Source organism: Acidovorax sp. Root275 (assembly GCF_001428965.1).
Classification (GTDB): Bacteria; Pseudomonadota; Gammaproteobacteria; order Burkholderiales; family Burkholderiaceae_C; genus Acidovorax; species Acidovorax radicis.
In genome coordinates, this window is the sequence record NZ_LMJH01000001.1 from 837,949 (window position 1) to 892,791 (window position 54,843).

Sequence of the window (54,843 nt, forward strand, 5' to 3'; positions counted from 1 at the left end):
CGCGTATCGCATGTGCATGATTCGTCTTTCGCAATCAGGAATCGCTGCCAATGTACCGGCAAAGCAAGATAGTCCGCGAAGTCCAGAAAACTTGCTCAAGAAACACACAACATCTATTTCTAGCTCTGACCAGCGCTGAGTACCGCTGACGCCTCTGAGCCATCATTACCACTGTCGCCTTAGGGCCCTGAGCAGCCGTTCAGAAGCGCCGCCCGGAAGCTGCCTTTGACTTGCTGCACGCGGCCGTTGGAAATTTCGTTGTCTGCCTACGGCAAGCTATAGTTTGCTGAGTTGGCGCCTGCCGGGTTTCACGGAATTTTTATACCTGGACGTTTGAACAGCTCGTCCCTTGCAAACCTATGCTGCAAGCCACTTCCAGGAGAAATCAGTGTCCAGAATATCCCGCACGGCCCAGTATATCCCGCAGGTTTTGCGGTCTAAATTACGTTAAGCATCGTGAGTCCTGCACCGTTGCTCCCCGAGATCGCGGAAGCTTTCTCTGGATTTTCGAAACCCTCAGCCTATGTTGCTGAGGATCTGTACGAGCCTGAACGGCTCGATTACGAGGAAATGCTTGGCGGGAAGCCGCGCGACGAAATAACTGCCTTGGATTTTGGGTTGGTTTCTTGGAGCCCGCTGCTGTACCTATCTCCGGCCGCAACGGGATATCTGCTACCACGACTCATCGAGTTGGCGGAAACGTCCGCACGGGACAGAGACGGGGAACTTTTCCTGATGCGGGTTATAAACTTTCTATCGTCAGGTCCGTCCAACACACAGTTTTCCTTGTTGAGTCGCGAACAGCGAGCGCTCATCGCCAAGTACCTGAAGTGGCAAGCAAAAGAACGCGGCACTCTATTTGCACAGGAGTGCTGGGATTTCGCACTCGAAGAGGCGCTTCATAAGTGGTGCGCCGATGCTTAACCATTCATTGCAGCGGACCTGCGCCAGCTACGCTGGCTGGTCCGCTGAATTCAAACGTTGAGCGTCTGCTTCCATTCGCTTCCACAGGCTGCTCCTGGCCGGCAGCCGTCGTTCGCTCAAGACCCAACCTCCACCCCTCGCATCCCCGCCAACCCCGGCATCGCCCCCCGCATCCCCTCCAAAAACAACCTTAACCGCGCTGGATAAAACCGTGCATGCGGGTACACCAGATACACCGGCAGCGAGGGGGCCTGCCAGGTGGGCACCAAGTGCAGCAGGTCGCCTGCGTGCAGATCCACATCCACGATCCATGCCGATGCGATACACGCGCCGAGCCCGGCCAGGGCGGCGCTGCGCAGGGCGTACAGGCTGTCGGTGGCCAGTCGGGGGGTGATGGCGAAGGTGCTGGCCTCGCTGCTGTGCTGGTGGGTCAAGGTGACTTCGCGCTGGTAGAAGGTGCTCAGCGCCAGCCACGGTAAATCTTTCAGGTCCTGCGCGTGCTGGGGTGTGGGGCGGCCTGCCATGAGGGCGGGCGATGCCAGCACGATGCGTGGCACCTCGGCCAGACGGATGGCGACCACGGAGGGGTCTTCCACCGCGCCCACCTGGATGGCGCAGTCGATGCCTTCGGCGATGAAGTCGGGGCGGCGGTCATGCAGCATCCATTCCACCGACACATCGGGGTAGCGGTGCAGGTAGTCCATCAACGGGGGGATGAGCTGGTTTTGCCCGAAGGCGTGGGGCGCCAGCACGCGCAAGGTGCCGCGGGGTGTGTCGGCCGTGCCGCGCAGGTCGTCTTCCATGGTGCGCCAATCTTCCAGCAGGGCCTTGGCGTGGGCAAAGCAGCGTTCACCGTCTTCCGTCAGTTTCATCACGTGGGTGGAGCGCTGCAGCAGCTTGATGCCCAAGGTGCGCTCCAGCGCCTGCAGGCGGCGGCTCACGGTGGGCTGGCTGGTGCCCAGCTGCTGGGCGGCGGCAGACAGGCTGCCTGCCTCCACGATGCGGATGAAGGTCTGCATCAGCTCGATGCGGTCGGCGCCGGGTGGTAGGGCAATGGTCATGCGTGAAGCGTATAACAAATCTGCAACCCAGCCCACTACCCAGCGTGCGCTTGCCTGGGAACAATCACCCCATTCTTTGGCTGAACGGGTGTTGATGCGATGTCTTTCATTCAAAATTTGCATGCAAACAACGCGATGGGCGTGGCCCCAGCGTTGCCTGCCGAGCGGGCGGTGAGTGCGCCGCTGTTGCTGCTGCTGGCCACCACGGCGGGGCTGAGCGTGGCGTCGCTGTACTACAGCCAGCCCATGCTGGGCGTGCTGGGGCCCGACATGCAGGCCGACAGCCGCGTGGTGGGCCTGGTGCCCACGCTCACGCAGCTGGGGTATGCGCTGGGCATCTTGCTGTTGGCCCCGTTGGGCGATCGGTACGACCGGCGCCGCATCATCGTCATCAAATCGGTGGCGCTGATGCTGGCACTGCTGCTCAGCGGCCTGGCGCCGGGCATGGGGGCGCTGCTGGCGGCCAGCCTGGCCGTGGGCCTGGCGGCCACGGTGGCGCAGGATGTGGTGCCCGCCGCTGCCACGCTGGCTCCGGCCGCGCAGCGCGGGCGCATGGTGGGCACGGTGATGACGGGGCTGCTGCTGGGCATTTTGCTGTCGCGCGTGGTCAGCGGCTTTGTGGCGCAACAGTGGGGCTGGCGCACGGTGTATGTGGCGGCGGCGGTGGCCATTGCGCTGCTGACGGTGGCGGTGTGGCGTGGGCTGCCGCGCTTTGCGCCCACCACGCAGCTCGGTTATGGCGCGCTGATCGGCTCGATGGTGGCCCTGTGGCGCCAGCACAGTGCGCTGCGCCGCGCGGCCTGGGCGCAGGGGTTGCTGGCGGTGGGTTTCAGCGCGTTCTGGTCCACGCTGGCGGTGATGCTGCACAGCCAGTTCCAGCTGGGTACGGCCGCAGCCGGGGCGTTTGGCTTGGCGGGGGCGGCGGGTGCCCTGGCTGCACCGCTGGCCGGGCGCCTGGCCGACAAGCGCGGGCCCGAGGTCGTAACCCGCTATGGCGCCGGGTTGGCTGCAGCATCGTTTGCTGCGATGGCGCTGGCGCCCTTGCTGCCCGCCCAGGCGCAGCTGGCGTTGATCGTGGTGAGTGCCATCGGTTTTGACTTTGGCGTGCAGGCCACGCTGGTGGCGCACCAGACCATCGTGTACGGCATCGACCCTGCGGCGCGCAGCCGGCTCAATGCGCTGCTGTTCACGGGCATGTTCATCGGCATGTCGGCCGGGGCCGCACTGGGCAGCCTGGCGCTGGCGCAGTGGGGATGGCTGGGGGTCGTGGGGCTGGCCACCGTGGGGTCGCTGGCGGCGCTGGCGGTGCGCATGGGGCGATGCCGGGGCTGATTTGGGGCGAAATATGGCTGTAGCGCAAGTGGATATTGCGCTAGCAGCTATACAAATGAGAGCGAAATCCGCGCAAGGCAAGGGTTACGCTTTTTGCAGCAAGCGGTCCACCCAAACCAGGCAAGCCAGACCCAAGGGGCCAGACAGCGTCACATATCCCAGCGAGGCGACCAGTTTGGCCCACCGCGAGTAGCGTGGCAGGTTGGTGATGACATACAGCCCGGGGATGAAGATGAACAGAGCCAGTATGGCTGCCACTGCCGGGGGAGTGGCCCCAAGCCAGATCATCACCAAAGGCGGCACCCACAAAGGGGCCAGCAGCGACGTCCAGCGAAATGAAGCGCTTTCCAGAACATAGGGAGGCAGACCCCAGCCCGCTTCCCTTGGGCTGAGGTCATCTCGTGACGCGGAAGGGCTACCGCCTGCCCAGCGGCCGCATCTGAGGCACCTGGATGTACCTGGCGGGACGCTGGCGCGGCAGTTGAAGCAGGTGGGAGATGACACGTGTCCGCTTAGGCCTTTTTCACCTCAATGTGGTACAGCCCCCAGGGGCACAAACCAAAGCGTTCCTTCACCGGCTTGTCCTTGAAGGCGGGCAGCACATCCGCGTCGTACACCGCCCACTGCGGGCCCAGGCCACCCAGGGCCATGGGCTGGCCGTCGATGTGGGTGGCGACGATCATGCGGTAGGCCTGCACGTCGGCCATGCTGATGGTCACGTTGTAGCCATCCACCGCGCGCAGCACCAGCTGCACGGGGCTGCCGGAGGCCACACCGGCAGCGGCCAGCACGGTGGTGAGCAGGGGGCCTTTGAGCGTGTGGGGCTTGCTGTCGTATTCCAGCGTGGGTTTGATGGTGACGGCGGCCATGCGCTGCAGCGCAGCGGCGTCGAGCGTGTGGGCGTTGGCAAACTGGATGCCGTGTTTGCCCATCATCTGGTCGATGGTGGGGTCCAGCGCGCCCCGGTTGGGCTTGGTGATGGCGCCGCTGATGGTGAGCAGGGCAGGGTTGGCGGATGCCGTTGCCGGCGGGGCGGCGTGGCTGCTGGTGGCGGTCCACAGGCCTGCCAGGCCAACGCTGGCGGCGACAAAGTTGCGTTTGTTCATCATGGCTCCTCGTTCAAATAAGGGGCGCATGGTAAGCGCAAGATCGCGTGGTGCCACGCAAAAAATGGCAGACGCCCGTGTGGGGCGTGCCCAACCTTCTGCAGCCAGGGTGCATGCGACACCGCGCCAGCGGCCGGGCGCGGTGGGCACCACAATCGGGTCATATGACCTCTTCCTCGACGATGCTGCGGCTGATCAGCCTGGCGGCCTTTTGCAGCATGGCCTCCATGCGTGTGTGCGACCCGATGCTGGTGGCACTGTCCCTTGAATACAAGATCACCACGGGCGATGCCTCGGCGGTGATTGCGGCGTTTGCCGTGGCCTATGGCGTGCTGCAGCTGGTGTATGGCCCGCTGGGTGACCGGGTGGGCAAGGTGCGCGTGATCATCGGCGCCACGGCGGCGTGTGCGGTGTTCAGCGCCATGACGGCGCTGGCGCCCAGCTTCAGCCTGCTGGTGGTGGCGCGTGCGGCCATGGGGGCGGCGGCGGCCGGGATCATTCCGCTGTCGATGGCGTGGATTGGCGATGAGGTGGCCTACGAGCAGCGGCAAGAGACCCTGGCGCGCCTGATGGTGGCCACGGTGACCGGGATGATGGCGGGCCAGTGGTTTGGCGGCTTTGCCACCGAAACGCTGGGCTGGCGTGCGGCGCTGGGTGTGCTGGCCGTGCTGTTCTTCACGGCGGCCACGCTGCTGCTGCGCCATGCGCGTGCCAGCGGGGCGCTGCGCCCGGTGGTGGTGCCAGGCGCACCGGCGTTCTCGCTGGCCAACTACCTCGCGGGCACCATGGCGCTGCTGCGCATCCCGCGTGTGCGCTGGGTGCTCACAGTGGTCACGATTGAGGGCGCGCTCGCGTTTGGCACGCTGGCCTTTGTGCCCGCGCGCATGGTCGATGGGTTTGGCCTGTCGGCCTCGGCCGCTGGCGGCGTGATGGTGCTGTATGGCGTGGGCGGGTTGATCTACAGCGTGTTTGCGCGGCGCTGGCTGGCGGCGCTGGGCGAGCGGGGGCTGGCCTTGCTGGGTGCCAGCTTCATTGCCATAGGCCTGCTCTCGCTGGCGTGGGCGCCCGCAGTGGGCTGGGCCATGCTGGGCTGCTTTTTGGCGGGCATCGGCTTTTACATGTTGCACAACACGCTGCAGGTGCAGGCCACGCAGATGGCGCCCCAGGCCCGGGGCACGGCGGTGACGCTGTTTGCGTGCCTGCTGTTTCTGGGGCAGTCCACAGGCGTGCTGATGGTGGCTTTCAGTGTGGACCGGGGCTGGCTGCCACCGGTGTTCACGGTGGCGGCGGTGGGTATTTTTGGGCTGGGCCTGCTGATCTCGCGCCGGGTGCAGGCGCGGGGGGCGGTGGCGGCAGGCACCTGACCGCCCCAGGTGGCGTGCCTGTCAGCCCCGCGCTTCGTACCAGCCCTTGCTGCGGTTGACCACGGCCACCACCAGCAGCATCACGGGCACCTCGATCAGCACGCCCACCACGGTGGCCAGCGCTGCGCCGGAGTGAAAACCAAACAGGCTGATGGCCGTGGCCACGGCCAGCTCGAAGAAGTTGGACGCGCCGATCAGCGCCGAGGGGCAGGCAATGCTGTGCTTTTCGCCCACGGCGCGGTTCAGGCCATAGGCCAGGGCGGAGTTGAACAGCACCTGGATCAGGATGGGCACGGCCAGCAGGGCGATCACCAGCGGCTGCTGCAGGATGGCCTCACCCTGAAAGGCAAACAGCAGCACCAGCGTGGCCAGTAGTGCGGCGATGGACCACGGGCCGGTGCGTGCCACGGCGGCGTCGAAGGCGGCCTGGCCCTTGCGCAGCAGCCGCTTGCGTAGCCATTGCGCAATCACCACCGGGATCAGGATGTACAGCACCACCGAGGTGAGCAGCGTGTCCCACGGCACGGTGATGGCCGACAGGCCGAGCAAAAAGGCCACCAGCGGCGCAAACGCCACGATCATGATGCTGTCGTTGAGGGCCACCTGCGACAGCGTGAACAGCGGGTCGCCGCCCGTGAGGCGGCTCCACACAAACACCATCGCCGTGCAGGGTGCGGCGGCCAGCAGGATGAGCCCTGCTATGTAGCTGTCGAGCTGGTCGGCGGGCAGGTACGGCGCAAACCAGTGGCGGATGAACAGCCAGCCCAGCAGCGCCATCGAAAACGGCTTGACCAGCCAGTTGACGAACAGCGTCACGCCAATGCCGCGCACATGCTGGCGCACCTCGGCCAGCGCGCCAAAGTCCACCTTCAGCAGCATGGGGATGACCATCACCCAGATGAGCAGGCCCACCGGCAGGTTGACCCGCGCCACCTCCAGCGCGCCCACCGCGCGGGCCGCGCCGGGCAACCACTGGCCCAGCGCAATGCCCGCGACGATGCACAGCAGCACCCACACGGTGAGATAACGCTCGAACACCGCCATGCCGGCGGCCGGGGAGGGGGGCAGCGCACTGACAGCAGCACGTTGTAAAGGGCTTGGTGGCAGGGTCATTTCAGTGGTCCATTCAGTTATCCCTTGCGCTGCGCGCCACCCGCGATGCATGCAACTGGCGCGCTCTAAACCAGCGCCCCCGCGCAAGGGCCGCCCCGCCGCGCTGGGGGCGTCCCCCTCCCGGCTCGCGCAGCGAGGCGAGAGAGGGGGAAGGCGCGAAGCGACTCAGGGGGTGTTTCATCATTGCTTGGGCAGGTTGCGGGCCGTGGCTTGCAGCGCGGTGGCGGCCAGCTTGTCGTCGGGCAGGTTCATCAGCAGCTCCAGGCGCCGCTGGATGGCATGCAGGGTTTTGCGGAAGGCTTCGGCCTTGTCGGCGTCCGAGCCATCGCCTGCTGACGGGTCGGCATAGCCCCAGTGCGCCGTGGCCGGGTGGCCGGGCCAGAAGGGGCAGACCTCGCCCGCTGCGTTGTCGCACACGGTGATGATCAGGTCCATGTGCGGCGCACCGGGGGCGGCAAACTCATCCCAGCTTTTGCTGCGCAGCCCTTCGGTGGGGATGCCCGCGTGGGCCAGCGCCTGCAGGCCCAGCGGGTGGGGTTGCTGGTTGTCGCGCGGGCTGCTGCCCGCTGAATAGGCCTTGAAGCGGCCCTGGCCCATGGCGTTGAGCAGGGCTTCGGCCAGGATGCTGCGCGCGGAGTTGTGCGTGCAGAGAAACAGCACGTTCAAAGGGGGGCGTGGGGTGCTCATGCGGGCTCTGCTCGGCTCAGCAGCATTTGTTGGAGTTGGTAGAAGTGGGGCCGCAGCAGGCGGCCTTGCCTGGCTCGGGGGCGGATGGGGCGCCCGTGGGGCAGCAGGTGGCCTTGGCTGGCTGCTGCGTGGTCTTGACTGGCTGCTGCGCAGCGGCTTCGTTGAACACGGGGATGTTGCCCAGCGTGTGGAAGTGTTCCCAGGCCACGCCCTGCGGGTCGGTGATCCAGTGCTTGTCGCTGCGGGCATAGCAGCAGGTGGTGGCGCCTTCGTCGAGCAGGGCCATGTCGGCACCTTCGGCGCGGGCCTTGAGCTCGGCCAGTTCGTCGGCCTCATCCACCTGGAAACCCAGGTGGTCCACGCCCGGCTTGTCGCCACGGGTGGAGATGGCGAAGTTCACGCGCGGGTCTTCGAGCATCCACTTGGCGTAGTCGCCCTCTACCCGCGCAGGCTCGGCCGCGAACAGCCGGGAATAGAACGCGATGCTCTTGGCAAGGTCATCGACATGCATGTGGACGTGGAATCGCTTCATGGTGGTTTCCTTTCGGCTGTGGGTCGTGGGGTGGAAGTTGTTGGGGAGGCGATCAGCACTTGCAGGCGGCGGTGGCCTCGTCGGTCAGGCAGGCTGCGCCCTGGCAGCAGTTCTCGGTCAGGTAGGCCAGCAGGTCGTTCATGGTGGCAAACGAGGCGCGGTAAATCAGGTTGCGGCCCTGGCGCTCCTGGCTCACCAGGCCCGCGTGGGTCAGCTCCTTGAGGTGGAACGACAGCGTGTTGGGCGCAATTCCCAACTGCTCGGACAGCGCCCCAGGCGTGAGCCCCTCCTGGCCCGCAACCACCAGGGCACGGAACACACGCAGCCGCACTTCCTGGGCCAGGGCGGCGAGGGATCGGATGACTTCGGTTTCTTGCATGATTCGATAATACAACAAAAGTTGAAATGTAGAAATATAAGCATGAAGATCGTTGAAAAGTCTCTATGCAATAACAGGTGGAATTGGCGCCTAGCGCATGGTGTTATTGCACTATATGCTATGTATTTAATAGCGTTTGAAGTGTGTCTATCACGGTCTTCATAACCCGACGATCTAACCACCCGATTTTTCAATCGTTTGTGAACTTACGATTCGCCGATACAGTCGCCCATCCCATTCCTGACCCGCGCGGCATTGGCTACGACCTGTGGCCTGTGCTGTGCCACTGCTTTTCATGATCGACTTACGGGGTATCACCCAAACCTACCAGGGCCCACAAGGCCCGGTCGAGGCCCTGCGCGGCATCGATCTGCACATCAACCCGGGCGAAGTGTTCGGCATCATCGGCAAGAGCGGCGCGGGCAAAAGCTCGCTGGTGCGTGTCATCAACCTGCTCAACCGGCCCACCCGGGGCGAGGTTTTCGTCAATGGCCGCGACCTCACCCAGCTGAACGACGCGCAGTTGCGCGAGGCCCGCCGCGAGATCGGCATGGTCTTCCAGCACTTCAACCTGCTGTCTTCGCGCACGGTGTTCGACAATGCCGCGCTGCCGCTGGAACTGGCGGGCATGAGCAAAGCCGCCATTCGCGAGCGCGTGAACCCGCTGCTGGAGCTGGTGGGCCTGTCAGCCTTGGCCGACCGTTACCCCGCGCAGATCAGCGGCGGGCAAAAGCAGCGTGTGGGCATTGCGCGCGCGCTGGCCAGCCGGCCCAAGGTGTTGCTGAGCGACGAAGCCACGTCGGCGCTGGACCCGGAGACCACGCGCTCCATCCTCGACCTGCTGCGCCAGGTCAACCGAGAGCTGGGCCTGACGGTGGTGCTCATCACGCACCAGATGCAGGTCATCAAGCAGGTGGCCGACCGTGTGGCCGTGATCGAAGCGGGCCGCATCGTGGAGCATGGCCGTGTGCTGGAGGTCTTCACGCGCCCGCAGCAGGCCATCACCAAGAGTCTGATCGACGAGATCCTGCCGCAAGAGCTGCCCGCCAGTGTGCTCGGCCATGTGCGCAAGCTCGCAGGCCAGCTCAGTACAGGCCGCACCGGCCAACTGCTGCGCTTGTCGTATGCGGGTGACAGCGCCTACCAGCCCATCCTGTCGCAGCTGATCCGCGAGTTCGGCGTGGACATGAGCATCCTGCATGGCCAGGTGGACGAGATCCAGGACGAAACCTTTGGCTCGCTGGCGGTGTACGCCAGCGGCGAGGCCGAGCGCCTGCGCGGCGCCGTGGCGCACCTGCGTGCGGGCGGTGTCGAGGTGCAAGAAGTGGCCGTGGCAGGCTGAGAAGGATAGATAACCATGTTCAACAACTTCACTCCGGCCATGCTGGATCTGTTTGCCTCTTCGCTGTGGGAAACGCTCATCATGGTCGGCATCTCCGGCCTGGTGGGTGGCCTGCTGGGCGTGCCGCTGGGCGTCTTCCTGCGCCTGACCGACCACGGCGGTGTGCTCGAAAACGGGCCCACCAACAAGCTGGTGGGCTGGCTGGTCAACGCTGTGCGCTCCACGCCGTTCATCATCCTGCTGGTGGCCATCATCCCGTTCACGCGCTTCATCACGGGCTCGTCCATCGGGACGGCTGCTGCCGTGGTGCCGCTGACGATTGCGGCCGCGCCCTTCGTGGCGCGCCTGGTCGAAGCCGCGCTGCGCGAGGTGGACCACGGCCTGGTCGAGGCCGCCCAGGCCATGGGCGCCACCACCAGCCAGATCGTCTGGAAGGTGCTGCTGCCCGAGGCGCTGCCAGGCATCGTGGCGGGCCTGACCATCACCTTCGTCAGCCTCACCGGCTACTCGGCCATGGCCGGAGCCATTGGCGGTGGTGGTTTGGGTGATCTGGGCATCCGCTACGGCTACCAGCGCTTTCTGCCCGAGATCATGCTGGCCGTGGTGCTGGTGCTGATCTTCTTTGTGCAGGCGGTGCAGAGCCTGGGCGACTGGGCTGTGCGCAGGCTGAGCCACCGGTGATCTGGGTATTGGGCCCAGGCATTGTTTGCTATGAAATTAATAGCTTTTAGCGCTTTATGGTCAAGCGCCAGGGGCCAATTTCATTCAAATTTTCGACCTCAAACCTCTGAGCCAGTAACGGCGCTGGTCTTCACTCCCTCTCCCCTTGCGGAAGAGGACGGGGGAGAGGGGGCAACGGCGTGTGCTGCGCTGACCTACCCCTCTCCCCAACCCTCTTCCGCAAGGGGAGAGGGAGTCTGGAAAAAACCCCCTCAACCCGGCACCCGGTAGTGGTAGCCATATGCCGTCTTGAACCCCATCGACTCATACAGCCGCAGCGCGGGAGCGTTCTGCGCGCGCACCTGCAGGTAGGCACTGGTCGCCCCGGCCTCGGCGGCCCAGTGCAGCAGGGCCGTCACCAGCGCGCGCCCGCGCCCGCCGCCCCGGTGCTCGGGCGCCACGGCCAGGTCGTACAGGCCCACGGCGCCGCGCTCCAGCACCGCCAGCCCAAAGCCCACGGGCTGGCCCTGTGCGTCGTGCTGCAGTGCAAACGCGGCAGGGTGGGCGATGTGGTCCAGCATGCTGTTGTGCAGGGCGCGGTGGTGCAGGGGCACGCTGTTGGCAGCGGCAAAACCCTCCAGCCATGCGGCTGTGGGCGTGGTACTGATGTGGGTGCTGCCATCGGGCTTTCCGACCGTACCGAGTGTCAGCGGCCGATGCAGGACGAGGGAAGTGTCGAAGTGCTGGTAGCCCGCCTCGGCCAGCTCCTGGTCGGCCCCGTCCGGGGCCAGGGGCGAGATGCGGAACACTGCGGGCAGCCCATGCCGCGCGTACAGCGCCGCAGCCGCTTCGCGCACCCCATCAAACGGCGCGCCGGGCACGAGCGTATTGACCGAGTTGGCGCGCTTGGTATAGCCCCCCGACAACCGGAACACCCAGCCCCGGTGAAACACCGTCTGCCGCGCCGGCCAGGCGTTGAAGGAGCGTTCTTCAAGGGCGCGGATGAGGGCGACGGGAACGGTGGGCTCGATGGTGGTGGGCGTCATGGCTGGGGTTATACCAACCCGCCCCTCGGGCACACGGTCAGTCGGTCGTGATCTTGTGGTCGACCACCAGCTTGCCAAAGCGTGTGGTGTCGCTGGCTATCTGCTCGGCCATCTGCGCGGGCGTGTTGCCGATGGGCTCGGCGCCGATGTCCTGCATGCGCTTCTTGAAGTCGGGCGACTGGATCACCTTGACCATCTCGGCGTTCAGCCGGGACACCACATCGGCGGGTGTGCGTGCCGGTGCCAGCACGCCAAACCAGGTGCCGATGTCAAAGCCCGCAAAACCGCTCTCCTGCAGCGTGGGCACGTCGGGCAGCGACGAGGACCGCTTGGCCGTGGTCACAGCCAGCGCGCGCAGCTTGCCGGCCTTGATGTGGGGCAGCACGGGCGTGATGGTGTCGAACGACATGGATACCTGCCCGCCCAGCAGGTCGGTGGTGAGCGGCCCGCTGCCTTTGTAGGGCACGTGCAGCAGCGGCTGGCCGATGGCGGTGGAGAACTGCGTGCCGATCAGGTGCTGCGCCGTGCCCGCGCCGTTGGAGCCATATGAAAACTTGTCGGGCGCTGCCTTGATCAGGGCCACGAGTTCCTTCACATCCTTGGCGGGCGTGGTGGCGCTGACCGCGAGCACGTTGGGTACCAGGGCCACGGTGGTGATGGGCGCAAAGCTCTTTTGGAAGTCGTAGCTGAGCTTCTTGTACACGCTGGTGGCAATGGTGTGGTGCACTGCGCCCATCAGCAGCGTGTAGCCGTCGGCCGGTGCCTTGGCCACATAGTCGGCACCAATGGTGGCGCCCGCGCCGCCCCGGTTTTCCACGATCACGGGCTGGCCCAGGGCCGTGCTGAGTTTTTCACCCAGCGCACGCGCCAGCACGTCGGTGGTGCCACCTGCTGCAAACGGCACGACGAGGGTGACGGGTTTGCTGGGCCAGACCTGCGCGTGGACAGCTTTGCCGGGCAGCAGGCAGGCGGCTGCGGCCAGCGCCGCCAGGGCCATCAGGTGTTGACGGCGCAGCGGGGGAGCAATGTGGGTGGGGCCGGGGTTGGGGCGGTGCATGGTTTGTCTCCTGAAGGATGGTGGTGCGGCGGGTGCGTGGCCTGTGCGGCCTTGTGGTTCTGTCCGCCTGGCTTTCACAAGCCCGCCTTGGCGGGCCGTGGGGGGCGGTCAGGCGGCCTTGCGTGCGGCCTGTGTGCCGCTGACCAGCGCGCACACGGCGTCCGTCACCTGCGCCGTGGTGGCCGTGCCGCCCAGGTCGCGGGTGTGCAGGGCCGGGTTGGCGGTGACCTGTTCGATGGCCTGCATCACGTCGCGGGCCGCATCGGTCTCGCCCAGGTGCTCCAGCAACATCACCACCGACCAGAAGGTGCCGATGGGGTTGGCCAGGCCCTTGCCCATGATGTCGAACGCCGAGCCGTGGATGGGCTCGAACATGCTGGGGTAGCGGCGCTCGGGGTCGATGTTGCCGGTGGGTGCAATGCCCAGGCTGCCCGCCAGCGCGGCGGCCAGGTCGCTGAGGATGTCGGCATGCAGGTTGGTGGCGACGATGGTGTCGAGCGTGGCGGGGCGGTTGACCATGCGGGCGGTGGCGGCGTCCACCAGCTCCTTGTCCCATTTCACATCGGGGAACTCGGCCGCCACTTGCGCGGCGATCTCGTCCCACATCACCATCGCATGGCGCTGGGCATTGCTCTTGGTGATGACGGTAAGCAGCTTGCGGGGCCGCGATTGCGCCAGGCGGAAGGCAAAGCGCAGGATGCGCTCCACGCCCACGCGGGTCATGATGGACACATCAGTGGCCGCCTCGATGGGGTGGCCCTGGTGCACGCGGCCGCCCACGCCAGAGTATTCGCCCTCGGAGTTTTCGCGCACGATGACCCAGTCCAGGTCCTTGGGCGTACAGCGCTTCAGGGGCGCATCAATGCCCGGCAGGATGCGCGTGGGCCGCACGTTGGCGTACTGGTCGAAGCCCTGGCAGATCTTCAGGCGCAGGCCCCACAGCGTGATGTGGTCGGGGATGTCCGGGTCACCGGCAGAACCGAACAGGATGGCGTCCTTGCCGCGCAGGGCATCCAGCCCATCGGCTGGCATCATCACGCCGTGGGCGCGGTACCAGTCGCCGCCCCAGCCAAAGTTTTCAAACTCGAATTGCAGGCCGGGGTGGCGGGCGGTCAGGGCTTCGAGCACACGCTGGCCGGCGGGAATCACTTCCTTGCCGATGCCGTCTCCGGGGATGGTGGCGATTTGATAGGTGGTCATGCGGATGCCTTGGTGGAAAGGTCTGGGAATGCCCGTGCCGCGATGGCCGGGCGTGGAAAACGAGACACGAGAAAAGCCAAACGAGAAGCAAACGGTGAGAAGGACTGTAGGCCTGGACGCTCTTGCAAAACGCCACTAAAGTGAATCCATCGTTAACTTGCAGTTAAGGTATCGCCGATGAGTTCCACCATCCAGCCCGCAGAACTGGGCTTCTTCTCTGCGCTGGCCGCCAGCCCCAGCCTGAGCGCCGCCGGGCGCGAAATGGGGGTCTCCACGGCGGCGGTCAGCAAGCACCTCACGCAGATGGAAAAGCGCCTGGGCGTGGTGCTGGTCAACCGCACCACGCGCCGCATGAGCCTCACGCCCGAGGGCGAGCTGCTGCTGGAGCACGCGCGCCGCATCCTGCGCGAGATTGATGCGCTCGATGAACTCATCGTGCAGTCCAAAGCCAGCCCAAAGGGCCTGCTGCGCGTGAACGCCACCCTGGGCTTTGGCCGCATGCACATCGCCCCCGTGATCTCGGACTTTGTGCGTCAGTACCCCGAGGTGGATGTGCAGCTGCAACTGTCGGTGCACCCGCCGCCGATCACCGACGACGCCTACGACGTGTGCGTGCGTTTTGGTGAGCCGCCCGATGGCCGCGTGATCGCCCGCCGCATCGCTCCCAACCGGCGCGTGCTGTGCGCCGCGCCCGCCTACCTGGACCGCCATGGCAGGCCCCGCGTGCCGCGCGACTTGATGGAGCATCACTGCATCGGCATCCGCCAGGGCGATGAGGCCTATGGCCTGTGGCGCCTGACCACCGGGCGCGGCAGCAAGGCACACACCGAGTCGATCAAGATCACCGGCAATCTCACCACCAACGACGGCGAGATTGCCGTGTTGTGGGCCTTGCAGGGCCATGGCATCGTGATGCGCGCGGAGTGGGACGTGAACCGCCACCTGGCGCAGGGCCTGCTGGAGCCCGTGCTGCCGCAGTACCAGACCCCGGCGGCCGACATCTATGCGGTGTACCCCCAGCGCCACCAGTTCTCCACGCGGGTGCAGGCTTTTGTGGGTTTTCTGGCCGAGGCGCTGACAGCGTCGGGGGCACCGGCAGGAGTGGCGGGCAGGGTGGGCAAACGCGCGGTGACGGTTTCTTGATCGGAAGGGTGGCGCTGGTGTCGCTGTGCGGGTAGGGTGTCAGCGTTCGAGTCCGTTTTTGCCCATGAAACCACTTTCGCAACTTTCGACCTTGTTGGCCTGCGCCCTCGCAGCCCTGCCGGTGCTGGCCGCCGACCCCACGGCATCGGCCGACTGGGCGCTGTCGGACGACGGTGCCTATGTGCTGGACCACCGCGCCGGGCTTGCCTGGCCGCGCTGCGCGGAAGGCATGCAATGGAATGGCAAGACCTGCACCGGCAAGCCCCTGCTGCTGGATCGCGCCGAAGCCACCACCCTGGCCGCCGACCGCTGGAAGGCTGAGGGCGTGGGCTGGCGCCTGCCCCGCGCGGCGGAGCTGCAGCGCTTGGTGGACAAATCGTTGTCTCCCCCGGGCCTCCACCCCATCCTGTTCCCGGCCGCCCCCGGCGAGTGGCACTGGTCCGCCACCAGCAACGTGAGCGCACCCAACGTCAACCCCTACACCTACGGCAACATCGCGCAAGGCCGTGCGGGCGACGGTGCGCGGCAGGCTGCCATGATCAACGGCTGGGCGGTGAACCTTTCCACCGGCGAGGCGCGGGGCGATGCCGCAAGGGCCAGCAAACTGCCCGTCCGGCTGGTGAGGCCAAAGCCGGTGGGTGAGGCAGGGCAGTAGCAGCCGGAGCGGATTCCGGGGCCACCGACCGGCGCGTGTTGTGTGCGGCGAAAAACGTGGGGGACAGCAAAGCCAGCCCACTTGATCAAGAATGACGGCTGATAGCGAAGAGGCTCTGGCCAGCTCGGTCCCGCGCCTCCCTCCACACGGTCTGCCGAGCGCACGGCCCCATTTCCACACCCCTACCGCGAGTCACCCATGAACCCCTCCATCCCGACTACCGCACTCCAACTGCGCTCGCTGGTTCAAGCCGACGGCACCTTGCAGATCAGCCTGGAATCCGTGCCCGTGCCCACCCCGGGGCCCGACGAGGTGTTGATCCAGGTGCAAGCCACGCCCATCAACCCGTCGGACATCGGCCTGCTGCTGGGCCCTGCCGATTTGTCCACCGTGCAGGTCGCTGGCAGTGCCAATCTGCCCGTGGCGACTGCCCGCATCCCCGAGCGCGCGATGCCGGGCATGGCTGCACGCCTCGGTCAAAGCATGCCCGTGGGCAACGAGGGCGCGGGGCTGGTGGTGGCCGCAGGAGCCTCTCCCGCCGCGCAGGCGCTGCTGGGCCGCACGGTGGCCGTGATTGGCGGCGCCATGTATGCGCAGTACCGCGCCATGCCGGCTGCGCAGTGCCTTCCATTGCCAGAAGGCACCACGGCCGCCGAAGGAGCATCGTGTTTCGTCAACCCGCTGACCGCACTGGGCATGGTCGAGACCATGAAGCGCGAGGGCCACACCGCGCTGGTCCACACGGCGGCGGCCAGCAACCTGGGCCAGATGCTCAACAAGGTTTGCCAGAAAGACGGCATTGGCCTGGTCAACATCGTGCGCAAACCCGAACAGGCGGCGCTGCTGCGCGAGGCCGGCGCCCAGTACGTCTGCGATAGCAGTTCGCCTGGATTCATGGCCGACCTGACCGACGCGCTCGCGGCCACTGGCGCCACCATCGCCTTTGACGCCACGGGCGGTGGCACGCTGGCCGGGCAGATCCTGCAGTGCATGGAAAGCGCCATCAACCGCAGCGCCAAGGAATACAGCCGCTACGGCTCGGCCGTGCACAAGCAGGTCTACCTGTATGGCCACCTGGACACCCGCCCCACCGAGATCCAGCGTACCTTCGGCATGGCCTGGGGCGTGGGTGGGTGGCTGCTGTTCCCGTTCCTGAACAAGATAGGCGATGTTGCCGCCCAGGCACTGCGCGCACGCGTGGCCGCCGAGTTGAAGACCACGTTTGCCAGCCACTACGCACGCACGGTGTCGCTGGCGGGCGCGCTCAGTGCTGACGCCATCGCGTTTTATGGCCCGCGCAATACCGGCGCCAAGGTGCTGATTGATCCGTCGATGTGATGGGGCACCAGCAAGCTGGGAGCTTGGAAGAGGTGGTTTTGACCGTAGGCAGGCGGCCACGCGCGGGCAAATAAATGACGCCCGGAGACTTCAGTCTTTACGTTGCGAGAAGCAGGGCACGCCTATTTGAGCAGTTGGATGCATGCATCCACCAAGTCGTCAAAATGGGACAGAAGGATGTCTGGAGCGAGTTCAGCTGCAGGGACTTCGGTGTACCCAAAGTCAACCAGAATCAAGTGAGTCCCTGCTCCACGTGCAGCGCCCGCATCGGTGTCTGCGTCACCCACCATGATGGCTTGTTTCAAGTCACCCCCCACGGTCTGCACAGCTTCGATGAGGTGAGCGGGGTCTGGTTTTGCTGCCGTCACAACGTCAAGGCCGACGATCGCGTCGAAAAAATCGACCATCACCAGCTTTGACAACAGGCTGTGAGCCAGAGCGGTGGGTTTGTTGGTGCAGACTACGAGCTTCGCACCCGCGTTTCTCAAGACGGTCAGTGCGTCAATCGCACCGGGAAACGGGTGGCTATCCACCGCTATGTGGACGCTGTAGTGGAGAAGAAACCGATGGAAGAGTTCGGAGGTCCGAGCGGCAGAAACTGGCACTTCGCTACTCGTGATTCCCCATTGCAAGAGCCAGCGAGCCCCCCGACTGACAAAAGGGCGGGCCTCTTCCAGGCTCAGCGGCTTCAAGTTCTCTGCCACAAGAACCGCATTAATAGCTGCAATCAAATCCGGGGCTGATTCGACCAAAGTTCCGTCGAGGTCGAATGCGATGGTCGCCCCTTTGAGTGCGTCTAGATCGACCATGATGAATTGCGCGTCTTCTTGTGATGGATCCAAATTTTATTGTGCACGCACAGTCCAGATACCAAGATCCTATATAGACAGCACCTACCCGCTGGCAGACGCTGCGCAGGCGCATCTGCACATGGAGTCCGGCACCAGTGTTGGCAAGATTCTGCTGCTGCCGGGCCCTGCAGAACGCTGAAGTGATTTCCCACGCCAGGCCTCTCCCTCGGCGCCGCGGCTTGGCGCGTGGATAAGAGAAGAGGAGCGCTGCCAACTGGCGCAGATCCTTCGAGAGATCTTGCGGACGGATCACTCAATAGATCTGGTGAACTTGGGCTGATCGCCATCGCTGCGGCGCTAAACACTGCTCTCGCCGCGACGAAAGGGGGCTAGGTGCACGCGGCGCGGCGCTTTTTAAAACTAAAAATAATATTAATTGCCAATTAAATGCTGATTGGTATATACTTGGCTTAGTTGCAGTCACGGCTCTTGACGCGTGCCGTCACCGCAACGCCTGCTCAGCGGCGTCAAGCCGCCCACGCAGGCCGCCTTTTGCGACCTTGTCGCCCAGTTGGTCTGTAGAGCTGCAGCCGACCGAGTCCTTCGATGCTCACGCAGGTCGATTTCCAAGCCTGCGATCCTGAATGAATCAGATTTCACAGACCGCCATTTCCATGGGCAAGTACGTCGTTTCGCCCGCGACACACCCGACCGACTGCGGCCGCTTTCGTGCCTCCTTCTCGGTCCATCGTTCCCAGGGCAACGGCAGCTACTGCCGCGTGTTCCGTTTTGACAAAGCCTTTGCCTCGCGCGAAGCCGCCCGGCTCTTTGCAGTCACCCAGGGCTGGCTGCAAACGTGCATGTTGCACCCTCCGGCGTGTTGATGATCTGCTGACCGCAGACCCCATCCAACCTTCCTCGTCGTGGCGGACTCCCAGTCTGCACACCCCGTATCCCCAACGGTGCGTCATTCGTTGCGCACCCTCCTTCAGAAAGGCTCTTTTCATGAGCAGCAAAATCTACGTGGGCAACCTGCCTTACTCCGTGACCGACTCCGTGCTGGAAAGCAATTTCTCCGAGTTCGGCAATGTCACTTCGGCCAAGGTCATGATGGACCGCGAAACCGGTCGCTCCAAGGGCTTCGGCTTCGTGGAAATGGCTTCCGCTGAAGTCGCCCAGGCCGCGATCAGCGCCCTGCACGGCATGTCCGTCGACGGCCGCTCGATCGTCGTGAACCTGGCCCGCCCCCGTGAAGAAGGTGGTGTTCGTTCGGGCGGCGCGGGTGGCTACACAGCCAGCAAGCGCTCGGACGTTGGCTATGGCACGGGTGGCTATGGCGGCGGTCGTTACTGAGCTCAGCAACCTTCTGCGAAAGACCGGCTCTGCGGAGCCGGTTTTTTTTCGTCCCATGCAGGCCCGCGCCATGGAGGGATCTGTGCAAAGGGCGCCCGTGGGGCCTGGTGAGCGCGCCATTGCCCCAGGCCGCCAACCCGGCCACGAGGTACCCTACCGACGGCCTTTCTCCCCCAGTTGCAACGCCTTCAGCACCAGCGAAAAAGCGGGTGATGGCTGGCGCCGGCTGGGGTAGTACAGGTGGTAGCCCGCAAACGGGGGGCACCAATCTTCCAGCACACGTACCAGGTGGCCGTCTTCGATGTGGGAGGCCAGTTCATCCTCGGGCAGCAGCGCGATGCCCAGCCCCGCCAGTGCCGCATCGACCTGGGGCGGGGCGGTGTTGAAGATCAGCGGGCCGTCCACCCGCACATTGACCTGTTTGCCCTTGCGCGAGAAATCCCACACATACAAGCCACCCGAGGTAGGCATGCGCTGGTTGATGCAACGGTGCGCCGTCAGGTCGTGGGGGGTCTTCGGAATGGGATGGGCAGCAAAATAGCCGGGGGAGGCCACCACGGCCATGCGCAAGGACGGGCCGATGGGCACGGCAATCATGTCCTTGTCGATGGTGTTGCCCAGGCGCACCCCGGCGTCAAAGCGGTCGGCCACGATGTCGCGAAAGCCGTAGTTCATGTCGAACTCCAGCGTGATGTCGGGGTTCTCGTGCAGCAGCGGCATGAGCTTGGGCAGCAGCGTGGTGTGCATGACATGGTCGCCGCAGGTGATGCGCACGGTGCCTGCGGGTTTGTCGCGCAGTGCGGTCAGGGCATCGAGCTCGGCCTCGATGTCGTCAAAGCGGTGGCCGATGGCGTGCATCAGGCGTTCGCCCGCTGGCGTGGGCGAGACGCTGCGTGTGGTGCGCGTGAGCAGCCGGATCTGCAGGCGCTCTTCGAGGCCACGGATGGTCTGGCTCAGCGCGGACTGCGTGACGCCTAGAGTGGCGGCAGCCCGGGTGAAGCTGCCCTCGCGCGCCACGGTGACGAAGGCCAGCAGGTCATTCAGGTTGCGTCGCGCCATGTTCGATTTTCCCACTTGATTGGTTAGCCAGGCTTATAAAGCCATTCGGTATTCATTATCTAGTCGTGGCTCTGGAAGGAAGGCAAACTCCTTTTTCATGACCTTGCGCAACCTTCCGCCTCTCCTCCATCGCCGCTCGCTGGCGGGTTTTTCCGTTGCGTGGTGCCTGGCCGCCAGCATGGCGCCCGCACCAGCCTTTGCACAACAAAAGCCCATGAAAATCCGCCTGCACCTCGACGACGCCATTGCCACTGCCACGTTGGAAGATTCCGTGGTCGCCCGCGATTTCGCGGCCATGCTGCCGCTGTCGGTGACGCTGAAGGACTACGCAGCGATTGAACGCATCACCGACTTGCCGCGCAAGCTGCCCACCGCGCAGGCGTCCATGGGCATGACCCCCGTGACCGGTGACATTGCTTACTACGCGCCATGGGGCAACCTGGCGATCTATCTGAGTGGCACCGTTTACGACCGAGGCCTGGTGCGCCTCGGCAAGGTGGACAGCGGCCTGTCGGCCTTGCAGCGGCCTGCGCCATTCACTGTGCGCATCGAGCGTGCCAGCGATTGAACGGCCGCCCGACATAAAGAAGCAAGCGGGCGGAACGCCAGCGCATTCCCGGCCGCCGTCTTTGCCGCCCAGCGGCCTCAACGCCCGCTTTTCGTCATTTCTCCCATTCATTTCCCCCATTCACAGGACCATCGAACATGGACAACACCCTCAGCACGTTGGGCGCATTCCGCGCATTGAACACAACACCCGGCACAGATCACCCCACTTCGGACCGTCGCGACTTTCTCATCCGGGCGGGTTTCGGAGCCGCAGCCCTGGGCGGGTTGTCTGCTGTGGGCGGCAGCGCCATGGCGGCGGGGCCGCAGCCAGCACCCGGCAAGGTCAGTGGTGCCGACAATTTCTACAAGAGCGACCGGGTGGTGGTGCGCAAGGTGACCTTCAAGAACCAGTACCGCATGGCGGTGGCCGGGAACCTGTTTGTGCCCAAGAGCCTGGACCGCAGCAAGAAAAGCCCGGCCATTCTGGTGGGCCACCCCATGGGCGCGGTCAAGGAACAAAGCGCCAACCTGTATGCCACCAAGATGGCGGAGCAGGGTTTCATCGCACTGTCGCTGGACCTGCCTTTCTGGGGCGAGAGCGACGGCCAGCCGCGCAACGCCGTGGCGCCAGACATCTATGCCGAGGCTTTCAGCGCGGCGGTGGATTTTCTGGGCACGCAGGCGATGGTGGACCGCGAGCGCATCGGTGCCATTGGCGTGTGCGGCAGTGGCAGCTTTGTCGTCAGTGCCGCCAAGATTGACCCGCGCATGAAGGCCATCGCCACGGTCAGCATGTACGACATGGGCGCTGCCAACCGTGATGCGCTGAACCACTCGCAGACTGTGGAGCAGCGCAAGCAGATCATTGCCGCCGCTGCCGAGCAGCGCTACGTGGAATTCACCGGCGGGGCCATCCAGTACACCGGTGGCACGGTGCACGCGCTGACGGCAGACACACACCCCATTCAGCGGGAGTTCTATGACTTCTACCGCACCCCGCGTGGAGAGGTCACGCCCAAGGGCGGTTCACCCAAAACCACCACCCACCCCACGCTGACCAGCAACGTCAAGTTCATGAACTTCTACCCGTTCAATGACATCGAGACTATTTCTCCGCGCCCCATGCTCTTCATCACGGGCGACCAGGCGCATTCCAAGGAGTTCAGCGAAGACGCATTCAAGCGCGCAGCCGAGCCCAAGGAGCTGTACATCGTCCCCGGTGCGGGCCATGTGGATCTGTACGACCGCGTGACCCTGATTCCGTGGGACAAGCTGACGGCGTTCTTCGGCAAACACCTGGCGTAAACGGTGACGACTCAGGTTTGCGGCGCGCCACCACGGGGCGACGCCGGTGATGCACGTGGTGCGGCGGTGGACCCTGCGCGCTGGAGCGGGGTATTCGCGATGACGCTCTGCGTGTTTGCGCTGATCGCCTCGGAGTTCATGCCGGTCAGCCTGCTCACGCCGATGGCCGACGACCTGGGTGTCAGCGAAGGTTGGGCTGGGCAGGGCATTGCGGCATCCGGCGTCTTTGCGGTGCTCACCAGCCTGAGCATTGCGGCGCTCGCAGGCAGGATGGACCGCAAGACCCTGCTGCTGGGACTGACGGCGCTGATGTGCCTCTCCGGGGCGGTCATCGCGCTCGCACCAAATTACGCGGTGTACATGGTGGGGCGCGCGCTCATCGGGGTGGTGGTGGGCGGGTTCTGGTCCTTGTCGGCAGCCACGGCCATGCGGCTGGTGTCTGTCCAGCAGGTGCCACGGGCGCTGGCCATCTTCAATGGCGGCAACGCACTCGCCACGGTGGTGGCGGCGCCGCTGGGCAGCTATCTGGGGGCCGTGATCGGCTGGCGCGGGGCCTTCTTGTGCCTGGTGCCGGTGGCGGTGGTTGCCTTCGTCTGGCAGTGGGTGAGCCTGCCGCCAATGCCTGCAGGGCCGCAGCGTGCTGGGGGCTCTGGCGCTGTTTTGAGGCTGCTCCAGCGCCGGGTGATTGCGGTCGGCATGCTGGCCGTGGGCAGTTTCTTCCTGGGGCAGTTTGTGCTGTTTACCTACTTGCGGCCGTTTCTGGAAACCGTGACGCATGTAGGCGGGTTCACCCTGTCATTCGTGCTGTTGGTGATCGGGGTGGCGGGTTTTTTGGGCACCACACTCGTCAGTGCGGTGCTGGCCAGGGGCTTCTACCGAACCCTTTTCATGGCACCACTCCTGATGGCGCTCATCGCCGTTGCGCTGATCTGCCTGGGCGACCGGTTGACCGCTGTGACGGCATTGCTGGGCCTGTGGGGCCTGGTGGCCACCGCTGCGCCCGTAGGCTGGTGGACGTGGGTCGCCCGATCGATGCCGGAGGACGCCGAAGCCGGAGGTGGCCTCATGGTGGCGGTGGTTCAGCTGGCCATTGGCCTGGGCTCCACGGTGGGTGGCCTGCTGTTCGACAGCAGCGGCTACCAGAGCACCTTTGCCGTGAGCGCCGCCTTGTTGTTGCTGGCCGCTTTGCTGGTCTTCCTGACCTGGCGCACCAGCATGGCCGATGGCCGCGCCATCACAGGTGCTTGAAGAAAAACGTGGTGCCGCACAACGCGCCATCCGGCATCAACGCGTAGCCGGGCACCACGCCCACGCGCTGCCAGCCTGCGCGTTCGTACAGGCGCTCGGCGTCGCCGCCGGTGACGGTGTCGAGCACCAGCACGGTTTTTCCCTCTGCGCGTGCGGCGTCGTCCACGGCGGCCATGAGCTGCTGGGCGATGCCCTGGCGGCGGGCCTTGCGGTGCACCAGCATCTTGGCCACGTCGGCGCGGTGGGGCTGGTTGTCGGGCATCGCGGTGACGAGCTGCACGGTGCCCACAACGGCGCCTTGCGCGTCTTCGGCCACCAGCAGCACGCGCTCGTTGCGCGCCACGCCTTCGGCCACGTTGTGCCAGAAGGCCAGGGCCTTTTCGCGCGGCAGGGGCGCCATGAAGCTGACGGAGGCGCCGCCGTGCACGCAGTCGATCAGCACGTCGGCCAGGGCTGGCACGCTGGCGGCGGCTTCGTTGGGGCCGAGGCGGCGCACGGTGGTGGATGCGTGGGGGGCATCCACGCAGGGCGATGAAAGGGCCAGCGGGGCGGTCATGGGGATTTTCTCCGTGTTGTGGTGTTGGAGGAGGGGGGTGGTGGCGCGGGGGAGGCCACGCGCGGCGCAAAACCCTGCGGCGCGAGCGTGACCAGGGCCACGAGGTAGCGCGCGGCCTTGCGCGTGGGGTTGTGGAACACGATCGGCTGGCTCAGTTGCATGGCCAGGCAGTCGCCTGCCTCCAGCGGCCAGGTGGTGCCGCCCACGGTGAGGTCCATGCGGCCTTCGATGACCCAGACCTGCTGGTGGATGTTGGCGTCGTGCACGGCAGTGTCCAGGGCCACGCGCTGGCCGGGCGGAAACTCCACTTCCACCAGCTGCAGCGGCGAGCGCGCTGGCGGCGAGAGCTGGCGGCGCACATAGCCCGACGCCGGGTCTTGCCACAGCGGCTGGTCGGCCGCGCGGATGAACGGGGAGGGCGCCTGACCACTGCGGGCACTGTCGTCAAAAAACGAGGCCAGGGCCACCCCGAGGCCGATGGCCAGCTTGTCCAGCACAGCCGCCGTGGGGCTGCTTTGTCCGCGTTCGATGAGCGAGATGTTGGAGCGGCTCACGCCGCTGCGTTCGGCCAGGGTGTCGAGCGAATAGCCCCGGGCGTCGCGCAGTTCGCGCAGCCTGCCGGCGATGCGGGTGTGGATGTCCATGAGGTCAGTTTAATGGAAATAAAATCCATAAAATTGGAAATTGTCTGAAATGATGGCGCCACAGATTGGTGCACGGACCGGCCATGGCACAGGATTGGCGGGTAGATTGCTATTATTTAAATAGCTAAAAATCCAATGTGGATAAGCGACAAGCCACTATTTTTCTTGTGATTTGATCGCGCCATGGCGAGTGGCACAGGTCCCGGCGATGCTGATACTGTGTGTACTTTGCATTTCACGCACCTTCGACCGCCGGAGACAAAAACCATGACCCTGCCGTTTCATTCCCTCGATGCTGACCTGTTCGCCCGTGCCCAGACCTTGCTGGACGAGGAGTGGCTGGCGCGTGACCCGGACCTGGCCCCCGTGTTGCCCACAGTGCTGGCGCGCAATGTGGGGCAGGACTGGCACAAGGCGGGCACCTTCCGCCACCATCTGGTGGGCGTGGCGCGCTCGCTCACCGTGTGGCAGCAGCCGCGCGATGTGCGCCTGCTGGGGCTGTTGCACAGCGTGTACGGCAATGCATTCGTGGATCTGGTGAAGTTCGACCCGGCCCAGGAGCGCGCCCGCGTGCGCGACCTGGTGGGTGAATCGGCCGAGCACCTGGTCTATGTGTTCTGCACCCAGTCGCGCACGCAGTTTGTGCAGAAGGTGCTGACCCATGCGCTGGAGGCCGATGGCAGCCTGGTGCTGCAAAAGGACGGCCAGGACCATGTGCTCACGCCGTACGAGGTAGCCACCTTCATCATCGTCAGCATGGCCGACACCATCGAGCAGTGGTTCAGCTGGCAGGACGACATCTTCTCGCGCTTCCCGGAGGTGCAGCACCGCCACCAGAAGGCCCACTGGGCGGCATCGCTCTGGCCCGGGCCCATGCGGCCATCGGGGCGCATGGTGCACCAGATCAACGGGCTGGCCAAGGCGCTGCAGCACCCGGGCCTGAAGGGCCTGTTGCCCGTGCCACCGGTGTTTGGCCATTGCACGCAGCACCTGTCGGCCGCCAACGAGGCGGCGGCCGCCTCGCTGTACTGGTCGGTGATCCAGCAAGACCAGCCGCTGGTGGACCTGGACGTGGCCACCGGTGTGCTGGAAAGCGCTGTGCGCCACAACCCCTGGGTGGGCGAGCCGCAGATGGTGCTGGCCCAGCTGTATCTGTCGGCCGGCCGCCAGGACGACGCCAAGGCCGCCGCCGAGAGCGCGTTGCACCTGTTCAGCGCCTGGGGCAACTCGTGGGACAAACGCGTGCAATGGGACGCCTGGGTGGCCTGGACGCGCATCCTGCTGCAGGGCGCGACTGTGGAGGGCACCTGGCCGGAGCGGCTGGACAAGCTCAACAACGTTGCGCTGCGCGGCTGACTTGGAACATCCCCCTGAGTGGCTGCGCCACTTCCCCCTTCTCTCGAATCGCTGCGCGATTCGGGAAGGGGGACGCAGCCCTCGCTGCGGGGCGGCCCTTGCTCGGCTGCCCTCGCCGGGCGCGCGCCAGTCTCATGAGGTGGGGGGTGAGGTGCACGGGTCTTGTCTTCTTATTCGAATGAGTTTTAATGAAATAAAAACTTATTCGTTCCTGTTTTATCGGGGAAACCCTAGGATGCGAGCCATCTCTTTACGAAAGGTTTTTCCTGTGAACAACAACAAGCGCCTCCTCCTGCAATCTGCCCTGGCTTTGGCTGCGGCCGCCGCTTTCTCTACCGGCGCGATCGCCCAGGACAAGCCCCTCAAGATCGGCGTGACGGGCGGCCCCCACGCGCAAATCTTCGAGCAGGTGAAGAAGGTTGCCGAGAAGGACGGCCTCAAGATCCAGGTCATCGAGTTCAGCGACTATGTGCAGCCCAACGCTGCGCTCGCCGCTGGCGACCTGGACGCCAACAGCTACCAGCACAAGCCCTACCTGGACGCGCAGATTGCCGATCGGGGCTACAAGTTTGCCGCAGTGGGCTACACCGTCAACTTCCCCATCGGCCTGTACTCCAAGAAGGTCAAGAAGCTCGAAGACCTGAAGGAAGGCGCCAAGTTCGGCATCCCGAACGACCCCACCAATGGCGGCCGCGTGCTGCTGGTGCTGCAGGACAAGGGCCTGATCAAGCTGCGTGACGGCGCTGGCCTCAAGGCCACGCCGCTGGACGTGGTGGGCAACCCCAAGAAGATCAAGTTCGTCGAGCTTGATGCCGCCCAATTGCCCCGTTCGCTGGACGACCTGGACGCTTCGGCCATCAACACCAACTTTGCGCTGTCGGCAGGCCTGAACCCTGGCAAGGATGCCATTGCCCAGGAAAACGCCAAGAGCCCCTACGTCAACCTGATCGCCGTGCGCGATGCCGACAAGGACAAGCCCTGGGTCGCCAAGCTGGTGAAGGCCTACCACTCGGAAGAGGTGAAGAAGTTCATCCAGACCGAGTTCAAGGGTTCGGTGCTGCCGGGCTTCTGACCGTCTTTCCGGTGGCGCGCAGGGGCGCGCACCGTGGTCCTTCGCCGGTATGCCCTGCTGGCTTCCCCGCACCCCAACCTTCTTCCGCGAGGGGAGAGGAGCTGAGAAGGCTGCTGGAGCTACAAAATATTCATTCAAATTGGCACCTGGCGCTTATTGGTTAAGCGCCAGGTGCTATTTTATTTGTAGCTATTGGCAGAGCCTAGTACCCCAGCAGTTCCGTGGGGAACTGGCGGGGCGTGGCCTGGGGCCACAATGAGGGTTAACGTTCGGTAACACACCCTCAGCCCTGCGACCCCTGCCCATGCCTCTCGCGGAACGAAACCTCACAGTGGCCTGGGCCGTCGCGGCGGCGCTGTTGTTCGCCGCATCGCTGTGGGTGCCGCACCAAAGCGTGCGGGTGTTTCTCGACAACGCGTCGTGGACGCTGGCCCTGTGCCTGTCGGCCTTCTGGGCCTGGCGCGGCCGCATGCAGGTGCCGCCGGTCGAGCGTTTGCTGCACACGGGTTTGTTCGTCGGCACCTTGCTCATGGCCACCGGGCAGATGGTGTGGAACCTGCAGGTGGCCCTGGACTGGAACCCGTTCCCTGCGCCGGCCGACCTGTTCTTTCTGGCCGTGGGCCCGGTGTGGGCGGCCACCGTGATCCGCGCCACGTTTGCGCGCCTGGCCAAGGACCGCACTTACCCGGCATCGCTCGATTTTGGGGGCGCCGTGCTGGCGCTGCTGGCCTTCACCCTGGTGATCTACCTCCCTACGGGTGAGATGCGTTCGCTGGCAGAGGGGGCGGTGCTGGTGCTGTACCCCGCCACGTTTCTGACCGCTGCGGGTGTCGGGGCTCTGGCCATTCCCACGGTCGGGGTGCGCATCACACGCTCGCATCTGTTGGTGCTGCTGGGCATGCTGGGCTACGGCCTGAGCTGGATGCAGTGGAATCTGATGGTGATCCACGGCACGGTGCAGCCCGGCCTCTGGTTCAACGCCAGTTTCAGCCTGTCGGCGCTGGCCTTTGGCTGGGGCGCGCGCTGGCTGCGTTTTGAGGTGTCGGCAGACCAGGACTACCGGCGCCAGTGCGATCAGCTCATGAACTACGTGCCGCTGGTGTCGATGACGCTGGCGGCCATCACGCTGGTGTTGCTGTTCATCGCTCCCGACGGACGTGTCGGCGTGCAGGCACTGATCCTGGGGTGCTGCCTGCTGGTGCTGCTGCTGGCGGCCCTGCGCCAGACCATCGTGGTGGGCCTGCTCAACCGCCTGCGCACGGCGGAGGCCGCGGTGCTGCGCAACGAAGAGCAGCTATACCAGGTGGCGCACTTTGATGCCCTCACGGGCCTGCCCAATCGCCGCTATTTTGAAGATGCGCTGGAGCGCGCCGTGGCCGATGCGTCGCGCTACGCGCACGCGCCCGACCGGCGTGTGGCGCTGCTGCTGATCGACCTGGACCACTTCAAGAGCGTCAACGAAACCTACGGCCACCGCGTGGGCGATGCGTTGCTGAGCGAGGTGGCACAGCGCATCACCCAGTTGCTGGCGGGGCAGGGGCTGGTGTCGCGGCTGGCCAATGACCAGTTCACCGTGATGCTGCTGCGGCCCGCGTCGCGCACGGTGCTGGCGCAGCGGGCAGCTTCGCTGGTCGAGGGGCTGTCGCGGCCCTGGGAGCTGTCGGAGGTGGGCGCGCAATACATGGGCGCCAGCATCGGCATCAGCCTGTTCCCGGACGACGCCAGCAACAGCGCCGAACTGGTGCGGCACGCGCATTCGGCACTGCATGCCACCAAAAGCGCCGGGCGCGGTTCGTACCGCTTCTACATTGAAGAGTTCACGCAGATCACGCGGGGCCGGCTGGAGCTGCGCCGCCGCCTGCACAGTGCGCTGCAGGGCGGTGAGTTCACGCTGGTGTACCAGCCGCAGCTCAACCAGCAGCGCCAGACCGTGGGCGCTGAGGCGCTGCTGCGCTGGTCGGTGGATGGCAAGGCGGTGTCGCCCGACGAATTCATCCCGCTGGCCGAAGAAAGCGGGCTCATCGTGCCGATTGGCCTGTGGGTGTTCGAGACCGCCTGCCGCCAGGTGGCGCAGTGGCGGGCCGAAGGCTGGCAGGTGCCGGTGGTGTCGGTCAACGTCTCCACCATCCAGCTGCGCGAGCCCGGGTTCACCCAGACCCTGCTGGGCGTGACGCAGCGGGCAGGGGTGAGCCCCGCCGTTCTGGTGCTGGAGATCACCGAGTCGCAGCTGCTGGACGAGTCGCTGTATGCCATTGCGCTCGACCTGAAGAACGCAGGGTTTGCGCTGTCGATCGACGACTTTGGCACCGGGCACTCGTCGCTCATCAAGCTCAAGCGGCTGCCCGTGGGCGAGCTGAAAATCGACAAGGTCTTTGTGCGCGACATCGTGGTGGACGTGAACGACCGCGAGATCTGCGCCACCATCAACGCGCTGGCCCGCACCCTGGGCCTGGAGGTGGTGGCAGAAGGGGTGGAAACCGAGGAACAGCTCCAGCTCCTGATCAAGATGGGCTGCGAGCGTTTTCAGGGCTGGCTTTTTGCCCCGGCCCTGGCGCCGGAGCAACTGGCCCGGCACTGGCTGCAGCGGCAGGTGCCGCTGGCGGTCCACTGAAAGCGCCGAAGCGCAGAAGCGCCGGAGATTCAAAAATGATAGCTACTTGCGCTTTATTTATAAGCGCCAGAGGCCATTTTTATTGGTGAAAATGAAAAAACCCGGTGCAGGGCCGGGTTCTGGGGGGGCGCCGCAGGGCTGGCGCCCTGTGGCGGTGGGGCTGTGACTACGCAGCCTGCGACACGCGGGCCTGGTTGGCGGCCACGCTGGTGTTGCTGGTGATCGCCTGCTCGGCCAAAGCCAGGGCGGCGGCCTTGGCGTCCGGGCCCATGCCCACCCCTTCGGCGCGCACAAAACGCACGTCGGTGATGCCGAAGAAACCAAACACCACCTTCAGATAGCTCTCCTGGTGTTCCATGGCCTGGCCGCCTTCGCTGGTCGAATACACGCCGCCACGGCTGGACGCCACGATCACGGTCTTGCCACCGGCCAGGCCCACGGGGCCCTTGTCGGTGTACTTGAAGGTGCGGCCGGTTTGGGCGATGCGGTCGATCCAGGCCTTGAGCTGGCTGGGCACCGAGAAGTTGTACAGCGGCGCGCCAATCACGATCACGTCGGCCGCCAGGAACTGGCTCACCAGCGCCTCAGACAACGCGTTTTCACGGCGCTCCACATCCGTGGCAGCGGCCTGGCCCGTGCGGAAGCCGAGCGATTCCACCGACAGGTGGGAGGGGGCCTGCGTGGCCAGGTCCAGGTAGTCCACTGTGGTGCCGGGGTGGGCGGCTTGCCAGGCGGCCACGGTGCGGGCGGTCAGTTGGCGGGACACGGATTGTTCGCCGGTGATGGCAGAGTCGATGTGAAGCAGTTGCATGGAAAACTCCTGGGAGGTCTGTGGGTGGAGCCACAGCGTGTGGCCATGGGATGAATTGTGGTTGTTCGTTCTTCTGTTGATAAGGTGGGGAACTTGCGATAGATTGTTCTATCCATAGGACGATGACTGCGATGCAAGATCTCAACGACATGCTGTATTTCGCCGAAGTGGTGGAGCGGGGCGGTTTTGCCGCTGCGGGCCGAGCCCTAGGCATTCCCAAGTCGCGCCTGTCCCGGCGTGTGTCGGACCTGGAGACACAACTGGGCGTGCGCCTGCTGCAGCGCACCACCCGCAAGCTCTCGTTGACCGAGGTGGGCGAGGCGTACTTGCGCCACTGTCAGGCCATGCGCGAATCGGCCCAGGCCGCCGCCGACACGGTGGCCCAGGTGCAGACCACCCCACGCGGCACCATCCGCGTGAGCTGTCCCGTGACGCTGGCGCAGACCGTGCTGGCCGAGCTGATGCCGCAGTTTCTGGCCAACTACCCGGAGGTGCGCATCGACATGCTGGTGAGCAACCGCGCGGTGAACCTGGTGGAAGAGGGTATTGATGTGGCGCTGCGCGTGCGCCCGTCGGTGGACGACAGCGGCAGCATGGTCGTCAAGCGCCTGGACCACACCACGCAGATCCTGGTGGCCAGCCCCGAGCTGCTGATCCGCCAGGGCACCCCCAAGACGCTGGACGATCTTGCCAAGCTCGACAGCATTGCCATGTCCGCGCCCGAGGGCCGGTCCATCTGGAACCTCATCGGTCCTGGCGGCGTGCACCAGATGGTGCAGCACACCCCGCGTTATGTGGCCGATGACCTGCTCACGCTCAAGTACGCCGCTGTGGCGGGCACGGGGGTGTGCTGGATGCCCGACTACATGTGCCAGGAAGAAATGCGCGAGCGCAAGCTGGTGCGTGTGCTGCCCGACTGGGCGCCCGCACCCGCCATCGTGCACGCGGTGTTTCCGTCGCGCCGGGGGCTGTCGCCTGCGGTGCGGCGTTTTCTGGACTACCTGGGCGAGGCCATGCCCGGGCGCAGCAGCCTGAGCACCCGCCAGGCCTTGCAGGGGGTGGACGGGGCGGATATCTGAGGCTGGGCGAAAGCGCGCCCCGACCGGACTGGCGTCCGCGCCAAATCCGCAGACTGCGACAAAGACCGTATGCCGCCACGGGCTGCGTTGGCACACCGCTTTTTGGCGCCACAATGCAACGAATTGCAACTGTGCGGGCAGCTCCTGTGTTTACCGCACTGGGGCCGTCCGGGATTCCTTGTGACCGCTCCACACCCCATCGATCAAGATATCCGGCAAGCCCGCGTGCACCCTGCGGTGCGGGCCATCGTGGTGCCGCCATGCCCCGAGTCGCTGCTGCGCCTGCAGCAGATCATGGCCGCGCCCGAGCTGGACTCTGCCGCCCTGGATCAACTGGCGTCCTCGGACGTGGCCCTGGCCGCTGCCGTGATGCGGCTGGCCAACAGCCCGCTGTATGGCCTGGCCCAGCCGGTGCAGACCGTGGGCATGGCGCTCACGGTGCTGGGGCTCCAGCCTGCGGTGGAGCTGCTGTCGGCCTTCATCACGCGCAATGCCCTGCAGGTGCGGTCCCCGCTGCTGGAGCATTTCTGGGAAAGCTCGCAGCGCCGCGCCATTGCGTGCGAGCACATCGGCCACCAGCTCTACAGCTTTGACCCGGGCCTGGGCTACAGCTTCGGGCTGTTCTGCCATGTGGGCATGCCTGTGCTGGTGAAGGCCGTGCGGGGCTATGCCAGCACCGTGACCGAGGCCCTGGCCCGCAAGGACCGCACCTTCACCCAGACCGAAAACGCCAGCCACCGCACCGACCACGCCGTGATGGGCGCCATCGTGGCCCGCACCTGGCACCTGCCGGGGGATGTGGCGCAGGCCATCTGGCTGCACCACGACTTTGCGTGCCTGGGCGATGAGCGCTTCAACCCCACGGTGCGGCACCTTGTGGCGCTGGGCCTGCTGGCCGAGTACCTGGTGAACCACCACGACAACCTGGCCCCCACGCGCGAATGGCTGCAACACGGCCAGGCCTGCATGCAGCATCTGCACGTGACGCAGGATGAGCTGGACCACTGGATCGACGCACTGCACCCGGCCTTTGAGGCCGTGCGGTTCTGAGAACGTAGACACGTTCTGACACTGGACATCGCCTGAGCTGGCGGCTTCGCGACTAGCGTTGTTCAGCGTCGATCAGGTCCGCAATGCGCGTATGTCCCCGTTGCCGGGCTTGCTGCGCCGCGTTCAGTCCTTCACGGTCCACCAGGGTTCGGTTGGCGCCCAGCGCCAGGAGTTTCTGGACGGCGGTGGTCTGGCCGTGGGTGGCCGCAAGCATCAGTGCCGTCCTGCCACCACTGTCGCGGGCGTCGATGGGCGCGCCCTGGCGAACGAGGCTTTCCACCTGGAGGGGGTCGCCTGTACGGGCGGCTTCCCACAAGTGCTGCAACAACAAGACGCTGGAACCCACATCGGCGCTGGGTGTGGTGGCCGCGAGTTTGCCGCTCGCAGCGTTGCCCCCTTGTGGGCTGCGGGCCGCAGCAGCGGCGGCAGGTGCCGCAGCGGATGGCATGGCCTGGGGCTGTGGCACCACTTCCCTCGAAGCGGCACCATCTTGCACCGCGGAGCGCTCGCGCATTTCAGCGCGGGGGGCTGGCGCAGCGGAGGGCGCGGGTGGCGGTGCGGGACGGGGCGTCATGGCCTTTTCGGCGGTAATGGGCGGCGATGCGGGAAAGCCTGAAACGGCCCCGGCTGCGCTGCGGCCCGATGAGGACTCGGCTTCGGGGGCTGCGGTTGCCGGTGCTGGTGAAGGTCCCGGTGCAGTCTTGGCCAGCGGCCTGGCATGGCCTGGCGCCACAGGTTTTTGCGCTGTGGACATGGCCGGTGGGATCGCCGTGTCGCGGGCACGGTCTGGCAAAGCTGCAGCGGCCGATGGCGCCGCGGCTGCCGCCGAGCTTGTTTCTGCGGCCGGGGTGGTGGACGGTGCTGGCGTGGGGGCCGGTAACGCGGCAGGGGCTGGCGCCTCGGCCCGGCGGCGGCCGTAGGCGATTTCTTGTTCTTCGGGCGTCCCGCGCTCGAATTGCAACATCAGCAAGCCGGCCAGCCCCACCACGGCCACGGTGGCCAGGGCAGAGATCTGCCAGCGTGACTGGTTGGCAGCAGTACGGCTTGGGGCGGCTGCCGTGGGCGATGGGGCCATGGCAGCTGCTGCCGCCAGCATCTGCGCATGCGCTCGCACCGCCTCGCGCACCTGCGCGCCGGGGCGGGCATCTTCCTGTGCGCTGGCTTCGCGGTATCGCCGGACCAGGTCGTCGTCTGGCGCGCTCATGATGCAAACTCCTCGAGATGCTGGCGAAGGCTGGCCCGCGCATAACGCAGGCGGCTCTTGGCGGTTTCAAAATTCACACCGGTAGCCTGTGCAATCTCCTGCACGCTGAGGTCACCTTCGGCCTGCAGCAGAAAGGCCTCCCGCTGCTCAAGGGGCAGTTGTTCCACGGCGGCGATCAGTGCCGCCGCCTGCTCGCGGGACTGCAATTGCCGCACCGGCCCGAAGCCGGAGTCGGCCACCAGCGTGTCGGCCAGGCTGCGCGCGTCCTCGTCGCTCGCGTCCAGGCTGGTGTGGTGTTTGGCGGTGCGCAGATGGTCCACCAGCCGGTTGTGCGCCAGCGTGAACAGCCAGGTGCGAAATTTCGCCTTGACCTCGTAGCTGCTGGCGTGGCGCGCCACGGAAAACCAGACATCCTGCAGCAGGTCGTCGGCCACGGCCTGGACCTTGACGCTGCGAAACACAAACCGCCATACCGCCAGTTCGTGCCGGCCGTACAGCGTGTCGAATGCGCCCATATCGCCCCCGGCATAACGCAGCATGAGCGTCTCGTCGGGTTCGTCCGTGTGGGCGGGGGAAGGGGCTGTTGGCACCGGCGCATTATGCGAGGCCCTCATGCACCGGCGGGCCTCTGCAGAGCAGAAGCCCTCAAGGCCTACCTCGGGTCGGGAACATACGACGGGTTGTCCGACTGCGGAAATGCGCGGGGCACATGCGGCCGCGCCAATGGCTCGCGGATCACGCCGCTGGCGACCAGGTTTTCGCGGCTGTCATACCGGATGCTGATCACCTCGTTGGGCTGGTCCTGCAGGCGCGTGAAGGTGGTGTGCGAGACGACCGAGGTCTCGCGCTGGCCGTGGGCCGTACCCAGCTTCGCAGACGGCATGGGCGCCGCCCTGGCCACACTGTCCGCAGCCATCGACCGTGCGGAGGATTCGGCTTCCGAGGAAGGGGCGGGTGCTGCAGCGGCGGGCGCTGCCGATGGCAAGGGCTGGTGGGGGGCAGGCTCCTCGCGCAAGCGCCCCAGGCTATTGCCGTTTCCACCGCTGTTTTCACGGCGCTGGCTCTGGCTGTAGGGCTCGGGGGTGACGGCGGGCGAAGGCACCGGCGGCTGTTCGCGGAACAGCGCCACGCCGATCACGCCCACGTGGGCCGGGCGGCCTGTGCGGCTGGCGTAGGAGTTGGCAATGCTGGAGAACTCGAAGGCAGCGACCTGGCTGTCGCTCTTGCGCCAGCCGGTGATCTGGTAGCGCTCGTAGGGCGAGAACACATAACCACGCTGGTCCCAGGCGGCGGTTTCACCGCTGAGCACATTGACGCCATCCACCGAAGGCACGGCCAGCACCCGTTCTCCCGAGCGGTTGCGCACCGTGATGGCGTAGCGCGCGCCGGGGCACCCAGCCACCCAGTATTCGCCCTTGGCGTAATGCACCGGCAGGGTGGCCCCGGTATCGCGGTCCACGATGGTGACATCGGCCAGGCGGCCAATGGCCTGGGCAGGCAGGCTGGCCAGTGCTAGCAAGGCGGCCAATGCAGTGACTGCGGGAAGGGTAAATGAACCGGGTTTCATGGCAGCTCCATCAAAGTGTTGTTGGTGCTGAGTGAAACGAACGGGGCGGGTGAATGGGGTTGAAGCGCAGCAAAAATAATGGAAATATTTTTGGAGATATCTAGAGACCCATTTCTGCAACGGGTTGCAGGGCCGACTCGGCCTGCCGGGACCGCCGGATAGAGCGCCGCTTGCGGCGCTTTAGCAGTCTGCCGATTGGCCATGCTGCCCGTTAGCATGGCGCACATGCTGTCTGCCAAACCCTACCTTCAGAGCGCTTGCATCCGTCCGGATGCGGAGATCGACTACGACACCTACCCGTACAACATCCCTGCCATCCGCGAGTTGGGCCGGCTGGAGTTTCACCCGGACGTGACGTTCTTCGTGGGCGAGAACGGATCTGGAAAGTCCACACTGTTGGAAGGCATTGCCCTGGCCCTTGGCTACAGCCCCGCGGGTGGCACCCGTAATTTCCAATTGGCTACGGCAGGGTCGGAATCGTCCCTGCACGAGGTGCTGCGGCTGGCGCGCAGCTACCGCTCGCCGCGCGATGGCTACTTTCTGCGGGCCGAGAGCTTCTTCAACGTGGCGACCTACATGGACGAGGTGGGCTACCTGGACTCCTATGGCGGCAAATCGCTCCATGCCCGCTCGCATGGCGAAGCGTTCATGGCCCTGCTCACGCACAAATTCCAGGGCAAGGGCCTGTACCTGCTGGACGAACCCGAATCCGCGCTGTCCCCCAATCGGCAGCTGGCTGCGCTGGCGGCCATTCACCAGTTGGTCGAGGACAAGTCGCAGTTCATCATCGCCACGCACTCGCCCATTCTGCTGTCTTACCCGAACGCCAAGATCATCCAGTTCGACGGTGGCGGATTGTCCGAAGTGGCGTTCGAGGACACCGAGCACTATGTCGTGACGCACGATTTCCTCAACAACTACCCGGAGCGGCTGAAACGCCTCTTGGAAGGGTGATGGATCGTCTTGTTTTATAGACGTTTTGGCGATTAAGTAAGAGCAATATATTCGTTTGGGTTTTAAAGGCCGGATCGCAGAATGCCCCCTCAGACATTGAAGGAGCGTTTTACATGGCCACTTTGCGACTCGGCGACACCGCCCCCGACTTCACCCAGGAATCCACTGCCGGCACCATCCGTTTTCACGAATGGGCCGGTGACTCGTGGGTCGTGCTGTTCTCGCATCCCGCCGATTTCACGCCCGTCTGCACCACCGAACTGGGCAAAACCGCAGCGTTGTCGGGTGAGTTCGCCAAGCGCAACGTCAAGCCTATCGCCGTGAGCGTGGACCCCGTCGATTCGCACAACCGTTGGGTGGGCGACATCAACGAGACGCAGAACACCACCGTCAACTTCCCCATCCTGGCTGATGCGGACAAGCAGGTGGCCGACCTCTACGACATGATCCACCCCAACGCATCGACCACGGTCACGGTGCGCAGCGTGTTCATCATCGACCCGAAGAAGGTCATCCGCACCACCTTCACCTACCCCGCCAGCACGGGCCGCAATTTCGACGAAATCCTGCGCGTGATCGACTCGCTGCAACTGACCGACAGCCACAAGGTGGCCACGCCCGCCAATTGGAGGGACGGCGACGACGTGATCATCGTGCCCAGCCTGCAGGACCCGGCCGAGATCGCGCAGCGCTTCCCCAAGGGCTTCAAGGCCGTGCGCCCCTACCTGCGCATCACGCCCCAGCCCAACAAGTAAGAAGACAAAAGCACAACAACAGGGCGGGGCTGCGGCGCAAGGTCGTGGCCGGCCCTCTGATTTCTGTGACCACCACCTCCATCATCATCGTTCCCGGCTGGCGTGACTCGGGCCCCGGCCACTGGCAAAGCCTGTGGGCTGAGCGCCTGCCGCACGCCCGCCGCGTGGTGCAGGACGACTGGGTCACCCCCACCCGCTCGGCCTGGGTGGGCCAGCTTGAAAAAACCGTGCTCGCTGCGCCCCACCCGGTGGTGATCGTGGCGCACAGCCTGGGCTGCATTGCCACCAGTCACATCGGCCCCGAGGCGGCGGCCCGCGTATGTGGTGCGCTGCTGGTGGCCCCGGCCGACCCCGAGCGCCGGGCCATCCTGAGCGACTTTGCGCCCGTGCCCTACGCCGCGCTGCCCTACCGCAGCATCGTGGTGGCCAGCAGCAACGACCCTTTTTGCCCCATCCGGCTGGCGGGTGCCTATGCCCGGGCCTGGGGCAGCGAGTTCGTGCGCATGCAAAACGCCGGGCACATCAACATCGACTCGGGCCATGGCGAATGGCCCCTGGGCTGGGCATTGCTGCAATCGCTGGAAGGCGACCACGCCGTGCCGCAGCAGCCTGCCGCCCCAACACACGTATCGTCTGCAGCGGCCTGATTGCTATAATTTTAATAGCTATTGGCGCTTGATATTAAAGCGCTAGCGGCTTGTTTTGCTTGGAGCGCCGCGTACGGGGTGGCTACCCGGGCAGGCATGCAATCGACCCGCGGCGGTCGATGAAAAATCCATATGCCAATATACGATTAATTAACAAGAATATATTCTTTTGAGTTTTAAGGACGCCTCCGCACAATGCGTCATCTCCAGTATTTTTTGGGCGACTTCACCATGACTTCTTTGAAACTCAAGACCCTCCTGGCCTCTCTGGCCCTGGCCGCGAGCGGCCTGGCTGCCGCTCAAAATTCGCTGCTCAACGTATCGTATGACGTGGCCCGCGAGTTCTACAAGGACTACAACGTGGCCTTCGCTGCGCACTACAAGAAGACCACCGGCCAGGACGTGAAGATCGACCAGTCGCACGCCGGCTCCAGCGCCCAGGCCCGTGCCGTGAACGACGGTTTGGCTGCTGACGTGGTCACCATGAACACCACCACCGACGTACAGTTTCTGGCGGACAACGGCGTGGTTGCCAAGGACTGGGCCAAGAAGTTCCCGCACGACGCATCGCCTACCACCTCGACCATGCTGTTCCTGGTGCGCAACGGCAACCCCAAGAACATCAAAGACTGGGACGACCTGATCAAGCCCGGCGTGCAGGTGATCGTGGTCAACCCCAAGACCGGCGGCAACGGCCGCTATGCCTACCTGGCCGCCTGGGGCGCCGTGCGCGAAAAGGGCGGCACCGAGGCGCAGGCCGCCGAGTTTGTCGGCAAGCTGTACAAGAACGTGCCTATCCTGGCCAAGGGCGGCCGCGATGCCACGGCCACCTTCCTGCAGCGCAACCAGGGCGATGTGCTGATCACGTTCGAATCCGAGGTGGTCTCCATCGACCGCGAGTTCGGCTCGGGCAAGGTCGATGCCATCTACCCCTCGGTGAGCGTGGTGGCTGAAAACCCCGTGGCCGTGGTGGAACGCACCGTGGCCAAGAAGGGCACGGCCCAGCTGGCCAAGGCCTACCTGGACTACCTGTACTCGGAAGAAGCGCAAGAGATCGCGGCCAAGCACGCCATCCGCCCCCGTTCGGAGACCGTGCTCAAGAAGTACGCCGACACCTTCAAGCCGCTCAAGCAGTTCACGGTGGCCAAGTACTTCGGCTCGCTGACCGAAGCGCAGAAGGTGCACTTCAATGATGGCGGCCAGTTCGACAAGCTCTACACGCCCGGCGCCAAGTAAGCCAGCGCGTTTCGTTTCTACTTTCTCATTTATGACCACCGCGACTGCAGTGGCCGCAGCCCCGGCCGGACGGCGCGCGCCCAAACGCGTGCTGCCCGGCTTTGGACTGACCCTGGGCTACACGCTTTTCTATCTGAGCATCATCGTGCTGATCCCGCTGTCGGCACTGATCTTCAAGACCTTCACACTCACGTGGGACCAGTTCTGGGCGGCCATCAGCGCGCCGCGTGTGATGGCGTCGTACCGGCTGACCTTTGGCGCATCGTTTCTCGCGGCGCTGGTCAATCTGGTTTTTGGCCTGCTGATCGCGTGGGTGCTGGTGCGCTACAAGTTCCCGGCCAAGAAGATCGTGGATGCACTGGTGGACCTGCCGTTTGCGCTGCCCACCGCCGTGGCAGGTATCTCGCTCACGGCCCTGCTGGCAGGTAACGGCTGGGTGGGCAGCATTCTGGAGCCCATGGGCATCCAGCTCGCGTTCAAGCCTGCGGGCATTGTGATTGCGCTCATCTTCATCGGCTTGCCATTTGTGGTGCGTACCGTGCAGCCCGTGCTGGAAGACGCCGAAAAGGAGCTGGAAGAAGCCGCCACCTGCCTGGGCGCCACGCGCCTGCAGACTTTCACCAAGGTCATCCTGCCCTCCATCACGCCTGCGCTGCTCACCGGCTTTGCCATGGCGTTTGCGCGGGCGGTGGGGGAATACGGCTCGGTGATCTTCATCGCGGGCAACATGCCCATGGTGTCGGAGATCACGCCGCTCATCATCATCGGCAAGCTGGAGCAGTATGACTACGCCGGCGCCACCGCCGTGGCTGTGGTGATGCTGGTCATCTCCTTCATCCTGCTGCTCATCATCAACGCGCTGCAAGCCTGGCAGCGCCGCCACGCGGGGGCTCCAGCATGAGCGGCAACAACTCCCGAACAATTCGCCGCGCCCAGGCGGGCACGACCGAAGCGCCCTGGGTCCGCTACACGCTGATCGCCATCGCCTTGGCTTTCATGCTGCTGTTCCTGGTGTTGCCACTGGCCGCCGTGTTTGCAGAGGCGCTGCGCAAAGGCTTTGGCGCGTACCTGGAAGGCCTGCGCGAGCCCGATGCCTGGTCGGCCATCAAGCTCACGCTGATCACCGCGCTGATTGCCGTGCCGCTGAACCTCGTGTTCGGCGTGGCAGCCGCCTGGTGCATTGCCAAGTACGAGTTCAAGGGCAAGGCGTTCCTGACGACGCTCGTGGACCTGCCGTTTTCGGTATCGCCCGTGGTGGCGGGCCTGATCTACGTGCTGATGTTCGGCGCGCAGGGCTGGTTCGGCCCGTGGCTGCAGGCGCACGACATCAAGATCATCTTTGCCGTGCCGGGCATCGTGCTGGCCACGGTCTTTGTGACCTTCCCGTTCATCGCGCGCGAGCTAATCCCGCTGATGCAGGCGCAGGGCAACGACGAGGAGCAGGCCGCCATCGTGCTGGGCGCCACCGGCTGGCAGACCTTCTGGTACGTGACCCTGCCCAACATCAAGTGGGGCCTGCTGTACGGCGTGATCCTGTGCAATGCGCGGGCCATGGGCGAGTTTGGCGCGGTATCCGTGGTGTCGGGCCACATCCGTGGGCAGACCAACACCATCCCGCTGCACGTCGAGATTCTCTACAACGAATACCAGTCGGTGGCTGCGTTTGCGGCGGCTTCGCTGCTGGCGCTGCTGGCGCTCGTCACCCTGGTGATCAAGACCATTGCAGAGCACCGCAACGAGCAGGCGCTGAAGGCGGCTGCCGAATTGCCCCCCGAGCGGCCCGCGCCTTTGCCAACCGCCCGCTGAAGGAAGAAGACCATGAGCATTGAAATCCGTAACGTCAGCAAGCAATTCGGCGACTTCCAGGCGCTGCGCGATGTGAGCCTCGATATCGCGTCGGGCGAACTCATCGCGCTGCTGGGCCCCTCGGGCTGCGGCAAGACCACGCTGCTGCGCATCATCGCGGGCCTGGAGACGGCCGATGTGGGCACCATCCATTTCAGCGGCGAAGACACCACCGATGTGCACGTGCGCGAGCGCAACGTGGGCTTCGTGTTCCAGCACTACGCGCTGTTTCGCCACATGACGGTGTTCGAGAACGTGGCCTTCGGCCTGCGCGTCAAGCCTCGCAGCGAGCGCCCGAGCGACGCGCAGATCAAGCAGAAGGTGACCGACCTGCTCAAGCTCGTGCAGCTCGACTGGCTGGCCGACCGCTACCCCTCGCAGCTGTCCGGCGGGCAGCGCCAACGTATCGCCCTGGCCCGCGCACTGGCGGTGGAGCCCAAGGTGCTGCTGCTGGATGAGCCGTTTGGCGCGCTGGACGCCAAGGTGCGCAAGGAACTGCGCCGCTGGCTGCGCCGCCTGCACGACGAACTGCACGTCACCTCAATTTTTGTGACCCATGACCAGGAAGAAGCGCTGGAAGTGGCCGACCGGGTGGTGGTCATCAACCAGGGCCGCATCGAGCAAAGTGGCTCGCCCCAGCAGGTGTGGGACCAGCCCGCCAGCCCGTTCGTCTACGGCTTTCTGGGCGACGTGAACCTGTTCCATGGCCGCGCGCATGAGGGGCTGGTGCACCTCGACGGCATGCAGATCGACTCGCCCGAACATAGCCAGGCGCAGAACGCCAAGGCCTTTGCCTACGTGCGGCCGCACGACCTGGATGTGGAGCGCTATTCGCCCGGCGCCGGACTCGACGCCCAAGGTCGCCCGCGCGGCATCGTGGCCCAACTGAGCCGCGCCATTGTGGTGGGCCCGATTGCGCGGCTGGAACTTATTCCCTCCGACGATCACAAACCAGCGGACAATGCGTCCCCAGACCACTTGATCGAAGCGCAGATCCCTGCGCAGCAGTTCAAGGAAATGGGTTTCAAGGAGGGTGAAACGCTGGTGGTGACACCGCGCCGCGCCCGAGTGTTCTTGGATCACGCCGCTGGAATCTGACTCCCCCTGAGCCGCTGCGCGTCTTCCCCCTGAGGGGGCGCACCCGGTGGACTGGCGGAGCCAGATCCACGGGTGCACTGGCATGGGCCGCGCCCGTTTCGGAGGCGGCACCGTTTGCAATGGCTATTGGATGAGGGATAAGAATGATGGTGTTGAACTGGATCGATCAGGCCCCGCGCCGCGTGCTGGCACTGATCAGCGTGGCTTGTGTGGCGATGCTGGCTTTTGGCATGTACCTGCAGCATGTGGTGGGCCTGGAGCCTTGTCCCATGTGCATCGTGCAGCGCTATGCTCTCATTGGGATAGCAATCTTTACTGGTCTGGCAAGCGTCAGGGGCCAAAAAGGCTGGTGGATGACCTGGGCGGTGTTGGCGGTGATCGCGGCCGGGTTCGGCGCCTTTGTAGCGGCCCGCCAGAGCTGGCTGCAGTGGTATCCCCCCGAAATCGCCACCTGCGGCCGTGACTTCTACGGAATGATCGAAAACTACCCCATCAGCCGCGCCATTCCGATGATCTTCCGGGGCTCGGGCGATTGCACAGCGATTGACTGGACGTTCCTCGGTGGCTCGATTGCCAACTGGTCCTTTATCTGTTTTGTGGGTTTTGGCCTGGTGCTGTTGGTGCTGCTGGTGCGTGCCTTGAAGAATGGTGGGAGCCGGGGGGGCTCGGGTTATTCAATGGCGTGATGCCCCTGGCTCGCCATGGACTAAAAAAGGCGCTCGTTGGAGCGCCTTTTTCATTTGCTGAACCAAGGTGTCGGGCGGTGCGGCCTGACGTCCCGGTGCCTCATTTCAATGGCTTTTCTTCCGTGGGCACGGGTGCAGCCTCGTCGGGCACCTTGGGGATGTCAGAGGCATGGTGCTCCATGGGAGTCTTCTTCCCCGGCTGAGGTGTCTTGTCAGCGCCCGGGGCGATCTCCTCGTTGTTGTGCTGCTTCGCTTGCTGAACCTTCTTGTCGTGCGCAATGTTGCGGGGATCGGTCATCTCGTACTTTCAGTGGTGGATACCCATCCTTGTCCGAGAACACAGTGGCACGGGTAGGACAACGGGACGTTGCAGTGCAAGGGGCGCGTTTGCACATCGGGTGTCCCTGTCTGGTTATCTACCATCCTCCAGGAATGGGAAAGGCACCCCCTTCGTTCCATCCACCCATCCCGGCAGCTTGTGCATCACGCTCTCGAACAGGCCGTTCACCTGCCACTGCGCCAGCCAGGTCTGAAGGTGTGGCCAGGGTTGGGCATCCCACCATGCGGCGTCAATGCCCGCAAACTGCCGAACGAAGGGGGCAATGGCCATGTCCGCCAGGGCGGCGTGGTCGCCAAACAGGAAGGGGCGTTGGGCAAGCCGTGTATCCAGGCCGTGCAGCCATTCCACGGCCTGTGTGCGGGCCAGGGCGGTGTCGGCCTCGGGGTAGCGGCTGGGGTATTTGCAGCGGTCCAGTGCTTGCTTGAAGGGGCCGTCGCATTCAGCCACCAATGCCAGCATGTCTTCCACGTCGCCGTGGCTCGGGGCCAGCCAGCCGGCAGGGTCGTTTCGGGCCAATGCCCATTGCATGATGTCCAGGCTCTGCTCCAGCACCTTGCCGTCGGGCAGCACCAGCACAGGCACCGTCGCCTTGGGCGACGCCTGCAGCAAACCTTGTGGCTTGTTCCTCAGCACCACCTCGCGCAACTCGCACACTTGGCCACTCACGGCCAGCGCCAGCCGGGCGCGCATGGCATACGGGCAGCGGCGAAAGGAATAAAGGACGGGCAGGGCGCTCACGCGGATTCGTCCTCGTGATCACTCTCGTCGTCTCTGAAGCTGGATCGCGCCGGGTTGCCCGGTTGCCGCGCGCCGATGTGCGCCTGTCCGCGTTGGTTTGCCAGGTCCATCTGGCGTTGCCGCTCTGCCAGCGCGCGTTCCTGCTCGGGTGTGCGCGTGCCGTGGCAGTAGGGGCAGCTCACGCCGCGCACGTAATGTGGCGAGTGCAATTCGGCCTCGCCCAGTGGCATGCGGCACGAGCGGCAAAGCTGGTGGTGGCCGGGTGCCAGGCCGTGGCCTACCGACACACGTTCGTCAAACACAAAACAGTCGCCATGCCAGCGGCTGGCCTCTTCGGGCACCGTTTCGAGGTACTTGAGAATGCCGCCTTCGAGGTGAAAGACCTCCTCGAACCCCTGCGATTTGAGCAGGGCGGTGGACTTCTCGCAGCGGATGCCGCCCGTGCAGAACATGGCCACGCGGGGTTTCCCAGCCAGCACGCCGCCAGGCTGCGATTGCGCGGCCACCCACGCCGGAAACTCCGCAAAACTCTTCGTGTGCGGGTTGATGGCGCGCTCAAAACTGCCGATGCCCACCTCGTAGTCGTTGCGCGTGTCCACGACCACCACACCGGGGTCGTCGATGAGCGCGTTCCAGTCCTCGGGCTTCACATAGGTGCCAGCGTTGCGGGCGGGGTTCAGGCCGGGTACCCCCAGGGTCACGATCTCGCGCTTGAGCCGCACGCGCATGCGGTAGAACGGCTGGCGCTCGGTAGGCGCCTCTTTGTGCTGCAGGTTGGCAAAGCGCGGGTCGTTGCGCAGCCAGGCCAGTACGGCCAGCACATCCGCTGGCTCGCCCGCGATGGTGCCGTTGATGCCCTCGGGCGCCAGCAACAGCATGCCGCGCACGCCGCGCTCGTCGCACAGGGCCTGCAGCGGCGCACGCAATGCGGCGCAGTCGGGCAGATCGGCAAACTGGTAGAGGGCGACGGTGAGAAAGCGGGGTGTGACCGAGTGCACGAATGGGGTGCCTGAAGCAGCGACTTGTGGAGGGAAGGGGGTGATGATAGCGGTCACCTTTCGTTACGATGTGGTGTCGCCAACGCTGCACCAAGGTGGTTGTATGAGCAAGGAATCCACGATCGACCTGTTTCGCCGGCTGGAGCAGCTCAACGGCATCGGCGCGGCGCTTTCGCGCGAGCGGGATATCGACCGGCTGCTGGAGAACATCCTGGAGGCGGCCAAGGCCATCACCGGCGCCGACGGTGGCACGCTCTACAGCGTGACGGAGGACCAGTCGGCCCTCAAGTTTGAGATCCTGCGCACGGACTCCCTGGGCATCCGCCTCGGGGGCACCACGGGCAAACCCATCGACCTTCCGCTGCTGCCCCTGCGTACAGCCGATGGTGCGCCCAACGACTCTCTGGTGGCCGCGCATGCCGCCATTCACGACCGCACCGTGAACATCGCAGATGCCTACAGCGCGGCGGGGTTTGACTTCTCGGGGACCCGTGCGTTTGACCTGCGCACCGGCTACCACTCGCAATCCTTCCTCACGGTGCCGATGAAGAACCATGACCGGGAGCTGATCGGCGTGTTGCAACTCATCAATCCGCGCGATGCGCAGACGGGGGAGGTCATCACCTTTTCGCAGGCCGACCAGAGCCTGGCCGAATCGCTGGCCTCGCAGGCCGCCATTGCGCTGACCAACCGGCTGCTCATCACCCAGCTCGAACGGTTGTTCGAGTCGTTTGTGAACCTCATCAACCTGGCCATTGACGAAAAATCGCCGTACACCGGCGGCCATTGCCAGCGTGTGCCAGCTCTCACCATGATGCTGGCCGAGGCCGTGGATCGCACGGCGCAAGGCCCGCTGGCAGCCTTCAAGATGACCGAGCGGGACCGCTACGAACTCAAGATGGCGGGCCTGCTGCACGACTGCGGCAAGATCACCACGCCCGTGCACGTGGTGGACAAGGCGACCAAGCTGCAGACGATTTACGACCGCATCGGCCTGGTGGACACGCGCTTTGAAGTGCTCAAGCGCGACGCCGAACTGGCCGCGCTGCGCCGCCAGCTGGCGCTGCGCCCCGTGGTGGATGCGCGGGCCGAAGGCCAGGAACTGCAGGGCCTGCAGCAGGAGATCCACACGCTGGAAGAGGAGCGCAAATTTCTGCGCCACTGCAACACCGGCAGCGAAGCCATGCGGCCCGAAGACCAGCAGCGCGTGCGCGACATCGCCGCCATCCGCCACTGGCGCAACCCGCAGGGCGTGCAGACCAGCTTTTTGACGGCCGAAGAGGTCGAGAACCTCACCATCCGTGCGGGTACCTTGAACCAGGCGGAGCGCGACACCATCAATTACCACATCGTCGCCACCATCAAGATGCTGGAGACGCTGCCCTGGCCCCGGCACCTGAAGAACGTGCCCGAGTACGCGGGCGGCCACCACGAGCGCATGGACGGCAAGGGCTACCCGCGTGGCCTCACGCGCGAGCAGATGTCGCTGCAGGCCCGCATGATGGGCATTGCCGACATCTTCGAGGCGCTGACAGCGGCAGACCGGCCCTATAAAAGTGGCATGACCCTGTCAGAGGCGCTGGCCATCATGCGCAGGATGCGGGACAACGGGCACATCGACCCAGACCTGTTCGAGGTGTTCGTGCGCGAGGGGGTGTATCTGCGGTATGGGCAGGAGTTTCTGGATGCGGGGCAGGTGGACGGGGTTGATATTGCAGCGCTGGGGTTTGTTTAGCAGGGCTGGTAGCTATTGTTTTAATAGCTGCCAGCGCATGCTGAATGGGCGCTGGCGGTCCATATGGATCAAATCACCCCCCATCCTGCACACACCCCTCCAGCTTTCCCCGATCCATCACCTCCACCACCCGATACCCCACCCGCAAGATCCCCTCGTCTTCCCACAGCTTCAACTGCCGGTTCACGCTCTGCCGTGACACCCCCAGCATGAAGGCCAGGTCTTCCTGCGACACCGCCAGCGTGGTCGCCCCGTCCGAAGCCTCGGGCCGCGCGTCCAGCGTCAGCAGCCGGTGCGCCAGCCGTACGGGCAGCGGCTGCAGGATGGCGTCATCGATCCAGGCCAACGCCTGGCGCAGCCGCATGCACACCAGCCTGGTAAACGCCATGTGCACCTGAGGCTGCGTGTTCACCAGGTGGTGGAAGTCGTCGGCATAGACCACGGCGATCTCGGCCGCATCGACCGCACAGGTGTCGTACACGCGCTCGCGGCCTACGAACAGCGACACCTCGCCGAACCAGTGGCCGGGCTCCAGCACGGCGATCACGGCCTCGCGCCCGCCGGGGGCCACCACGCTCACGCGCAGCGAGCCGCTGACCACGCCGAACAGCGCATCGGGCGCCGAGCCCTTGAGGAACAGCGAATCGCCGCGCTGCAGCTGCTTGTGGTGCGCCACCTGCAGCAGTTGCAGCTGCACATCGTCCGGCAGGCGCAATCTGTTGGCCGCGTCGGGGGCGGTGAGCGCGTGGGGCGCGTCGGGGGACAAGGTGGGAGAGCGGGGCGGGGGCGTGCGCAGGGGCATGGGGTGGACGGCGGGCTTGTGCGTGGTGGCGAGCTGAGACGAGCGATCAAGGTGGGTGGCACGGTGTACCGCATGCGGGGGCGGGGCGGAAGGCCTGTGCGGGTTTGTCCGGGGCCGCAATTGCCAACAACAGACAGTCTGCGAAGGGAGGGCTGCGGATAGTCGATGGCTGTACTGCGATGCAACGCGCAGATCACCACCTAGACCAAGGAACCCACGATGACGACTGCCACCACCTCCCCAGCCCCACAGACCGCCCTGCAGGCCCTGCGGGAGAAGACCGTGCTGGACCATTTTGCCGACGAGACCCGCCAGGACTTCGACGCGGTGCTGGACACCTTTCCGCACCCGCACTACGAACTGATTCCGACCGGCGAGGTGCACGACGGCAACGAGGCGGTGCGTGCCTACTACCTGGCCTCGCGCAAGGCCTTCCCGGACCAGCGGCACGAGATCATCCAGCTGCGCCACACCGACGACGCAGTGATCGTGGAGTTCTGGCTGCTGGGCACCCACCGGGGCCCGCTGGGCAACCTGCCGCCCACGGGCAACAGCTTCCGCTGCCGCATGATTGCGCTCTTCATCTTCGAGGGCGAGCGCCTGGTCTGCGAGCGCGTGTACTTCGACTCGATGACCATGCTGCGCCAGTTGCTGGCCGGCGTGCCGCCCGCGCAGCTGCCGGCCATTGTGGGCTCGCTCCTGGCGGCGGGGCCCACCAGCGCGCCCGCAGCTTCAGGGCGCCAACCAGAAACCACTGCGGCTGCCGCATGACGGCGGGCTCGGCGCTCTCGGGTCGCCACGCGGTCATCACCGGCGGCGCACAGGGCATCGGCCTGGCCATTGCCCGGCGCTTTCTGGCCGAGGGCGCCAGTGTGTCCCTGTGGGACCGCGACACAGAGGCGCTCCAGGTCGCCAGGGCCCCGCTGGATGCCAGCGCCCGCATCCACACGGCCCGGGTGGATGTGGCCCATGAGGCCGATGTCGAATCGGCCGCCCAGGCCAGCGAGGCGGCGCTCGGGCCTATCACCGTGCTGGTGAACAACGCCGGCGTGCTGGGCCCGCTGGCGCCGTTGTGGGAACACACCCCGGCGCAGTGGCGCCAGGTGATGGAGGTGAACCTCACGGGCGCCTTTCTGTGCTGCCGGGCCGTGGTGCCACGCATGCTGCGGGACCTGGCTGGCACCCAGCCGCCCGGCCTGGGGCGGCGCATTGTCAACATCGCGTCGGTGGCGGGCAAGGAAGGCAACGGCCTGAACGCGGCGTACTCCGCGTCCAAGGCCGGGCTCATCGCACTCACCAAGTCGCTGGGCAAGGAGCTGGCGGCGCCGGGCATCCTGGTCAATGCCATCACCCCCTCGGCGGCCGACACGGCGGTGTTCGATGCCGTACCGGCGGAGCACCAGGCCGCGCTGCGCCAGAACCTGCTTGCGCGCGTGCCCATGGGCCGCTTCGTGTTGCCCGATGAAGTGGCTGCGATGGCGGCCTGGCTGGCCTCGGCCGACTGCTCGTTCAGCACCGGCGCGGTGTTCGACATCTCGGGCGGGCGCTCGCTCTACTGACCTGCCTACTTCTCCAGGAGAACTCCATGAAAAGAGACAACGTCCCTTCCGCCCTGGTGGCGGTCACGGACTTCGACGGCGCCCGCAGCGCGCCGTCGCCGCAGGACCGCCTGCGCGCGCTGCGCCGCAGCGGCGCGCAGTTCCGCGAGTGGTTCCTCGACGAGCCGGCCGTGCGCTACGCCCGCAGCTTCGACCTGCTGCGCATTCCCTATCCGGCCTGGTATGCGTTCAGCGGTGTGTATTCGCAGCAGCTGCTCAAGCCGCACATGGTGCATCTGCTGGCGCGCACGGTACTCATCCAGTTCGAGGATTTCGGAGGGCAGCTGCGCCACCTGCTGTTCACGCCGGCAGACCACGAGACGGGGCGCGATACGCCGTACTTCCGCCGCCTGAGCGAGCAGACGCCGGCCTTCCTGCACAGCACCATCGCGCCCATCTATGGCACCGTGCTGGATGCCCTGGCCAGCGTGGGCGTGGCGCCCGAGTGCATCGACTACATCACTTATGACCACCTGCACACGCAGAACCTGCGGCGCTGGCTGGGCACGGGCGGCGGGCCCGGCCTGCTGCCCAACGCGCGCCTGCTGGTGCACCGGCAAGAGCTGGCGAGCGTGGCGGGCCTCTTGCCCACCCAGGCCGACTGGTACTGCCCCGACGGCCTGCGCGGCGTGGCCGGTGACCGCATCGTGCCGTTCGACGGCAGCGTGCAGCTGGGCCGGGGCGTGGCGCTGGTGCACACACCCGGGCACACCGAGGGCAACCATTCGCTGGTCTACCGGGTGCCGGACGGCCTGCGTGTGAGCAGTGAAAACGGCGTCTCGGCCGACAGCTGGGCGCCCGAGGTCTCGCGCCACAACGCCATCCGCCGCTTCGCCAAGGCGACCGGGGCCGAGGTGGTCCTGAACGGCAACACGCAGGAAAACAGCAACGACCAGTACCTCTCGATGGTGCTGGAGAAGACCATCGCGGGCACCTCGGCGTCGCACGGCTTCAGCAACGTGGTGCCGTCGAGCGAATGTTCGCCGCACTGGCTGTTCCCGGGCGCGCCCACGGGCCACCTCTGGGGCGCCACCGAGTCGGGACAGCTGCAGCGCGTGTGACGCCTGCGCACTGCCGGTGCACCAAGCGACAAGAACAAACCCAGGAGACAACCCATGAACACGGCCACCTATGGCGCGGCTGCGGCGGCATCCGCTGCCACCGAGAACACCAGCACCCACGCGCTCTACCGCAAGATCAGCTGGCGGCTCATACCGCTGCTGTTCGTCTGCTACATCTTCAACTACCTGGACCGCACCAACATCGGCTACGCGCAGCTGCAGATGAAGGCCGACCTGGGCTTCGGCGATGCGGTCTTCGGCCTCGGGGCCGGGGTGTTCTTCATCGGCTACGCGCTGTTCGAGATCCCCAGCAATGTGATGCTGGCGCGTGTGGGCATGCGGGCCACGCTGCTGCGCATCATGGCGCTGTGGGGTCTGGCATCGGCGGCCACCTTGTTCGTCACCACGCCCACGCAGTTCTATGTGCTGCGGTTTCTGGTGGGGGTTTTCGAGGCAGGCTTTGCACCCGGCGTGCTGTTCTACCTCACGCTGTGGTTCCCGGCGCAGCAGCGTGCGCGGGCCACGGCGCTGTTCTTCATGGCCTACGGAGCGGCACCCATTGTGGCGGGCCCGCTGGCGGGGCTGACCATGACGTACCTGGACGGCGCGCTGTCGCTGCGCGGCTGGCAGTGGCTCTTCGTGGTGGAGGGGTTGCCGTGCGTGTTGCTGGGCGTGCTGGCCTATCGCTGGCTCGACAACCGCTCCGAGGAGGCAGGCTGGCTCACATCGCAAGAAAAGGCCCAGGTGCGGCGCGATCTGGCGCAGGAGCAAGCCATCGGCGGCGGCGCGCCGCAGTCCTTTGGCAGCGCATTGCGCAACCCGCAGGTGTGGCTGCTGGGGTTCATCTCGTTCCTGGTGATCCTGGGCATCTACGCCATGTCGTTCTGGCAGCCAACCCTGCTGCAGTCCATGGGGCTGTCGGTGCTGCAGATCGGGTTCTACTCGGTGGTTCCGGCGGCGCTGGGCATCGCTGCCACGCTGGTGGTGGCGCGGCATTCGGACCGCACCCAAGAGCGGCGCTGGCACTTTGCCGTGGGCGCGGTGCTAGGGGCCGTGGGGCTGTCGCTGACGACCCTGTTCATGCACAGCCCCTGGGCGGCCGTGGCCTGCCTGTCGCTGTCGGCCATGGGGGTGTCCAGCGCCTTCGCGGTGCTGTGGGCTGTGCCCGCCAGCCTGCTGGCCAAGGATGCTGCAGCGGTGGGCATTGCGCTCATCACCACGCTGGGCGGCACGGCAGGTGTGGTGGCGCCAGTGATGGTGGGGGCCATCAAGTCGGCCACGGGCGGCTTCAGCCTGAGCCTTTACATCCTGAGTGGCGCACTGGTGCTGGCGGCGGCGTTGATGGTGGCGGCGGGGCCTCGGCGTCGTGTGGCCTGATGGGATACGGTTGCTATTAGTTTGAGAGCTATTTGCGCTTGATGAACAAGCGCTGGAGGCCAATTTCCTTCATATTTCTTCCGACGCCATGCGGGCCTGGGCCCTGAGCCAGTCGCTGAACGCCACCAGGGCGTCCGTGGCTGGGCGCGACTGCAGCCGCGTGAGCCAGTAGGCGCCCTGGTGCAGTTCTTGGGCAAAGGGCTGCACCAGCCGGCCTTGCTGCAGTTCGCGCGTGAACATCTTCACCGGCAGCAATGCCATGCCGGCGCCTTGTGCCGCTGCTTCTGCCAGGGTGAGGGACGAGTCGAACACCGCGCCGCGCACCACGGGGCAGGGGGCGCCAGCGGCCTCGAACCACGCCGCCCATTCATCGGTGCGGTAGCTGCGCAGCAGTGGTTGCCGTGCCAGGTCGGCCGACGAGCGCAGGCCGTGGGCCAGCGCGGGCGAACACATCACGGACATGGGCGCGTCCATGATGCGTTCGGCATGCGTGCCATGCCAGGCGCCGTCGCCAAAGCGGATCGCGCAGTCCAGCCCTTCGCCCGCCATGTCCACCCGGTTGTTGTGTGTGAGCAGGCGCAGATCCACAAAGGGGCAGGCCTGTTGAAAGTCGCGCAGCCGGGGCAGCAGCCAGCCCACGGCAAAGGTGCCCACGGCGCCCACGGTCAACACCTCGCGCGGGCGGGTGTCGCCCAGTTTTTCCAGGGCGCGCTCCAGGCTAGAGAACGATTCCGTCACCACCGGCAGCAGCGCCTGCCCCTCGTCCGTCAGCGCCAGCCCACGCGGCAGGCGGCGGAACAGCGGCTTGCCCAGGCGCTCTTCGAGCTTGCGGATGTGCTGGCTCACGGCGGTCTGGGTCACGTGCAGCTCCTGGGCCGCCCGCGTGAGGTTCAGGTGGCGCGCCGAGGCTTCGAATGCGCGCAGGGCATTGAGAGGTAGATGCATAAGTTTTTCTGGGGGCTGGCGGCAATTATTGTCGATGGTACCGGGGGGCAGATATCCGTATCGTTGGAGCCTTGCTTCAACTTACCCCTCAATTTCATATGCAAAGACGACAGTTTTCCTTGGGCTTGATGGCCGCCACCGCCATGCCTCTTTGGGGTTGCGCGGCTGCCAGCAATGCGGCGAACCAGGACGCAACGGCCCGCCAATGGAATGACACCCTCGCCGGCATCGAACACTTCGCCCAGGGCCGCCTGGGCGTGGCCATGCTGGACACTGGTTCGGGCCTGGCGCTCGGCTGGCGCCAGGACGAGCGTTTTGCCATGGCCAGCACCTTCAAGGCGGTGCTGGCGGGCTGGATGCTGGCGCTGGTGGACCAGGGCAAGGAGCGGCTGGATGCCCGCGTGCACTACGCGGCGGCCGATGTGGTGGCGTATTCGCCCGTCAGCGGCCCCCGTGCGGGCGACGGCGGCGGCGGCCTGACGGTGGGCGAACTGTGCGCCGCCACCGTGAGCCTGAGCGACAACACCGCCGCCAACCTGCTGCTGGCCCGCCACGGCGGTCCAGCCGGGTTCACGGCCTTTGTGCGGTCACTGGGCGACGGCACCACGCGCCTGGACCGCACCGAGCCCACGCTGAACGAAGCCAAGGTGGGCGACCCGCGCGATACCACCACGCCGCTGGCCATGCTGCAGACCTTGCAGAAACTGGTGCTGGGCGATGTGCTCACCGCCCCGTCACGCGCCTGGCTGCAGCGCTGGCTGGTGGAGACAAGCACGGGCGACAAGCGCCTGCGCGCGGGTGTGCCAGGCTGGAAAGTCGGGGACAAGACGGGCACGGCGGGCGACAGTGGCACGGCCAACGATGTGGCGGTTTTGTGGCCCCCGGCTGGTGGCGCACCGGTGCTGGTGACGTGTTACCTCACGCGGTCTAAGGCCAAGCCGGAACAGCGCGATGCGGCGATTGCGCAAGTGGCGCGCGCCGTGGCTGCAGCGCGCGAAACGTTCAGAGCTTCTTGACCAGCACCTGGCTCTTGCGGTCCCAGTTGTACTTACGCTTGCGGGCTTCGGGCAGCCAGTCCGGGTCCACGCTCTGAAAACCACGCTTGAGGAACCAGTGCATGGTGCGGGTGGTCAGCACGAAGATGCTGTCCAGCCCGGCGGCGCGGGCGCGCTGCTCGATGCGCTTGAGCAGTTTTTCACCATCACCCGTGCCCTGGCTTTGCGGTGAGACGGTGACGGCAGCCATCTCGGCCGTCTTGGCCTCGGGGTAGGGGTACAGCGCCGCGCAGCCAAAGATCACGCCGTCGTGTTCGATGATGGTGTAGGCGGCGATGTCGCGCTCGATCTCGGTGCGGTCGCGCTTGACCAGGGTGCCGTCTTTCTCGAAGGGCTCGATGAGCTGCAGGATGCCGCCCACGTCGTCGATGGTGGCCTCGCGCAGTTCTTCCAGTTTTTCGTCGATGACCATGGTGCCGATGCCGTCGTGCACATACACCTCGAGCAGCAGCGACCCGTCCACCGCAAACGGCAGGATGTGGCTGCGCTCCACGCCAGCCTTGCAGGCCTTTACGCAGTGCTGCAGGTAAAAGCCCGTGTCGGTGGGCGTCTGCGCCGTGGGCAGCGTGGCCAGCAGGGCCTGTGCGGCGGCCAGTGGCAGCTCGGTGTCGATGGGGTTGTCTTCGCTCTCGGGCTCTTCCGGTTTCATGCGGATGCCTTGCACCTCGCTCAAGAAGATCAGCTTGTCCGCGCGCATCTCAATGGCCACACTGGTGGCCACTTCTTCCATGCTCAGGTTGAAAGCCTCGCCCGTGGGCGAGAAGCCAAACGGCGACAGCAGCACCAGTGCACCCATGTCCAGCGTGCGCTGGATGCCTGCCACATCCACCTTGCGCACCAGGCCCGAGTGCTGAAAATCCACCCCGTCCATGATGCCCACGGGACGCGCGGTGAGGAAGTTGCCCGAAATCACCCGCACCGTGGCGCCCGCCATGGGCGTGTTGGGCAGGCCCTGGCTGAAGGCCGCCTCGATCTCATAGCGCAGCTGACCCGCAGCCTCCTGGGCACAGTCCAGCGCCACCGAATCCGTGATGCGGATGCCGTGCGAGTACTTCGCCGCATGGCCCTTGGCCGCCAGTTGCTCGTTCACCTGCGGGCGAAAGCCGTGCACCAGCACGATGCGCACGCCCATGGCCTGGATCAGCGCCAGATCCTGCGCGATGTTGTGCAGCTTGCCCGCCGCAATGCCTTCCCCCGTGAGCCCGATCACGAAGGTCTGGTTGCGGAACTTGTGGATGTAGGGCGCCACCGAGCGGAACCAGGGGACGAAGGTGAAGTTGAAGACAGCGGACATGGCGGAGGGGGCGGTGGGGCGGGCCTTGAAACGAAGGAAAAACCGGCAACAACAGGCGGCCCGGTGTGGCCGCCAAGTCGCGCATCATAAGCATGCAGGGCTTTCGCTGTCTGGGGCATGTGCCGGCTGCCCTCCGGTTTTTTGCTGAAACGCGGCCAGCCGGGCCGCAAAGGGCTCCAGGATCAGGGCTTCGTCAGGCCCCGTGTGGGCTGCCACCGCAATGGCCACGCCACTCTGGGCCATCAGCGCCTGCATCTCGGGCTGGGCGATCATCCCGTGGTCCATCAGTGCCTCTACCAGGCGGGTGAGGGCACCCCGGTGCTGGCCCAGCAGGGTGCTGGCACGCTGGTATTGGGACTGCAGCAGTTCCTCGATGGCGGCGTTGCTGGGTTCCACGTCGGTGTTGAGGTGGTTGTCCAGCTCCACCGTCACGTCGGTTCGGGACAGGCGCGTGCCAAAGCCATGGTGGCGGATGAACCGCGCCG

56 protein-coding genes and 1 pseudogene (1 of these 57 only partly in view) are annotated in these 54,843 nt (G+C 65.5%); 33 read left to right on the forward strand and 24 right to left on the reverse strand.

Going from position 1 to position 54,843, the window contains the following annotated elements; all coding sequences use genetic code 11:
• Positions 1-471: 471 nt before the first annotated feature.
• Complete coding sequence (locus ASE52_RS03860) at positions 472-924, forward strand: hypothetical protein (protein ID WP_057223941.1); 453 nt, start codon at positions 472-474, stop codon at positions 922-924.
• A 116-nt stretch (positions 925-1,040) separates the two neighbouring features.
• On the opposite strand, the gene ASE52_RS03865 is transcribed toward ASE52_RS03860, so the two are convergent.
• Positions 1,041-1,985 carry a LysR family transcriptional regulator gene (locus tag ASE52_RS03865; RefSeq protein ID WP_057223943.1) on the reverse strand — a complete coding sequence of 315 codons (945 nt, stop codon included), beginning with the start codon at positions 1,983-1,985 and terminating at the stop codon, positions 1,041-1,043.
• A gap of 99 nt (positions 1,986-2,084) precedes the next feature.
• Here ASE52_RS03865 and ASE52_RS03870 point away from each other — a divergent pair, with 99 nt between their 5' ends.
• The gene (locus ASE52_RS03870) at positions 2,085-3,317 is read left to right on the forward strand and encodes an MFS transporter (RefSeq protein WP_057223945.1); all 1,233 of its coding nucleotides are present in this window, start codon (positions 2,085-2,087) and stop codon (positions 3,315-3,317) included.
• A 512-nt stretch (positions 3,318-3,829) separates the two neighbouring features.
• Here ASE52_RS03870 and ASE52_RS03880 read toward each other — a convergent pair.
• Positions 3,830-4,423, reverse strand: coding sequence for a hypothetical protein (locus ASE52_RS03880; RefSeq protein WP_057225169.1), 594 nt, complete (start codon positions 4,421-4,423; stop codon positions 3,830-3,832).
• A 164-nt stretch (positions 4,424-4,587) separates the two neighbouring features.
• Here ASE52_RS03880 and ASE52_RS03885 point away from each other — a divergent pair, with 164 nt between their 5' ends.
• Positions 4,588-5,787 (forward strand): MFS transporter, encoded by a 1,200-nt coding sequence (locus tag ASE52_RS03885; RefSeq protein WP_241776914.1) that lies wholly within the window; start codon positions 4,588-4,590, stop codon positions 5,785-5,787.
• Between the two features lie 21 nt (positions 5,788-5,808).
• Here ASE52_RS03885 and arsB read toward each other — a convergent pair whose 3' ends face one another.
• From arsB to ASE52_RS03905, 4 genes are all read right to left on the reverse strand, one after another.
• Positions 5,809-6,831, reverse strand: a complete 1,023-nt coding sequence (arsB, locus tag ASE52_RS03890; protein ID WP_057223953.1) for an ACR3 family arsenite efflux transporter — start codon at positions 6,829-6,831, stop codon at positions 5,809-5,811.
• 249 nt (positions 6,832-7,080) lie between these two features.
• Complete coding sequence (locus ASE52_RS03895) at positions 7,081-7,587, reverse strand: arsenate reductase ArsC (protein WP_057223955.1); 507 nt, start codon at positions 7,585-7,587, stop codon at positions 7,081-7,083.
• Positions 7,588-7,603: 16 nt separating this feature from the next.
• Entirely contained in the window at positions 7,604-8,119 is a 516-nt protein-coding gene (locus ASE52_RS03900; RefSeq protein WP_057223957.1) for an ArsI/CadI family heavy metal resistance metalloenzyme, read from the reverse strand.
• Between the two features lie 52 nt (positions 8,120-8,171).
• Positions 8,172-8,498 carry a metalloregulator ArsR/SmtB family transcription factor gene (locus ASE52_RS03905; RefSeq protein WP_057223959.1) on the reverse strand — a complete coding sequence of 109 codons (327 nt, stop codon included), beginning with the start codon at positions 8,496-8,498 and terminating at the stop codon, positions 8,172-8,174.
• A gap of 295 nt (positions 8,499-8,793) precedes the next feature.
• Between ASE52_RS03905 and ASE52_RS03910 the strand changes: the two genes are divergently transcribed.
• Together ASE52_RS03910 and ASE52_RS03915 are read left to right on the forward strand one after the other, a co-directional pair.
• Positions 8,794-9,840 carry a methionine ABC transporter ATP-binding protein gene (locus ASE52_RS03910; RefSeq protein ID WP_057223961.1) on the forward strand — a complete coding sequence of 349 codons (1,047 nt, stop codon included), beginning with the start codon at positions 8,794-8,796 and terminating at the stop codon, positions 9,838-9,840.
• A 15-nt stretch (positions 9,841-9,855) separates the two neighbouring features.
• Entirely contained in the window at positions 9,856-10,521 is a 666-nt protein-coding gene (locus ASE52_RS03915) for a methionine ABC transporter permease (RefSeq protein ID WP_057223963.1), read from the forward strand.
• Between the two features lie 251 nt (positions 10,522-10,772).
• Here ASE52_RS03915 and ASE52_RS03920 read toward each other — a convergent pair whose 3' ends face one another.
• The 3 genes from ASE52_RS03920 to ASE52_RS03930 form a co-directional block, all read right to left on the reverse strand.
• The gene (locus ASE52_RS03920) at positions 10,773-11,546 is read right to left on the reverse strand and encodes a GNAT family N-acetyltransferase (RefSeq protein ID WP_057223965.1); all 774 of its coding nucleotides are present in this window, start codon (positions 11,544-11,546) and stop codon (positions 10,773-10,775) included.
• A 37-nt stretch (positions 11,547-11,583) separates the two neighbouring features.
• On the reverse strand, positions 11,584-12,543 hold the full coding sequence (locus ASE52_RS03925) for a tripartite tricarboxylate transporter substrate binding protein (protein ID WP_082606804.1): 960 nt from the start codon (positions 12,541-12,543) through the stop codon (positions 11,584-11,586).
• A gap of 168 nt (positions 12,544-12,711) precedes the next feature.
• Complete coding sequence (locus ASE52_RS03930; protein WP_057223969.1) at positions 12,712-13,803, reverse strand: tartrate dehydrogenase; 1,092 nt, start codon at positions 13,801-13,803, stop codon at positions 12,712-12,714.
• 177 nt (positions 13,804-13,980) lie between these two features.
• On the opposite strand from ASE52_RS03930, the gene ASE52_RS03935 reads away from it, so the two are divergent.
• The 3 genes from ASE52_RS03935 (at position 13,981) to ASE52_RS03945 (ending at position 16,939) form a co-directional block, all read left to right on the forward strand.
• Positions 13,981-14,946: a LysR substrate-binding domain-containing protein gene (locus ASE52_RS03935; protein WP_057223971.1), complete on the forward strand. Its 966-nt coding sequence runs from the start codon at positions 13,981-13,983 to the stop codon at positions 14,944-14,946.
• Between the two features lie 64 nt (positions 14,947-15,010).
• Positions 15,011-15,601: a DUF1566 domain-containing protein gene (locus tag ASE52_RS03940; RefSeq protein ID WP_057223973.1), complete on the forward strand. Its 591-nt coding sequence runs from the start codon at positions 15,011-15,013 to the stop codon at positions 15,599-15,601.
• A gap of 198 nt (positions 15,602-15,799) precedes the next feature.
• A complete protein-coding gene (locus ASE52_RS03945) occupies positions 15,800-16,939 on the forward strand; it encodes a zinc-binding dehydrogenase (protein WP_057223975.1) in 1,140 nt (379 codons plus the stop codon).
• Between the two features lie 122 nt (positions 16,940-17,061).
• On the opposite strand, the gene ASE52_RS03950 is transcribed toward ASE52_RS03945, so the two are convergent.
• Positions 17,062-17,748 carry an HAD-IA family hydrolase gene (locus ASE52_RS03950; RefSeq protein WP_057223977.1) on the reverse strand — a complete coding sequence of 229 codons (687 nt, stop codon included), beginning with the start codon at positions 17,746-17,748 and terminating at the stop codon, positions 17,062-17,064.
• A gap of 73 nt (positions 17,749-17,821) precedes the next feature.
• On the opposite strand from ASE52_RS03950, the pseudogene ASE52_RS25465 reads away from it, so the two are divergent.
• From ASE52_RS25465 to ASE52_RS03960, 3 genes and pseudogenes are all read left to right on the forward strand, one after another.
• Positions 17,822-17,929, forward strand: a pseudogene (locus tag ASE52_RS25465) (zinc-binding dehydrogenase); the annotation flags it as partial.
• Between the two features lie 445 nt (positions 17,930-18,374).
• On the forward strand, positions 18,375-18,614 hold the full coding sequence (locus tag ASE52_RS03955; RefSeq protein WP_010461474.1) for a hypothetical protein: 240 nt from the start codon (positions 18,375-18,377) through the stop codon (positions 18,612-18,614).
• 121 nt (positions 18,615-18,735) lie between these two features.
• Complete coding sequence (locus ASE52_RS03960; RefSeq protein ID WP_010461476.1) at positions 18,736-19,083, forward strand: RNA-binding protein; 348 nt, start codon at positions 18,736-18,738, stop codon at positions 19,081-19,083.
• Positions 19,084-19,236: 153 nt separating this feature from the next.
• On the opposite strand, the gene ASE52_RS03965 is transcribed toward ASE52_RS03960, so the two are convergent.
• Entirely contained in the window at positions 19,237-20,142 is a 906-nt protein-coding gene (locus tag ASE52_RS03965; RefSeq protein WP_057223979.1) for a LysR family transcriptional regulator, read from the reverse strand.
• A 214-nt stretch (positions 20,143-20,356) separates the two neighbouring features.
• On the opposite strand from ASE52_RS03965, the gene ASE52_RS03970 reads away from it, so the two are divergent.
• From ASE52_RS03970 to ASE52_RS03980, 3 genes are all read left to right on the forward strand, one after another.
• On the forward strand, positions 20,357-20,710 hold the full coding sequence (locus tag ASE52_RS03970) for a cyclophilin-like fold protein (RefSeq protein WP_057225171.1): 354 nt from the start codon (positions 20,357-20,359) through the stop codon (positions 20,708-20,710).
• Between the two features lie 290 nt (positions 20,711-21,000).
• The gene (locus ASE52_RS03975; RefSeq protein ID WP_057225173.1) at positions 21,001-21,996 is read left to right on the forward strand and encodes an alpha/beta hydrolase; all 996 of its coding nucleotides are present in this window, start codon (positions 21,001-21,003) and stop codon (positions 21,994-21,996) included.
• A gap of 99 nt (positions 21,997-22,095) precedes the next feature.
• Positions 22,096-23,244: an MFS transporter gene (locus tag ASE52_RS03980; RefSeq protein WP_057223981.1), complete on the forward strand. Its 1,149-nt coding sequence runs from the start codon at positions 22,096-22,098 to the stop codon at positions 23,242-23,244.
• Here the strand turns inward: ASE52_RS03980 and ASE52_RS03985 are convergent.
• Both ASE52_RS03985 and ASE52_RS03990 read right to left on the reverse strand, forming a co-directional pair.
• Positions 23,231-23,800 carry a GNAT family N-acetyltransferase gene (locus ASE52_RS03985; protein WP_057223984.1) on the reverse strand — a complete coding sequence of 190 codons (570 nt, stop codon included), beginning with the start codon at positions 23,798-23,800 and terminating at the stop codon, positions 23,231-23,233. The two genes, ASE52_RS03980 and ASE52_RS03985, sit on opposite strands and share 14 nt — an antisense overlap.
• On the reverse strand, positions 23,797-24,444 hold the full coding sequence (locus ASE52_RS03990) for an XRE family transcriptional regulator (protein WP_057223986.1): 648 nt from the start codon (positions 24,442-24,444) through the stop codon (positions 23,797-23,799). Before ASE52_RS03990 ends, ASE52_RS03985 begins: the two co-directional genes overlap by 4 nt.
• A 267-nt stretch (positions 24,445-24,711) precedes the next feature.
• Here ASE52_RS03990 and ASE52_RS03995 point away from each other — a divergent pair, with 267 nt between their 5' ends.
• From ASE52_RS03995 to ASE52_RS04005, 3 genes are all read left to right on the forward strand, one after another.
• Positions 24,712-25,800 carry a DUF6817 domain-containing protein gene (locus ASE52_RS03995; RefSeq protein WP_057223988.1) on the forward strand — a complete coding sequence of 363 codons (1,089 nt, stop codon included), beginning with the start codon at positions 24,712-24,714 and terminating at the stop codon, positions 25,798-25,800.
• A 235-nt stretch (positions 25,801-26,035) separates the two neighbouring features.
• Complete coding sequence (locus tag ASE52_RS04000) at positions 26,036-26,872, forward strand: MetQ/NlpA family ABC transporter substrate-binding protein (RefSeq protein ID WP_057223990.1); 837 nt, start codon at positions 26,036-26,038, stop codon at positions 26,870-26,872.
• Positions 26,873-27,176: 304 nt separating this feature from the next.
• Positions 27,177-29,483 (forward strand): bifunctional diguanylate cyclase/phosphodiesterase, encoded by a 2,307-nt coding sequence (locus tag ASE52_RS04005; RefSeq protein WP_057223993.1) that lies wholly within the window; start codon positions 27,177-27,179, stop codon positions 29,481-29,483.
• A gap of 166 nt (positions 29,484-29,649) precedes the next feature.
• On the opposite strand, the gene ASE52_RS04010 is transcribed toward ASE52_RS04005, so the two are convergent.
• Positions 29,650-30,294, reverse strand: coding sequence for an FMN-dependent NADH-azoreductase (locus ASE52_RS04010; protein ID WP_010461496.1), 645 nt, complete (start codon positions 30,292-30,294; stop codon positions 29,650-29,652).
• Positions 30,295-30,425: 131 nt separating this feature from the next.
• On the opposite strand from ASE52_RS04010, the gene ASE52_RS04015 reads away from it, so the two are divergent.
• Positions 30,426-31,373, forward strand: coding sequence for a LysR family transcriptional regulator (locus ASE52_RS04015; RefSeq protein WP_010461497.1), 948 nt, complete (start codon positions 30,426-30,428; stop codon positions 31,371-31,373).
• 180 nt (positions 31,374-31,553) lie between these two features.
• Complete coding sequence (locus tag ASE52_RS04020; RefSeq protein WP_029413807.1) at positions 31,554-32,423, forward strand: HDOD domain-containing protein; 870 nt, start codon at positions 31,554-31,556, stop codon at positions 32,421-32,423.
• A 52-nt stretch (positions 32,424-32,475) separates the two neighbouring features.
• On the opposite strand, the gene ASE52_RS04025 is transcribed toward ASE52_RS04020, so the two are convergent.
• The 3 genes from ASE52_RS04025 to ASE52_RS04035 all read right to left on the reverse strand — a co-directional run bounded on the left by ASE52_RS04025 (position 32,476) and on the right by ASE52_RS04035 (position 35,194).
• Positions 32,476-33,627, reverse strand: coding sequence for an ankyrin repeat domain-containing protein (locus ASE52_RS04025; RefSeq protein ID WP_057223995.1), 1,152 nt, complete (start codon positions 33,625-33,627; stop codon positions 32,476-32,478).
• A complete protein-coding gene (locus ASE52_RS04030; RefSeq protein ID WP_057223996.1) occupies positions 33,624-34,166 on the reverse strand; it encodes a sigma-70 family RNA polymerase sigma factor in 543 nt (180 codons plus the stop codon). Before ASE52_RS04030 ends, ASE52_RS04025 begins: the two co-directional genes overlap by 4 nt.
• Before the next feature lie 113 nt (positions 34,167-34,279).
• Positions 34,280-35,194 (reverse strand): hypothetical protein, encoded by a 915-nt coding sequence (locus ASE52_RS04035; RefSeq protein WP_057223998.1) that lies wholly within the window; start codon positions 35,192-35,194, stop codon positions 34,280-34,282.
• A 225-nt stretch (positions 35,195-35,419) separates the two neighbouring features.
• Between ASE52_RS04035 and ASE52_RS04040 the strand changes: the two genes are divergently transcribed.
• The 8 genes from ASE52_RS04040 (at position 35,420) to ASE52_RS04075 (ending at position 42,415) form a co-directional block, all read left to right on the forward strand.
• Positions 35,420-36,148 (forward strand): AAA family ATPase, encoded by a 729-nt coding sequence (locus tag ASE52_RS04040; protein WP_057225175.1) that lies wholly within the window; start codon positions 35,420-35,422, stop codon positions 36,146-36,148.
• A 113-nt stretch (positions 36,149-36,261) separates the two neighbouring features.
• Positions 36,262-36,903 (forward strand): peroxiredoxin, encoded by a 642-nt coding sequence (locus ASE52_RS04045; protein WP_057224000.1) that lies wholly within the window; start codon positions 36,262-36,264, stop codon positions 36,901-36,903.
• 59 nt (positions 36,904-36,962) lie between these two features.
• Positions 36,963-37,550: an alpha/beta hydrolase gene (locus ASE52_RS04050; protein WP_057225177.1), complete on the forward strand. Its 588-nt coding sequence runs from the start codon at positions 36,963-36,965 to the stop codon at positions 37,548-37,550.
• 231 nt (positions 37,551-37,781) lie between these two features.
• On the forward strand, positions 37,782-38,786 hold the full coding sequence (locus ASE52_RS04055; protein ID WP_057225179.1) for a sulfate ABC transporter substrate-binding protein: 1,005 nt from the start codon (positions 37,782-37,784) through the stop codon (positions 38,784-38,786).
• 31 nt (positions 38,787-38,817) lie between these two features.
• Positions 38,818-39,687 (forward strand): sulfate ABC transporter permease subunit CysT, encoded by an 870-nt coding sequence (gene cysT, locus ASE52_RS04060; protein WP_057224002.1) that lies wholly within the window; start codon positions 38,818-38,820, stop codon positions 39,685-39,687.
• Complete coding sequence (cysW, locus tag ASE52_RS04065; protein WP_057224004.1) at positions 39,684-40,592, forward strand: sulfate ABC transporter permease subunit CysW; 909 nt, start codon at positions 39,684-39,686, stop codon at positions 40,590-40,592. The genes cysT and cysW overlap by 4 nt, the downstream gene beginning before the upstream one ends.
• A 12-nt stretch (positions 40,593-40,604) precedes the next feature.
• Positions 40,605-41,729, forward strand: coding sequence for a sulfate ABC transporter ATP-binding protein (locus ASE52_RS04070; RefSeq protein ID WP_010461518.1), 1,125 nt, complete (start codon positions 40,605-40,607; stop codon positions 41,727-41,729).
• A 146-nt stretch (positions 41,730-41,875) separates the two neighbouring features.
• On the forward strand, positions 41,876-42,415 hold the full coding sequence (locus tag ASE52_RS04075) for a disulfide bond formation protein B (RefSeq protein ID WP_192425346.1): 540 nt from the start codon (positions 41,876-41,878) through the stop codon (positions 42,413-42,415).
• Positions 42,416-42,515: 100 nt separating this feature from the next.
• Here ASE52_RS04075 and ASE52_RS04080 read toward each other — a convergent pair whose 3' ends face one another.
• The 3 genes from ASE52_RS04080 to ASE52_RS04090 all read right to left on the reverse strand — a co-directional run bounded on the left by ASE52_RS04080 (position 42,516) and on the right by ASE52_RS04090 (position 44,491).
• Positions 42,516-42,713 (reverse strand): hypothetical protein, encoded by a 198-nt coding sequence (locus ASE52_RS04080; protein ID WP_035196858.1) that lies wholly within the window; start codon positions 42,711-42,713, stop codon positions 42,516-42,518.
• Between the two features lie 114 nt (positions 42,714-42,827).
• Complete coding sequence (locus ASE52_RS04085) at positions 42,828-43,493, reverse strand: glutathione S-transferase (RefSeq protein WP_082606752.1); 666 nt, start codon at positions 43,491-43,493, stop codon at positions 42,828-42,830.
• Positions 43,490-44,491, reverse strand: a complete 1,002-nt coding sequence (locus ASE52_RS04090; RefSeq protein WP_057224008.1) for a rhodanese-related sulfurtransferase — start codon at positions 44,489-44,491, stop codon at positions 43,490-43,492. The genes ASE52_RS04085 and ASE52_RS04090 overlap by 4 nt, the downstream gene beginning before the upstream one ends.
• 103 nt (positions 44,492-44,594) lie before the next feature.
• On the opposite strand from ASE52_RS04090, the gene ASE52_RS04095 reads away from it, so the two are divergent.
• A complete protein-coding gene (locus ASE52_RS04095) occupies positions 44,595-46,226 on the forward strand; it encodes an HD family phosphohydrolase (RefSeq protein ID WP_057225183.1) in 1,632 nt (543 codons plus the stop codon).
• Positions 46,227-46,299: 73 nt separating this feature from the next.
• Here the strand turns inward: ASE52_RS04095 and ASE52_RS04100 are convergent, their stop codons facing one another.
• A complete protein-coding gene (locus ASE52_RS04100; protein ID WP_057224010.1) occupies positions 46,300-47,028 on the reverse strand; it encodes a Crp/Fnr family transcriptional regulator in 729 nt (242 codons plus the stop codon).
• Positions 47,029-47,247: 219 nt separating this feature from the next.
• Here ASE52_RS04100 and ASE52_RS04105 point away from each other — a divergent pair, with 219 nt between their 5' ends.
• Genes ASE52_RS04105 through ASE52_RS04120 form a run of 4 tightly spaced genes read left to right on the forward strand, consistent with a single transcriptional unit; the run spans position 47,248 to position 51,064 of the window.
• Entirely contained in the window at positions 47,248-47,799 is a 552-nt protein-coding gene (locus tag ASE52_RS04105; protein WP_010461525.1) for an ester cyclase, read from the forward strand.
• Positions 47,796-48,587 (forward strand): SDR family NAD(P)-dependent oxidoreductase, encoded by a 792-nt coding sequence (locus tag ASE52_RS04110; protein ID WP_057224012.1) that lies wholly within the window; start codon positions 47,796-47,798, stop codon positions 48,585-48,587. The genes ASE52_RS04105 and ASE52_RS04110 overlap by 4 nt, the downstream gene beginning before the upstream one ends.
• Before the next feature lie 26 nt (positions 48,588-48,613).
• On the forward strand, positions 48,614-49,687 hold the full coding sequence (locus tag ASE52_RS04115) for a hypothetical protein (RefSeq protein WP_057224014.1): 1,074 nt from the start codon (positions 48,614-48,616) through the stop codon (positions 49,685-49,687).
• 54 nt (positions 49,688-49,741) lie between these two features.
• Positions 49,742-51,064: an MFS transporter gene (locus ASE52_RS04120; RefSeq protein WP_057224016.1), complete on the forward strand. Its 1,323-nt coding sequence runs from the start codon at positions 49,742-49,744 to the stop codon at positions 51,062-51,064.
• Positions 51,065-51,133: 69 nt separating this feature from the next.
• Here the strand turns inward: ASE52_RS04120 and ASE52_RS04125 are convergent, their stop codons facing one another.
• On the reverse strand, positions 51,134-52,009 hold the full coding sequence (locus ASE52_RS04125; protein WP_057224018.1) for a LysR family transcriptional regulator: 876 nt from the start codon (positions 52,007-52,009) through the stop codon (positions 51,134-51,136).
• Between the two features lie 98 nt (positions 52,010-52,107).
• On the opposite strand from ASE52_RS04125, the gene bla reads away from it, so the two are divergent.
• Complete coding sequence (gene bla, locus ASE52_RS04130; protein ID WP_057224021.1) at positions 52,108-53,025, forward strand: class A beta-lactamase; 918 nt, start codon at positions 52,108-52,110, stop codon at positions 53,023-53,025.
• On the opposite strand, the gene argA is transcribed toward bla, so the two are convergent.
• Entirely contained in the window at positions 53,012-54,358 is a 1,347-nt protein-coding gene (gene argA, locus ASE52_RS04135; RefSeq protein WP_057224023.1) for an amino-acid N-acetyltransferase, read from the reverse strand. The two genes, bla and argA, sit on opposite strands and share 14 nt — an antisense overlap.
• Before the next feature lie 84 nt (positions 54,359-54,442).
• Positions 54,443-54,843: the 3' portion of an AAA family ATPase gene (locus ASE52_RS04140; protein WP_057224025.1), read on the reverse strand. Its footprint extends 1,714 nt past the window's final position; 401 of the gene's 2,115 nt are visible here — the last part of the coding sequence; its start codon lies off the right edge, out of view; the stop codon is at positions 54,443-54,445.

Coding starts and splice junctions, on each gene's coding strand:
- ASE52_RS03865 (WP_057223943.1), bottom strand. CDS start 1,985: ATGACCATTGCCCTACCACCCGGCGCCGACCGCATCGAGCTGATGCAG.
- ASE52_RS03870 (WP_057223945.1), top strand. CDS start 2,085: ATGTCTTTCATTCAAAATTTGCATGCAAACAACGCGATGGGCGTGGCC.
- ASE52_RS03880 (WP_057225169.1), bottom strand. CDS start 4,423: ATGAACAAACGCAACTTTGTCGCCGCCAGCGTTGGCCTGGCAGGCCTG.
- ASE52_RS03885 (WP_241776914.1), top strand. CDS start 4,588: ATGACCTCTTCCTCGACGATGCTGCGGCTGATCAGCCTGGCGGCCTTT.
- arsB (WP_057223953.1), bottom strand. CDS start 6,831: ATGGCGGTGTTCGAGCGTTATCTCACCGTGTGGGTGCTGCTGTGCATC.
- ASE52_RS03895 (WP_057223955.1), bottom strand. CDS start 7,587: ATGAGCACCCCACGCCCCCCTTTGAACGTGCTGTTTCTCTGCACGCAC.
- ASE52_RS03900 (WP_057223957.1), bottom strand. CDS start 8,119: ATGAAGCGATTCCACGTCCACATGCATGTCGATGACCTTGCCAAGAGC.
- ASE52_RS03905 (WP_057223959.1), bottom strand. CDS start 8,498: ATGCAAGAAACCGAAGTCATCCGATCCCTCGCCGCCCTGGCCCAGGAA.
- ASE52_RS03910 (WP_057223961.1), top strand. CDS start 8,794: ATGATCGACTTACGGGGTATCACCCAAACCTACCAGGGCCCACAAGGC.
- ASE52_RS03915 (WP_057223963.1), top strand. CDS start 9,856: ATGTTCAACAACTTCACTCCGGCCATGCTGGATCTGTTTGCCTCTTCG.
- ASE52_RS03920 (WP_057223965.1), bottom strand. CDS start 11,546: ATGACGCCCACCACCATCGAGCCCACCGTTCCCGTCGCCCTCATCCGC.
- ASE52_RS03925 (WP_082606804.1), bottom strand. CDS start 12,543: ATGGCCCTGGCGGCGCTGGCCGCAGCCGCCTGCCTGCTGCCCGGCAAA.
- ASE52_RS03930 (WP_057223969.1), bottom strand. CDS start 13,803: ATGACCACCTATCAAATCGCCACCATCCCCGGAGACGGCATCGGCAAG.
- ASE52_RS03935 (WP_057223971.1), top strand. CDS start 13,981: ATGAGTTCCACCATCCAGCCCGCAGAACTGGGCTTCTTCTCTGCGCTG.
- ASE52_RS03940 (WP_057223973.1), top strand. CDS start 15,011: ATGAAACCACTTTCGCAACTTTCGACCTTGTTGGCCTGCGCCCTCGCA.
- ASE52_RS03945 (WP_057223975.1), top strand. CDS start 15,800: ATGAACCCCTCCATCCCGACTACCGCACTCCAACTGCGCTCGCTGGTT.
- ASE52_RS03950 (WP_057223977.1), bottom strand. CDS start 17,748: ATGGTCGATCTAGACGCACTCAAAGGGGCGACCATCGCATTCGACCTC.
- ASE52_RS03955 (WP_010461474.1), top strand. CDS start 18,375: ATGAATCAGATTTCACAGACCGCCATTTCCATGGGCAAGTACGTCGTT.
- ASE52_RS03960 (WP_010461476.1), top strand. CDS start 18,736: ATGAGCAGCAAAATCTACGTGGGCAACCTGCCTTACTCCGTGACCGAC.
- ASE52_RS03965 (WP_057223979.1), bottom strand. CDS start 20,142: ATGGCGCGACGCAACCTGAATGACCTGCTGGCCTTCGTCACCGTGGCG.
- ASE52_RS03970 (WP_057225171.1), top strand. CDS start 20,357: ATGAAAATCCGCCTGCACCTCGACGACGCCATTGCCACTGCCACGTTG.
- ASE52_RS03975 (WP_057225173.1), top strand. CDS start 21,001: ATGGCGGCGGGGCCGCAGCCAGCACCCGGCAAGGTCAGTGGTGCCGAC.
- ASE52_RS03980 (WP_057223981.1), top strand. CDS start 22,096: ATGACGCTCTGCGTGTTTGCGCTGATCGCCTCGGAGTTCATGCCGGTC.
- ASE52_RS03985 (WP_057223984.1), bottom strand. CDS start 23,800: ATGACCGCCCCGCTGGCCCTTTCATCGCCCTGCGTGGATGCCCCCCAC.
- ASE52_RS03990 (WP_057223986.1), bottom strand. CDS start 24,444: ATGGACATCCACACCCGCATCGCCGGCAGGCTGCGCGAACTGCGCGAC.
- ASE52_RS03995 (WP_057223988.1), top strand. CDS start 24,712: ATGACCCTGCCGTTTCATTCCCTCGATGCTGACCTGTTCGCCCGTGCC.
- ASE52_RS04000 (WP_057223990.1), top strand. CDS start 26,036: ATGCGAGCCATCTCTTTACGAAAGGTTTTTCCTGTGAACAACAACAAG.
- ASE52_RS04005 (WP_057223993.1), top strand. CDS start 27,177: ATGCCTCTCGCGGAACGAAACCTCACAGTGGCCTGGGCCGTCGCGGCG.
- ASE52_RS04010 (WP_010461496.1), bottom strand. CDS start 30,294: ATGCAACTGCTTCACATCGACTCTGCCATCACCGGCGAACAATCCGTG.
- ASE52_RS04015 (WP_010461497.1), top strand. CDS start 30,426: ATGCAAGATCTCAACGACATGCTGTATTTCGCCGAAGTGGTGGAGCGG.
- ASE52_RS04025 (WP_057223995.1), bottom strand. CDS start 33,627: ATGAGCGCGCCAGACGACGACCTGGTCCGGCGATACCGCGAAGCCAGC.
- ASE52_RS04030 (WP_057223996.1), bottom strand. CDS start 34,166: ATGCTGCGTTATGCCGGGGGCGATATGGGCGCATTCGACACGCTGTAC.
- ASE52_RS04035 (WP_057223998.1), bottom strand. CDS start 35,194: ATGAAACCCGGTTCATTTACCCTTCCCGCAGTCACTGCATTGGCCGCC.
- ASE52_RS04040 (WP_057225175.1), top strand. CDS start 35,420: ATGCTGTCTGCCAAACCCTACCTTCAGAGCGCTTGCATCCGTCCGGAT.
- ASE52_RS04045 (WP_057224000.1), top strand. CDS start 36,262: ATGGCCACTTTGCGACTCGGCGACACCGCCCCCGACTTCACCCAGGAA.
- ASE52_RS04055 (WP_057225179.1), top strand. CDS start 37,782: ATGACTTCTTTGAAACTCAAGACCCTCCTGGCCTCTCTGGCCCTGGCC.
- cysT (WP_057224002.1), top strand. CDS start 38,818: ATGACCACCGCGACTGCAGTGGCCGCAGCCCCGGCCGGACGGCGCGCG.
- cysW (WP_057224004.1), top strand. CDS start 39,684: ATGAGCGGCAACAACTCCCGAACAATTCGCCGCGCCCAGGCGGGCACG.
- ASE52_RS04070 (WP_010461518.1), top strand. CDS start 40,605: ATGAGCATTGAAATCCGTAACGTCAGCAAGCAATTCGGCGACTTCCAG.
- ASE52_RS04075 (WP_192425346.1), top strand. CDS start 41,876: ATGGTGTTGAACTGGATCGATCAGGCCCCGCGCCGCGTGCTGGCACTG.
- ASE52_RS04080 (WP_035196858.1), bottom strand. CDS start 42,713: ATGACCGATCCCCGCAACATTGCGCACGACAAGAAGGTTCAGCAAGCG.
- ASE52_RS04095 (WP_057225183.1), top strand. CDS start 44,595: ATGAGCAAGGAATCCACGATCGACCTGTTTCGCCGGCTGGAGCAGCTC.
- ASE52_RS04100 (WP_057224010.1), bottom strand. CDS start 47,028: ATGCCCCTGCGCACGCCCCCGCCCCGCTCTCCCACCTTGTCCCCCGAC.
- ASE52_RS04105 (WP_010461525.1), top strand. CDS start 47,248: ATGACGACTGCCACCACCTCCCCAGCCCCACAGACCGCCCTGCAGGCC.
- ASE52_RS04110 (WP_057224012.1), top strand. CDS start 47,796: ATGACGGCGGGCTCGGCGCTCTCGGGTCGCCACGCGGTCATCACCGGC.
- ASE52_RS04115 (WP_057224014.1), top strand. CDS start 48,614: ATGAAAAGAGACAACGTCCCTTCCGCCCTGGTGGCGGTCACGGACTTC.
- ASE52_RS04120 (WP_057224016.1), top strand. CDS start 49,742: ATGAACACGGCCACCTATGGCGCGGCTGCGGCGGCATCCGCTGCCACC.
- ASE52_RS04125 (WP_057224018.1), bottom strand. CDS start 52,009: ATGCATCTACCTCTCAATGCCCTGCGCGCATTCGAAGCCTCGGCGCGC.
- bla (WP_057224021.1), top strand. CDS start 52,108: ATGCAAAGACGACAGTTTTCCTTGGGCTTGATGGCCGCCACCGCCATG.
- argA (WP_057224023.1), bottom strand. CDS start 54,358: ATGTCCGCTGTCTTCAACTTCACCTTCGTCCCCTGGTTCCGCTCGGTG.